This is a genomic window from Parvibaculum sedimenti, assembly GCF_009184905.1.
GTDB lineage: Bacteria > Pseudomonadota > Alphaproteobacteria > Parvibaculales > Parvibaculaceae > Parvibaculum > Parvibaculum sedimenti.
In genome coordinates this window covers 170785-226081 of sequence record NZ_WESC01000001.1, presented here as the reverse complement: position 1 = coordinate 226081, position 55297 = coordinate 170785, and the positions used below count along the sequence as shown (strand labels likewise).

The 55297-nt window shown below is 61.6% G+C and carries 61 protein-coding genes and 2 tRNA genes (2 of these 63 running past the window's edge); 40 read left to right on the top strand and 23 right to left on the bottom strand.

Annotation, left to right across the window (positions count from 1 at the left end; all coding sequences use genetic code 11):
* The 4 genes in view from queG to F2P47_RS01055 are tightly spaced (at most 37 nt apart) and all read right to left on the bottom strand, a layout consistent with a single transcriptional unit that may run on beyond the window.
* Window positions 1-897 carry the 5' portion of a tRNA epoxyqueuosine(34) reductase QueG gene (queG, locus tag F2P47_RS01070; protein ID WP_152214307.1) on the bottom strand. It extends 276 nt beyond the left edge of the window, so 897 of the gene's 1173 nt are visible here — the first part of the coding sequence; it begins with the start codon at window positions 895-897; its stop codon lies off the left edge, out of view.
* Entirely contained in the window at window positions 878-1558 is a 681-nt protein-coding gene (locus F2P47_RS01065; protein ID WP_152214306.1) for a glutathione S-transferase family protein, read from the bottom strand. Before F2P47_RS01065 ends, queG begins: the two co-directional genes overlap by 20 nt.
* 37 nt (window positions 1559-1595) lie before the next feature.
* Window positions 1596-2015 carry a Cu(I)-responsive transcriptional regulator gene (cueR, locus tag F2P47_RS01060; protein WP_152214305.1) on the bottom strand — a complete coding sequence of 140 codons (420 nt, stop codon included), beginning with the start codon at window positions 2013-2015 and terminating at the stop codon, window positions 1596-1598.
* A gap of 25 nt (window positions 2016-2040) precedes the next feature.
* Complete coding sequence (locus tag F2P47_RS01055; protein ID WP_343032298.1) at window positions 2041-2985, bottom strand: complex I NDUFA9 subunit family protein; 945 nt, start codon at window positions 2983-2985, stop codon at window positions 2041-2043.
* Between the two features lie 276 nt (window positions 2986-3261).
* Here F2P47_RS01055 and F2P47_RS01050 point away from each other — a divergent pair.
* From F2P47_RS01050 to ptsN, 8 genes are all read left to right on the top strand, one after another.
* Window positions 3262-3348 (top strand) — tRNA-Leu (locus F2P47_RS01050).
* A gap of 87 nt (window positions 3349-3435) precedes the next feature.
* Window positions 3436-4047, top strand: coding sequence for a ribonuclease D (locus tag F2P47_RS01045; protein WP_152214304.1), 612 nt, complete (start codon window positions 3436-3438; stop codon window positions 4045-4047).
* 192 nt (window positions 4048-4239) lie between these two features.
* Window positions 4240-4914 carry an LPS export ABC transporter periplasmic protein LptC gene (gene lptC / locus F2P47_RS01040; protein ID WP_152214303.1) on the top strand — a complete coding sequence of 225 codons (675 nt, stop codon included), beginning with the start codon at window positions 4240-4242 and terminating at the stop codon, window positions 4912-4914.
* The gene (gene lptA / locus F2P47_RS01035) at window positions 4914-5510 is read left to right on the top strand and encodes a lipopolysaccharide transport periplasmic protein LptA (RefSeq protein ID WP_152214302.1); all 597 of its coding nucleotides are present in this window, start codon (window positions 4914-4916) and stop codon (window positions 5508-5510) included. The genes lptC and lptA overlap by 1 nt, the downstream gene beginning before the upstream one ends.
* An 82-nt stretch (window positions 5511-5592) precedes the next feature.
* The gene (gene lptB, locus F2P47_RS01030; RefSeq protein ID WP_152214301.1) at window positions 5593-6378 is read left to right on the top strand and encodes an LPS export ABC transporter ATP-binding protein; all 786 of its coding nucleotides are present in this window, start codon (window positions 5593-5595) and stop codon (window positions 6376-6378) included.
* A gap of 30 nt (window positions 6379-6408) precedes the next feature.
* Window positions 6409-7947 carry an RNA polymerase factor sigma-54 gene (rpoN, locus tag F2P47_RS01025; RefSeq protein ID WP_152214300.1) on the top strand — a complete coding sequence of 513 codons (1539 nt, stop codon included), beginning with the start codon at window positions 6409-6411 and terminating at the stop codon, window positions 7945-7947.
* Window positions 7948-8259: 312 nt separating this feature from the next.
* A complete protein-coding gene (hpf, locus tag F2P47_RS01020) occupies window positions 8260-8838 on the top strand; it encodes a ribosome hibernation-promoting factor, HPF/YfiA family (protein ID WP_152214299.1) in 579 nt (192 codons plus the stop codon).
* 82 nt (window positions 8839-8920) lie between these two features.
* A complete protein-coding gene (gene ptsN / locus F2P47_RS01015) occupies window positions 8921-9385 on the top strand; it encodes a PTS IIA-like nitrogen regulatory protein PtsN (RefSeq protein ID WP_152214298.1) in 465 nt (154 codons plus the stop codon).
* A gap of 71 nt (window positions 9386-9456) precedes the next feature.
* Here ptsN and F2P47_RS01010 read toward each other — a convergent pair whose 3' ends face one another.
* Together F2P47_RS01010 and F2P47_RS01005 are read right to left on the bottom strand one after the other, a co-directional pair.
* The gene (locus F2P47_RS01010) at window positions 9457-9756 is read right to left on the bottom strand and encodes a DUF1150 family protein (protein WP_152214297.1); all 300 of its coding nucleotides are present in this window, start codon (window positions 9754-9756) and stop codon (window positions 9457-9459) included.
* A gap of 56 nt (window positions 9757-9812) precedes the next feature.
* The gene (locus F2P47_RS01005; RefSeq protein WP_152214296.1) at window positions 9813-10262 is read right to left on the bottom strand and encodes an Hsp20 family protein; all 450 of its coding nucleotides are present in this window, start codon (window positions 10260-10262) and stop codon (window positions 9813-9815) included.
* Window positions 10263-10579: 317 nt separating this feature from the next.
* Between F2P47_RS01005 and F2P47_RS01000 the strand changes: the two genes are divergently transcribed.
* Window positions 10580-11197 (top strand): superoxide dismutase, encoded by a 618-nt coding sequence (locus F2P47_RS01000; RefSeq protein ID WP_152214295.1) that lies wholly within the window; start codon window positions 10580-10582, stop codon window positions 11195-11197.
* A 158-nt stretch (window positions 11198-11355) separates the two neighbouring features.
* Window positions 11356-12519 (top strand): acyl-CoA dehydrogenase family protein, encoded by a 1164-nt coding sequence (locus F2P47_RS00995; RefSeq protein ID WP_152214460.1) that lies wholly within the window; start codon window positions 11356-11358, stop codon window positions 12517-12519.
* A gap of 69 nt (window positions 12520-12588) precedes the next feature.
* On the opposite strand, the gene F2P47_RS17565 is transcribed toward F2P47_RS00995, so the two are convergent.
* Window positions 12589-12726 (bottom strand): hypothetical protein, encoded by a 138-nt coding sequence (locus F2P47_RS17565; RefSeq protein WP_185680880.1) that lies wholly within the window; start codon window positions 12724-12726, stop codon window positions 12589-12591.
* Between the two features lie 248 nt (window positions 12727-12974).
* Between F2P47_RS17565 and F2P47_RS00990 the strand changes: the two genes are divergently transcribed.
* The 3 genes from F2P47_RS00990 to F2P47_RS00980 all read left to right on the top strand — a co-directional run bounded on the left by F2P47_RS00990 (window position 12975) and on the right by F2P47_RS00980 (window position 14646).
* Window positions 12975-13163 carry a hypothetical protein gene (locus F2P47_RS00990; RefSeq protein ID WP_152214294.1) on the top strand — a complete coding sequence of 63 codons (189 nt, stop codon included), beginning with the start codon at window positions 12975-12977 and terminating at the stop codon, window positions 13161-13163.
* A gap of 152 nt (window positions 13164-13315) precedes the next feature.
* The gene (locus tag F2P47_RS00985; RefSeq protein WP_152214293.1) at window positions 13316-13993 is read left to right on the top strand and encodes a 2OG-Fe(II) oxygenase family protein; all 678 of its coding nucleotides are present in this window, start codon (window positions 13316-13318) and stop codon (window positions 13991-13993) included.
* Entirely contained in the window at window positions 13990-14646 is a 657-nt protein-coding gene (locus F2P47_RS00980; RefSeq protein WP_152214292.1) for a 2OG-Fe(II) oxygenase, read from the top strand. Before F2P47_RS00985 ends, F2P47_RS00980 begins: the two co-directional genes overlap by 4 nt.
* Before the next feature lie 3 nt (window positions 14647-14649).
* Here F2P47_RS00980 and nikR read toward each other — a convergent pair whose 3' ends face one another.
* From nikR to F2P47_RS00945, 7 genes are all read right to left on the bottom strand, one after another.
* Window positions 14650-15120, bottom strand: coding sequence for a nickel-responsive transcriptional regulator NikR (gene nikR / locus F2P47_RS00975; protein ID WP_152214291.1), 471 nt, complete (start codon window positions 15118-15120; stop codon window positions 14650-14652).
* Between the two features lie 23 nt (window positions 15121-15143).
* Complete coding sequence (gene glnT / locus F2P47_RS00970) at window positions 15144-16505, bottom strand: type III glutamate--ammonia ligase (protein ID WP_152214290.1); 1362 nt, start codon at window positions 16503-16505, stop codon at window positions 15144-15146.
* Between the two features lie 105 nt (window positions 16506-16610).
* Entirely contained in the window at window positions 16611-17372 is a 762-nt protein-coding gene (locus F2P47_RS00965; protein ID WP_152214289.1) for a creatininase family protein, read from the bottom strand.
* 4 nt (window positions 17373-17376) lie between these two features.
* Window positions 17377-18288: an ABC transporter ATP-binding protein gene (locus F2P47_RS00960; protein WP_152214288.1), complete on the bottom strand. Its 912-nt coding sequence runs from the start codon at window positions 18286-18288 to the stop codon at window positions 17377-17379.
* Window positions 18289-18298: 10 nt separating this feature from the next.
* Window positions 18299-19261 carry an ABC transporter permease gene (locus F2P47_RS00955; protein ID WP_152214287.1) on the bottom strand — a complete coding sequence of 321 codons (963 nt, stop codon included), beginning with the start codon at window positions 19259-19261 and terminating at the stop codon, window positions 18299-18301.
* A gap of 28 nt (window positions 19262-19289) precedes the next feature.
* Entirely contained in the window at window positions 19290-20285 is a 996-nt protein-coding gene (locus F2P47_RS00950) for an ABC transporter substrate-binding protein (RefSeq protein ID WP_152214286.1), read from the bottom strand.
* A gap of 180 nt (window positions 20286-20465) precedes the next feature.
* The gene (locus tag F2P47_RS00945; protein ID WP_152214285.1) at window positions 20466-21488 is read right to left on the bottom strand and encodes an AraC family transcriptional regulator; all 1023 of its coding nucleotides are present in this window, start codon (window positions 21486-21488) and stop codon (window positions 20466-20468) included.
* A gap of 138 nt (window positions 21489-21626) precedes the next feature.
* On the opposite strand from F2P47_RS00945, the gene F2P47_RS00940 reads away from it, so the two are divergent.
* From F2P47_RS00940 to F2P47_RS00915, 6 genes are all read left to right on the top strand, one after another.
* A complete protein-coding gene (locus tag F2P47_RS00940) occupies window positions 21627-22841 on the top strand; it encodes an amine dehydrogenase large subunit (protein WP_152214284.1) in 1215 nt (404 codons plus the stop codon).
* Between the two features lie 10 nt (window positions 22842-22851).
* Window positions 22852-23379 (top strand): MauE/DoxX family redox-associated membrane protein, encoded by a 528-nt coding sequence (locus tag F2P47_RS00935; protein WP_185680879.1) that lies wholly within the window; start codon window positions 22852-22854, stop codon window positions 23377-23379.
* A gap of 12 nt (window positions 23380-23391) precedes the next feature.
* Window positions 23392-23979, top strand: coding sequence for a methylamine dehydrogenase accessory protein MauD (gene mauD / locus F2P47_RS00930; RefSeq protein ID WP_246176674.1), 588 nt, complete (start codon window positions 23392-23394; stop codon window positions 23977-23979).
* The gene (locus F2P47_RS00925) at window positions 23976-24482 is read left to right on the top strand and encodes a methylamine dehydrogenase light chain (protein WP_152214281.1); all 507 of its coding nucleotides are present in this window, start codon (window positions 23976-23978) and stop codon (window positions 24480-24482) included. The genes mauD and F2P47_RS00925 overlap by 4 nt, the downstream gene beginning before the upstream one ends.
* 5 nt (window positions 24483-24487) lie before the next feature.
* A complete protein-coding gene (locus F2P47_RS00920) occupies window positions 24488-24892 on the top strand; it encodes a cytochrome c family protein (protein ID WP_152214280.1) in 405 nt (134 codons plus the stop codon).
* Between the two features lie 128 nt (window positions 24893-25020).
* Complete coding sequence (locus tag F2P47_RS00915; protein WP_152214279.1) at window positions 25021-26535, top strand: glycosyltransferase family 39 protein; 1515 nt, start codon at window positions 25021-25023, stop codon at window positions 26533-26535.
* Window positions 26536-26552: 17 nt separating this feature from the next.
* Here the strand turns inward: F2P47_RS00915 and F2P47_RS00910 are convergent, their stop codons facing one another.
* The gene (locus F2P47_RS00910; RefSeq protein ID WP_152214278.1) at window positions 26553-27314 is read right to left on the bottom strand and encodes a hypothetical protein; all 762 of its coding nucleotides are present in this window, start codon (window positions 27312-27314) and stop codon (window positions 26553-26555) included.
* Window positions 27315-27380: 66 nt separating this feature from the next.
* Between F2P47_RS00910 and F2P47_RS00905 the strand changes: the two genes are divergently transcribed.
* The 4 genes from F2P47_RS00905 to F2P47_RS00890 are packed head-to-tail and all read left to right on the top strand — an operon-like array spanning window position 27381 to window position 31292.
* On the top strand, window positions 27381-28667 hold the full coding sequence (locus tag F2P47_RS00905; RefSeq protein ID WP_152214277.1) for a glycosyltransferase family 4 protein: 1287 nt from the start codon (window positions 27381-27383) through the stop codon (window positions 28665-28667).
* Entirely contained in the window at window positions 28664-30412 is a 1749-nt protein-coding gene (locus tag F2P47_RS00900) for a GGDEF domain-containing protein (protein WP_152214276.1), read from the top strand. Before F2P47_RS00905 ends, F2P47_RS00900 begins: the two co-directional genes overlap by 4 nt.
* 13 nt (window positions 30413-30425) lie before the next feature.
* Window positions 30426-31031 carry a hypothetical protein gene (locus tag F2P47_RS00895; RefSeq protein WP_152214275.1) on the top strand — a complete coding sequence of 202 codons (606 nt, stop codon included), beginning with the start codon at window positions 30426-30428 and terminating at the stop codon, window positions 31029-31031.
* Between the two features lie 21 nt (window positions 31032-31052).
* Window positions 31053-31292: a hypothetical protein gene (locus F2P47_RS00890; protein ID WP_152214274.1), complete on the top strand. Its 240-nt coding sequence runs from the start codon at window positions 31053-31055 to the stop codon at window positions 31290-31292.
* 39 nt (window positions 31293-31331) lie between these two features.
* Here the strand turns inward: F2P47_RS00890 and F2P47_RS00885 are convergent, their stop codons facing one another.
* The 5 genes from F2P47_RS00885 to F2P47_RS00865 all read right to left on the bottom strand — a co-directional run bounded on the left by F2P47_RS00885 (window position 31332) and on the right by F2P47_RS00865 (window position 35202).
* Window positions 31332-32576, bottom strand: a complete 1245-nt coding sequence (locus F2P47_RS00885) for a hypothetical protein (RefSeq protein WP_152214273.1) — start codon at window positions 32574-32576, stop codon at window positions 31332-31334.
* A gap of 30 nt (window positions 32577-32606) precedes the next feature.
* Entirely contained in the window at window positions 32607-33032 is a 426-nt protein-coding gene (locus F2P47_RS00880; protein ID WP_152214272.1) for an ExbD/TolR family protein, read from the bottom strand.
* Between the two features lie 2 nt (window positions 33033-33034).
* Window positions 33035-33472 (bottom strand): ExbD/TolR family protein, encoded by a 438-nt coding sequence (locus F2P47_RS00875; protein ID WP_152214271.1) that lies wholly within the window; start codon window positions 33470-33472, stop codon window positions 33035-33037.
* A 68-nt stretch (window positions 33473-33540) separates the two neighbouring features.
* On the bottom strand, window positions 33541-34422 hold the full coding sequence (locus F2P47_RS18005) for a MotA/TolQ/ExbB proton channel family protein (protein ID WP_152214270.1): 882 nt from the start codon (window positions 34420-34422) through the stop codon (window positions 33541-33543).
* A gap of 159 nt (window positions 34423-34581) precedes the next feature.
* Window positions 34582-35202: an energy transducer TonB gene (locus F2P47_RS00865; RefSeq protein ID WP_152214269.1), complete on the bottom strand. Its 621-nt coding sequence runs from the start codon at window positions 35200-35202 to the stop codon at window positions 34582-34584.
* Window positions 35203-35463: 261 nt separating this feature from the next.
* On the opposite strand from F2P47_RS00865, the gene F2P47_RS00860 reads away from it, so the two are divergent.
* A complete protein-coding gene (locus F2P47_RS00860; RefSeq protein WP_152214268.1) occupies window positions 35464-37257 on the top strand; it encodes an alkaline phosphatase D family protein in 1794 nt (597 codons plus the stop codon).
* Window positions 37258-37356: 99 nt separating this feature from the next.
* Here the strand turns inward: F2P47_RS00860 and F2P47_RS00855 are convergent, their stop codons facing one another.
* Window positions 37357-39681 carry a TonB-dependent receptor gene (locus F2P47_RS00855; RefSeq protein ID WP_152214267.1) on the bottom strand — a complete coding sequence of 775 codons (2325 nt, stop codon included), beginning with the start codon at window positions 39679-39681 and terminating at the stop codon, window positions 37357-37359.
* Window positions 39682-40001: 320 nt separating this feature from the next.
* Between F2P47_RS00855 and F2P47_RS00850 the strand changes: the two genes are divergently transcribed.
* From F2P47_RS00850 to F2P47_RS00835, 4 genes are read left to right on the top strand one after another with little or no spacing between them, the layout of a single operon-like run.
* Complete coding sequence (locus tag F2P47_RS00850) at window positions 40002-41150, top strand: extracellular solute-binding protein (protein WP_152214266.1); 1149 nt, start codon at window positions 40002-40004, stop codon at window positions 41148-41150.
* Window positions 41147-42007, top strand: a complete 861-nt coding sequence (locus F2P47_RS00845; RefSeq protein ID WP_152214265.1) for an ABC transporter permease — start codon at window positions 41147-41149, stop codon at window positions 42005-42007. Before F2P47_RS00850 ends, F2P47_RS00845 begins: the two co-directional genes overlap by 4 nt.
* A complete protein-coding gene (locus F2P47_RS00840; RefSeq protein ID WP_152214264.1) occupies window positions 42004-42765 on the top strand; it encodes an ABC transporter permease in 762 nt (253 codons plus the stop codon). The genes F2P47_RS00845 and F2P47_RS00840 overlap by 4 nt, the downstream gene beginning before the upstream one ends.
* Window positions 42765-43847 carry an ABC transporter ATP-binding protein gene (locus F2P47_RS00835; protein ID WP_152214263.1) on the top strand — a complete coding sequence of 361 codons (1083 nt, stop codon included), beginning with the start codon at window positions 42765-42767 and terminating at the stop codon, window positions 43845-43847. The genes F2P47_RS00840 and F2P47_RS00835 overlap by 1 nt, the downstream gene beginning before the upstream one ends.
* A gap of 158 nt (window positions 43848-44005) precedes the next feature.
* Here F2P47_RS00835 and F2P47_RS00830 read toward each other — a convergent pair.
* Window positions 44006-44081, bottom strand: a tRNA-Ala gene (locus F2P47_RS00830).
* A 120-nt stretch (window positions 44082-44201) separates the two neighbouring features.
* Window positions 44202-44591, bottom strand: coding sequence for a TIGR02300 family protein (locus F2P47_RS00825; protein WP_152214262.1), 390 nt, complete (start codon window positions 44589-44591; stop codon window positions 44202-44204).
* A 202-nt stretch (window positions 44592-44793) separates the two neighbouring features.
* On the opposite strand from F2P47_RS00825, the gene aroA reads away from it, so the two are divergent.
* The 12 genes from aroA to F2P47_RS00765 form a co-directional block, all read left to right on the top strand.
* The gene (gene aroA / locus F2P47_RS00820) at window positions 44794-46155 is read left to right on the top strand and encodes a 3-phosphoshikimate 1-carboxyvinyltransferase (protein WP_152214261.1); all 1362 of its coding nucleotides are present in this window, start codon (window positions 44794-44796) and stop codon (window positions 46153-46155) included.
* A gap of 10 nt (window positions 46156-46165) precedes the next feature.
* A complete protein-coding gene (cmk, locus tag F2P47_RS00815; RefSeq protein WP_152214260.1) occupies window positions 46166-46807 on the top strand; it encodes a (d)CMP kinase in 642 nt (213 codons plus the stop codon).
* 111 nt (window positions 46808-46918) lie between these two features.
* Window positions 46919-48715, top strand: a complete 1797-nt coding sequence (gene rpsA, locus F2P47_RS00810; RefSeq protein WP_152214259.1) for a 30S ribosomal protein S1 — start codon at window positions 46919-46921, stop codon at window positions 48713-48715.
* Window positions 48716-48819: 104 nt separating this feature from the next.
* Window positions 48820-49761: a signal peptide peptidase SppA gene (gene sppA / locus F2P47_RS00805; RefSeq protein ID WP_152214258.1), complete on the top strand. Its 942-nt coding sequence runs from the start codon at window positions 48820-48822 to the stop codon at window positions 49759-49761.
* 110 nt (window positions 49762-49871) lie between these two features.
* Window positions 49872-50210: an integration host factor subunit beta gene (gene ihfB, locus F2P47_RS00800; RefSeq protein WP_152214257.1), complete on the top strand. Its 339-nt coding sequence runs from the start codon at window positions 49872-49874 to the stop codon at window positions 50208-50210.
* Window positions 50211-50262: 52 nt separating this feature from the next.
* On the top strand, window positions 50263-50559 hold the full coding sequence (locus F2P47_RS00795; protein WP_185680878.1) for a LapA family protein: 297 nt from the start codon (window positions 50263-50265) through the stop codon (window positions 50557-50559).
* A gap of 90 nt (window positions 50560-50649) precedes the next feature.
* The gene (pyrF, locus tag F2P47_RS00790) at window positions 50650-51354 is read left to right on the top strand and encodes an orotidine-5'-phosphate decarboxylase (protein WP_152214255.1); all 705 of its coding nucleotides are present in this window, start codon (window positions 50650-50652) and stop codon (window positions 51352-51354) included.
* Between the two features lies 1 nt (window position 51355).
* Window positions 51356-52018: a phosphoribosylanthranilate isomerase gene (locus tag F2P47_RS00785; RefSeq protein WP_152214254.1), complete on the top strand. Its 663-nt coding sequence runs from the start codon at window positions 51356-51358 to the stop codon at window positions 52016-52018.
* A gap of 66 nt (window positions 52019-52084) precedes the next feature.
* Complete coding sequence (gene trpB / locus F2P47_RS00780) at window positions 52085-53305, top strand: tryptophan synthase subunit beta (protein ID WP_246176669.1); 1221 nt, start codon at window positions 52085-52087, stop codon at window positions 53303-53305.
* Window positions 53302-54141, top strand: a complete 840-nt coding sequence (gene trpA, locus F2P47_RS00775) for a tryptophan synthase subunit alpha (RefSeq protein WP_152214253.1) — start codon at window positions 53302-53304, stop codon at window positions 54139-54141. The genes trpB and trpA overlap by 4 nt, the downstream gene beginning before the upstream one ends.
* Before the next feature lie 13 nt (window positions 54142-54154).
* Entirely contained in the window at window positions 54155-55051 is an 897-nt protein-coding gene (gene accD, locus F2P47_RS00770; protein ID WP_152214252.1) for an acetyl-CoA carboxylase, carboxyltransferase subunit beta, read from the top strand.
* An 11-nt stretch (window positions 55052-55062) separates the two neighbouring features.
* Window positions 55063-55297, top strand: the start of a protein-coding gene (locus F2P47_RS00765) for a bifunctional folylpolyglutamate synthase/dihydrofolate synthase (protein WP_152214251.1). It continues 1091 nt past the right edge of the window; 235 of the gene's 1326 nt are visible here — the first part of the coding sequence; its start codon is at window positions 55063-55065; its stop codon lies beyond the right edge, outside the window.

The window sequence follows — 55297 nt, the reverse complement described above, 5'->3', positions numbered from 1 at the left end:
GCCGGAAAAAAGTGCGCGAAACGCCGTGTCGTCGAGCATGACGAGATCGGCAAGATGCGGCGCGCGTAATTCGTCTCGCGCATGGAAGGCGGCTTCGCGCGCCTCCGACGCGAACTTGTTCCAGGGACAAACGGCAAGGCAATCGTCGCAGCCATAAATGCGGTTGCCCATCGCTTCGCGAAACTCGCGCGGGATCGCCCCCTTGTTCTCGATGGTGAGATAGGAGATGCATCGCCGCGCATCGAGTTCGTAAGGCTTGGGAAAAGCTGATGTCGGGCAGATGTCAAGGCAGCGATGGCACTCGCCGCAGCGATCTTCATGCGCTTCGTCGGCTTCGAGTTCCAGCGTCGTAAAGATCGAGCCGAGAAAGAGCCAAGAGCCAAAATCGCGTGAGACGAGATTGGTGTGTTTGCCTTGCCAGCCGATGCCCGCCGCTTCCGCAAGCGGCTTTTCCATGACGGGCGCGGTATCGACAAAGACCTTCACCTCGGTGCCGCTCGTCTCGGCGAGCCAGCGGGCCACCTGCTTCAGCCGAGATTTGACGAGGTCGTGATAGTCGCGGTTCTTCGCATAGACCGAGATCGCGGCACGGTCGTGCTGTTCGAGCAGCTTCAGCGGATTTTCGTCAGGTCCGTAATTCATCGCCAGCATGACGACGCTTTTCACATCTGGCCAGAGAATGCCGGGATGGCCACGGCGTTCCTCCGTGCCCTCCATCCAGCCCATCTCGCCGTGACGCCCGGCAGCGAGCCATTCACGCAGACGCGATGAGGCAAGCGGCGTCGCATCGGGACGCGTGATGCGGACGACGTCGAAGCCTGCCTCCTTCGCACGCGCGACGAGCGCGGGCTTCAAACCCTCCGCTGTCGTGGCGCGATCAGAAGTCGAGATTGGCATAGAGCTTTGTCGGCGGCATGCCCGGCACATGATCGGCGAGGATCTGCCGGAAGGCGGGGCGCGATTTTATGCGGACATACCAGTCCTTCGCGCCGGGGAACTGGGTCCAGGGCACGTCGCCCACATAGTCGAGGCAGGAGAGATGCGCGGCGGCAGTAAGATCGGCCAGCGTCATCTCCTCGCCGGAGAGCCAACGTCGCTCCTCCATGAGGTAGGAGATATAATCAAGGTGATAGCGCAGATTGTGGAGCGCGGCGCGAACCACACCCATGTCGGGGGCGCCACCGCCTTCGGAGGCGCCGAGGAAACGGCGCGTCACCTTTTCGAAAATCAATCCGTCCGAAACTTCGGCGGCGAATTTGCGGTCGAACCAGTCGACAAGGCGGCGCGTCTCGGCGCGATCCATCGCAGTACCGGGAATGAGAGGCATTTCCGTCGCCGTCTCTTCCAGATATTCGCAGATCGGCATGCCGCCCGAGATGACGGAACCGTCTTCCTCGACCAGAACGGGCACTTCGCCCGCGGGGTTAAGCGCCAGGAATTCGTGCCGTCGCTCCCAGTCGCGCTCCTCGACAAGCTCGAAGCCGATGTTCTTTTCCGCCAGCGCAAGGCGCACTTTGCGGCAGGCAGGGGAGATGAGCAGGTGATAAAGCTGACGCATGTTCTCGCAGTCTAAACGTGGGAAAGGGCCCGCGCCCTCACTTGGAAGATGTCCGGCAGTGCGGCCCGTTCATCGAGGCCAGTCCGTCGATGATCGGGCAGTCGGGCCGGTCGTCGCCATGACAGCGGTCTGCGAGGTCCGCGAGCGTCGCGCGCATCGACCTCAATTCCTCGATCTTCTTGTCGATCTCGGCGATGTGGCCTTCGGCAATACGCTTCACATCGGCGCTGGCGCGGGCCTTGTCGCGATAGAGCGCGATAAGATCGCGGCATTCATCGACGGTGAAGCCGAGATTGCGCGCGCGGGCGACGAAACGCAGAGTGTGAACGGCTTCCTCCGTATAGGAACGATAGCCGTTCGCGGCCCGATCCGCGCTTTCGATGAGCTCGATGTCTTCGTAGTAGCGGATCGTCTTTGCCGGAACGCCCGAGCGGGTCGCAACCTCGCCTATGTTCATGATGCCTTCCGCCCTTTGAGCGGCCTCATTCCGTCACATGAAGCTGTTCGAACTGCCCGCGGCGGCGGAAGCGGCCGAGATAGGCCGGCAGGATCGCTTCCATGCCGGTGGGCGCGATGCCAAGGCCGTTGAACGTGCGGCTTTCCTTCTGTGCAGCCTCGCTCACCACATTGTCGAGCGTGACGAGGTGAAGCTGGTCGACCGTGAGCGCTGGATTGGGCAGAAGCTGCAGGATCGCGGCAAGCGGCTTCGCGAGGAAGACCGGCAGCGGCAGCAGAATACGCTTGCGGCCGATCTCGCGCAGCGTGAGCTCCATCAATTCGCGGAAGGTCGCGGTTTCCGGTCCGCCGAGTTCGAAGACCTTGCCGTCGGCCGCGCCCGTTTCGAGCGCACGGACGATCGCCTCGGCCACATCCTTCACATAGACGGGCTGGAACTTCGTCTTGCCGCCGCCGATGAGCGGCAGGAAGGGCGACAGCCGCGCCATGGCGGCGAAGCGGTTGAAGAAGTCGTCTTCAGGCCCGAAGACGACCGAGGGGCGCAGGATCGCGGCATTGGGCATCTGGGCCAGAACGGCCTGCTCGCCCAGCGCCTTGGTCCGCGCATAGACGGACTTGCTCTCGGCGTCGGCGTCGATGGCCGAGACATGGACGAAAATGCCCACGCCTGCCGCCTTGGCTTCACGGGCGACCCTGTCGGCGCCGCCTGCCTGCACGCTTTCAAAACGCTGGGGACCGGCTTCATGGAGAATGCCGACGAGATTCACGACCGCATCCGCGCCTTCGAGGGCGGCGCGGACGGAGCGCGTATCGCGGATATTGGCCTGAACGGGCTCGACCTGGCCCACATCGCCCGTTGTCTTGACGAAAAGCGCCTCATTAGGGCGCCGGACGGCGACGCGGATGCGGTAACCCCGCCGCGCCAGCGCCTGGATGGCGTGGCGGCCAATGAATCCCGACCCGCCAAACACGGTAATCAGGCTTCCCGGCCGCAGAGCAGCCCGCTTATGTTCAGTTCCAGTCCCGGCCACGCTCTTCTCGCCTCCAACTGCCTCAAATCCGCCTTGGCCCCGGTTTGAGCCGGCGCCGTCACATATGTCCTTGATAGCCCAACGGCCTGCCCGCGGCAAAGGCTTCGGAATGCCGCAATTGCGAGTTGCCGGGGTGTCGGAGACACGGAAATCCGTTCCAGGCCTCCAGGGTCCATTGACAAGCCTTCGCGCGCTATTTAAGTCTCCCCCCGGTTAGCCCAGGTGGCGGAATTGGTAGACGCACTAGCTTCAGGTGCTAGCGCTCGCAAGGGCGTGGAAGTTCGAGTCTTCTCCTGGGCACCATCTTTCTCTCGCTCCTCGGCGACCTGAACGCCGGGGCTGCTTTCAAGGCCTGAACCTTGAAGGCACCAACGGAGCAAACGAGGCGTTATGGCGATCACGCTGCACAAGGGCGACCTGCCTGCCGGCTTGAGCTTCGGTTCGAGTGTGGCGGTCGACAGCGAAACCCTCGGGCTCAACCCTCATCGCGATCCGCTCTGCCTGGTCCAGCTTTCAGCTGGTGACGGCAACGCCCATCTCGTACAGCTCGACCGTTCGACCTATGACGCGCCCAACCTGCGCGCGCTCATGGCCGATCCTTCCGTGCTCAAGATTTTTCATTATGCGCGCTTCGATGTGGCGGTGATGCAGAAATATCTCGGCGTCGTCACGACGCCGATCTACTGCACCAAGATCGCCTCGAAGCTGGTGCGCACCTATACCGATCGTCACGGGCTGAAGGATCTCTGCAAGGAGCTCCTCAACATCGATCTGTCGAAGCAGCAACAAAGCTCGGACTGGGGCGCGGAAAAGATTTCCGAAGCCCAGCTAGCCTATGCGGCCTCCGACGTGACGCATCTGCATGAGCTCAAGGCGATCCTCGACCGAATGCTCGCCCGCGAGGGCCGCATCGAGCTTGCCAAGGCCTGCTTCGCCTTCCTGCCCGTGCGCGCCTCGCTCGATCTCGCCGGCTGGCCCGAGGAAGATATTTTCGCGCATTGAGGCCGGTGCCGCGACCAGCGGGCGGCCGGCGCGTAAAGCCGCGCTTTCGTTGACGCTTGAAGCCCCTTACGCGCATAATCGCCAACGTGAACATGCCATCGTCCAAACGATGTCCAAAGCGTCCGGACGGACCGGGGCTGAAGCAAGGCCTCTCGAAAGAGCCGGATTCCTCTGTATGCGGAACGAAACGGAATGAGCGAGTCGCTCGGCGAGAGCGAGGCCAACGCCGGGAAACGGCGCGGGGCCCCATTGCAGGCGCGCCCTCCGGCTTCGCGCCATAGCCGCTTTGTCTCGGCGATGAAGGTCGCGCTGCCGCTCGGCGCCATAGCGCTCTTCGCGACAGTGCTCATCTATTCCGGCGCCTTCGACACCCATGACAAGCTCGATATCAGCTTCCGCGAGATTTCGACGCCGAACAACGACCTGCGCATGGTGAGCCCGCGCGTGACCGGCCTCGACGGGTCGGGGCGGCCCTATGTACTCACCGCCGACACGGCGACGCAGGCGCCGGGCAAGCCGAACCATGTCACGCTCGACAATGTGCAGGCGGACCTGAAGCTCGAAAACAACACGGACTGGGTTTCGCTCTCCTCGACGACCGGCCTTCTCGACACGGAAACGCAGACGCTCGACCTCACCCAGAAGATCGACATCTACGCCTCCACGGGCTACGAGTTTCACGGCACTTCGGTCATGGTCGACTTCCGCAAGGGCACCGTCTCCAGCAGCACGCCCGTCGAGGGGCACGGGCCGCTCGGCACGTTGCGCGCGGACAGCATGACGGCCAACAATGCCAATCGGACGCTCCATTTCCAGGGCCGCGTCAAAGTGCGAATCTACGGGCAAGAGGGTAAGGGGAAGCAGTGATGACTGGAGCACCGAGGCAGGCCGCCAAGCGCCGAAATCAGGCTATCGCCTGCGCCGTCCTTCTCATCGGCGCAAGCCTTGCCTTCGGCGCCCCGGCCCGCGCCGCGGAAGCCGCCCCCCGGGACCCGCTGAGCGGTTTTGCCACCAATCCCGACGCGCCCATCGAGATCGAGTCCGATTCGCTGGAGGTTCAGGACCAGCAGCATCAGGCGACCTTCATCGGCAATGTGGTCGCGACGCAGGGCGGCATGAAGCTCCGCTCCGACCGCCTCAAGGCGAGCTACGCGCAAGGCACCGGCGGCAAGACCCAGATCCAGGAAATCGTCGCCACCGGCAATGTCCATGTCATGTCGAAGGACGACCAGTCCGCGGATGGCGACTGGGCCCGTTATGTCGTCGCCAAGCGCAACATCCTGATGGGCGACAAGGTGGTGCTGCGCCAGGGCAAGAACATCATCCGGGGCACCAAACTGACCATCGATCTCGCGACCGGCAGGAGCAAGATCATCGGCGGCGCCGAGGCCGGAGCCGCGAAAACCGGCTCGACCGGGCGGGTTAAAGCCCTCTTCCAGCCCCCTCCGAAAGAGAAAAAATAAAAGAAGTCTGGTAAAAGACCTCATTTCATACAAATTTAATGCCAACTGCTATCAGATGATGGCGAATGAGTGAGGACGTCCCATGCAAAGCCGCGCCGCAACAGAAGAGACCAGGTCCCATGAGGGGCCGCGCCTCGTTGCGAGCAATCCCGGCCTCTCGGTCGAGAAGATCGGCAAGAGCTTCCGACGCCGTCCGGTCGTGCGCGGGGTAAGCTTCGATGTGCACCGGGGCGAGGCCGTCGGCCTGCTCGGCCCCAATGGCGCGGGCAAAACAACCGTTTTCTACATGATCACCGGGCTCATCGCGCCGGATTACGGCACGATCTCGCTCGATGGCAGCGACATCACCAGCCTGCCCATGTATCGCCGGGCGCGGCTCGGCATCGGCTATCTGCCGCAGGAAGCCTCGATCTTTCGCGGTCTGACCGTCGAACAGAATATCCGCGCCGTGCTCGAAGTGATCGAAAACGACCGCGACCGCCGCGAGGCGACGCTGGACGATCTGCTGGCCGAATTCTCGATCACCCATCTTCGGCGCACGCCTTCGGTGGCGCTGTCGGGCGGCGAAAGGCGGCGCGTGGAAATCGCGCGCGCGCTCGCGACACAGCCCTCCTTCATGCTGCTCGACGAGCCTTTCGCTGGCATCGACCCGATCGCCATCGGCGACATTCGCGATCTCGTCGCGCATTTGAAGGATCGTGGCATCGGCGTTCTCATCACCGATCACAATGTGCGCGAGACGCTGGAACTGATCGACCGCGCCGTCATCATCCATGACGGCCATGTGCTGATGGAGGGCGAGCCCTCCGAGATCGTTGGTAACGAGGATGTCCGCCGCCTTTATCTCGGCGAACGTTTCTCTCTTTAGTGGCGTAACGGGCATGGGGCCGCATCACAAATGGCACTAGGACCGCGGCTAGAACTCCGCCAGGGCCAGGCTCTGGTGATGACCCCGCAGTTGCAGCAGGCGATCAAGCTGCTGCAGCTCTCCAATCTCGAACTCGCCAACTATGTCGAGCAGGAACTCGAGCGCAATCCGCTGCTCGAGGCCAATGTCGCCGAGCCCGAGATTGCCGAGCGCTCGGTCGACACGCGCGAAGCCGAGAGTGATTTCGAGGCGGCGCCCACGACTGAAACGGCGCTGACGCTGAGCGAGGACGGGCCCCTGCCTTCCCGCGACGGCGACCTCGATACCGATTACGACAATGTTTATGCCGATGAGAGCCGCAGCGACGCCGCGAATGATGTTGCAGCGGAGACGCCGGGCATGCAGGGCTCGGACTGGCAGAACCTCCGCAATGGAGGCGGCGGTGGCGACGGGGAGTTCGGCTTCGAATCGACGCTGACGCGCGAGACGACGCTTTCCGAGCATCTGACCGAACAGCTCAACATGGCGATCAAGGACGAGCGCCAGCGCATGATCGGCGCCTATCTGATCGATCAGGTCAATGAGGCCGGCTATATCACAACCGACCTGTCGGAGATCGCAGACCGGCTCGGCGCGTCGCTCGCGGATGTCGAACCGGTGCTCGCTACCCTCCAGACCTTCGACCCAGCCGGCATCTGCGCGCGCAGCCTCAAGGAATGCCTCGCGATCCAGCTCAGGGAGCGCGACCGCCTCGATCCGACGATGCAGATATTCCTCGACCATCTCGAGCTTTTCGCGCGACGCGACTTCGAGTTGCTGATGAAGCTCTGCAATGCCGATCGCGAGGACATCGCAGGCATGGTGGAGGACATACGCGGCTGCAATCCAAAGCCCGGCCTCGCATTCGGCAACGAACCGGTGGTGCCGGTCATTCCCGATGTCTTCGTGCGCCAGCGCGCCGACGGAAGCTGGGCCATCGAGCTCAATTCAGAGACGCTGCCCCGCGTGCTGGTGAACCAGCAATATTACGCCGAGGTGAGCAAGTTCTCCGCCGACCCCAAGGCGAAGTCCTACCTGTCGGAATGCCTCAACAACGCCAACTGGCTCGTCAAGAGCCTCGACCAGCGCGCCCGCACCATCCTCAAGGTCGCGTCCGAAATCGTGCGCCAGCAGGACGCCTTCCTGATGTATGGCATTCAGCATCTCAGGCCCCTCAATCTGAAGACGGTGGCCGACGCGATTTCCATGCATGAGTCGACGGTCTCGCGCGTCACCGCGAACAAATACGTCGCGACGCCGCGCGGCATATTCGAGATGAAATATTTCTTCACCTCCTCGATCGCGTCGAGCGAGGGCGGCGAGGCGCATTCCGCAGAAGCGGTGCGTCACCGCATCAAGGAACTGATCGAGGCGGAGCTGCCCAACGCGGTTCTCTCGGACGACAATATCGTCGATATCCTGAAAAAGTCTGGTATCGACATCGCTCGCCGCACGGTTGCAAAGTATCGGGAAGCCATGAACATCCCGTCCTCGGTCCAGCGCCGGAGGGACAAGAAGGTCTATGCCTGAGCCCGGCGCGAGGGCCTTCAACCCCGCACCGGATTAAACTATGATTATGAAATTAAACGTGTTTTTTACCTCGGAAGGAGCTGGTTGACACCCCCCGACCGTGCAATTAGGTTGCCACGCGCTCAACGTCCCCCTGGGTCAAGCGAGGGTAGGCGCACAGGGGATGACAGCACGTTGAGCCGCCGATGCAATGATGACACGGCGCCCGGAGATGACGCGGCAGCCGGACCGAGGTACAGAGGTTGGTACGCCAAGGCTCAACTCAATAAGAGCCGTCCATAGTCAGCGCGACGTGACCCGGAAAGGTCTCCTATGCAAGTTCAGGTCAGCGGTCATCATCTCGACGTCGGAGATGCGCTCCGCACCCATGTCACGGAACGTCTCGAGCAGAGCGTCGGGAAATATTTCGACAAACCCATAAACGGGCATGTGATCTTCACCAAGGAAGGCTCCGAGTATCGGGCCGATTGCTCGGTACATCTGAACTCGGGCATGCACATCAACACGCAGGGCCGGTCGCACGACCCCTATGCGTCTTTCGACGGCGCGGTCGACAAGCTCGACAAGCGCCTGCGCCGCTACAAGAGCAGGCTCAAGAGCCATGCCAAGGACAAGCAGGCGTTGCCGGTCGAATCCGCCCGCTCCTTCATCATCGAGGCGAGCGACGAGCACGAAGAAGTGTCGGTCGACGCCCCGCCCGTGATCATCGCCGAAGGCACCACCTCGATCCCGCGCCTGAGCGTGGGCGACGCCGTGATGCAGATGGATCTCATCGATGCGAAGTTCGTCGTCTTCCGCAATGGAGCGACGGGCGGACTGAACGTCGTCTATCGCCGTGAGGACGGAAATATCGGTTGGATCGACGCTGGCATCGATTCTGCAAAGCCTTGATCTACACATCGGCAAAGCCCGACCCGGACGCCGCCTTCGCGGCGCACCGGGGTTGAGTAAAACCGCAAGACAGGACCGGACCATGGAGCTTGAAGATCTGGTGTCGCCCGAGGGGGTGATCGCCCACCTCAAGGTCACCAGCAAAAAGCAAGCCTTGCAGGAACTATCCGCGCGCGCCGCTGCGCTGACAGGCCTGTCGGAGCGCACGGTATTCGAGACGCTGCTCGAGCGCGAGCGCCTCGGTTCGACTGGCGTTGGCCAGGGCATCGCCATTCCGCATGGCAAACTCACGGAGCTGACACGGCTTTACGGGCTTTTCGCGCGACTGGAGACGCCGATCGGCTTCGAATCGGTTGATGATCAACCCGTCGATCTCGTCTTCCTGCTGCTCGCGCCGGAAACCGCGGGCGCCGACCACCTGAAAGCGCTGGCGCGCATCTCGCGTCTGCTGCGCAATCCGGCAGTCGTCGAAAAACTTCGCGCAAGCGACGATCCGGCGGCCCTGTTCGCGATCCTCACGGAACCCGTGGCGACCCACGCGGCCTGAGGCGTCGGCACCAAACAAAAAGCCCCGGTGGAACCACCGGGGCTTTTGCTTTGACCTGACGGTCGGCGCCATTAATGGACGCTGAGCGGTTCCAGATCGTACTGACGCGCGCCTGCAAAAGCGGCATCGCGGTTATCAAGGACTGCCATGCGATCGCCATTCGCGGCATGAACGGCGTAGAGCTTCGTATCGGCGGGAACGTCAATCTCCGAGCCGAGATCGCTTGCAAGCTCACCCGCGAGCACTTCACGCACATAGACGATGTTCGGCATGCCGACATTGGCGAAGAGCTCCGGCGTCAGATGGCGCAGATCCTGCGTACCCCATCCGCTCTGGCCTTCCAGTTCGAATTCTTCCTTGTCGTTACGCATTTTACGCTCCTTTCGCGCCGTCCCTCTTCTGAGGCAACGGACGTCACTGGTCGTCTTTACGTAGCCGGGGCGGACGATACGCCCCCTCCAATTTCAATCTGGCGCACCAGCTTCGACGGTTCCGGCCTGATGAGGTCGATCGCGAGGAGGCCATTGTCGAGCCTCGCTGCTCCGACATCGATTCCCTCAGCCAGAACGAAAGCACGCTGGAACTGCCGTGCGGCAATGCCGCGATAGAGATAGACGCGGCCTTCTTCCTCGCGTTTGCGTCCGCGAATGACGAGCTGATTGTCCTCGACGGTGACTGAAAGCTCGTCGCGGGCAAAGCCGGCGACGGCCAGCGTGATGCGCAGCACCCGTTTCGGCGTCTCGCCTTCGAGCCGCGTCACCTCCTCCACATTGTAGGGAGGATAGCCGTCGGACCCCTTGGCGACCTGTTCGAGCAGTCGTTCCATCTCGTCGAAGCCGAGCAGGAACGGGCTGTTGAACTGCACCATGCGCGTCATTACCAAACCCCTTCGCCAAAGCCCTTTCAAAAGCGACCCGGTTACATCCGGCCCGGCAGCCTCGCCGCCAAGCCGTGCGGCCCTTTACGGCACCGCTTGTGCTCAATGTGGGGATTAGCATGCGCTCTTGCAAGCGGCGCACGCGGAGCCTCTGCCCGAACGGCCGAGGCGAAATTAAATGCCTGTATCCGCTGGGAAATTTTGCCCCCGGGGTTGAATTCGAGACTGCAATACCGATTAAGAAGAGGAGGGAGGAACCCAATCATCCGGCATCCGTTTCAAAAGACGGACTGCCCTCTAACCAAAGAGGTCACGCAATGATCGAACTGCCTCCCCTTCCCTATGCCCAGGACGCGCTTGCGCCGTATATCTCCGCCGAGACGCTTGGCTTCCATCACGGCAAGCATCACAAGACCTATGTCGACACGGCGAACCGGCTGATCCAGGGCACCGCATACGAAAAGCTCCCGCTCGAAGAGATCATCAGGAAGTCGGCCGGAAAGCCCGACGACAAGAAGATATTCAACAACGCCGCCCAGATCTGGAACCACACCTTCTACTGGCACTCCATGGCGCCACAGGGCGGGGGAAAGCCGACCGGCAAGCTCGCAGACAAGATCGAGCAGGATTTTGGCAGCTTCGAAAAATTCAGCGAGGCCTTCAACGCGGCGGGCACCGGCCAGTTCGGTTCCGGCTGGGTCTGGCTCACGCTCGCGGAAGGCGAGCTCAAGATTCTTGCGACGGCGAATGCCGACAATCCGCTGACGCATGGCGAAGTGGCGCTGCTCGTCTCCGACGTCTGGGAACACGCCTATTATCTCGACTACCAGAACCGCCGCGCGGATTACCTCGTGACTTTCCTCGGAAAGCTCGCGAACTGGAAATTTGCCGAGCAGAATTTCGCCCACGCAAGCGAGGCGACCAAAGCCGCCTGATTTCTGCCGCTGAAATGAACAAGGCCGGCTCAGCGAGCCGGCCTTTTTGCGTCATCATGCCTCAGCCAGGACGAACACCGGCGACCACTTGTCGCGTTCCGGCGAGGACGAACCGGGCGCAGCCTTGCGGCAACAAGAAATTCAAGAAAGTGGCCGCAATGGAGGAGGACGAGAGGTTTCTCGGAGAGGTCCGCGCTTTCCTCGATGAAAAGCTGACACCGGAACTCCGTACCGCAGGGCGCCGGACGGTCGGCACACATTCGCAGATCGAGGCCTGCCGCGTCTGGCACCGTCGTCTGTATGAACGCGGCTGGATCGCGCCTGCTTGGCCGCGCGCCCATGGCGGCACGGGTTGGACGGCGCGGCATCGTTTCCTCTTCGAGCAGGAATGCGCCGCCAACGATGCGCCCCTCCTTTTTGCCGGGGGATTGCGCAGTCTGGGGCCGCTGCTGATCGCGGAGGGAACGCCGGAGCAACGCGAACGCTATCTCAAGCCCATCCTCACCGGCGACGATCTCTGGTGTCAGGGATTCTCGGAACCGGGCGCCGGCTCCGATCTCGCCGCGGTCAAGTCTCGCGCCATCGCTGACGGCGATCACTATGTCCTCAACGGCTCGAAGATCTGGACGACAGGCGCGCATCACTCGAACCGCATGTTCGCGCTGATGCGCACGTCGCAGGGTACACGGCCGCAGGAAGGCATCACCTTTCTTCTCATCGACATGGACATGCCAGAAATAAAGGTCGAACCGATCATCAGCTTTGACGGCGAACATGAATTCAACCAGGTCTTTTTCGACGACGTTCGTGTACCCATGGCGAACCGCGTCGGAGCGGAAGGCGATGGCTGGTCCGTCGCCAAGCAGCTCATGCGTTTCGCGCGCTCGAACAACACGACGAGCGGCTTGCTGCGCCGCGCGTATCGTGGCGTGGAACGCCTGCTTGCGCTCGGTGGCGGTGCAACTGACGAAATACGCCTCCGCCGCGCCGCAGTCGAAATCGACATACGCAGTTTCGAGAGCTTCGAATTGCGGCTGCTGACCGGGGGGCGGTTGTCCGGCGACGATGAGATCGCGTCGTCGCTGATGAAATCCATGGCGAGCGAACTTCACCAGCGCATCACCGAACTCGGGGTCGAAGCCGCTGGCCCCTACGGCGCAGTGGCCGAACATCTCAATGGAAATGCGTCGCCGCTTGCCGAGGAAGCGGCCCATGCGAGCTGCAAGTATTTCAGCACCCGCGCGGCAAGCATCTATTCCGGCACCAACGAAACGCACCGGAACATCATCGCGCGTTCGCTCATCGACCTGCGCTCTGCCTGAAGCGGAGCGGCGGAAAGCAAAAGGGCCGGTGCTCACCGCGACCGGCCCTCTTTTCATAATTTGCGGAAATTACTTGCGGCCCTTCGGCGCGCCGGCCGTCTTGCTGCCGGCCGCGTTCGCGAAGGGGGAAACGGTCACTTCGACCTTCTTCTTGTCCTGCTTCGGCTTCTTCGCTTCTCTGCTGCTCTTCTTCTGACCTTTGGCCAATTTGATCTCCTGTCGGGCGGCGCGGAAGCACCAGCCTCTAAGATTTAACCTTATCGCGGTTCACGACGCGAAGCTCCGATAATCAGCGGCCTGCCGCCGCCGGGCCCTGCGCGGAAAGATAAATCTTGCGCTTTTGCCCCCTGAGGCCCATTCATAGCCGCAAAGCGGGCTCGCGAACGCCGCCCGCGCCATTTCCATGATCGCCCCCAGATGATGCCCATCGGAGCGAAAAGCCTCGGTGAGAGCCCATGCAGAACCACAAGTTCAAGGTCGGCGAGACGGTCGAATTCCATCCCGGCGCGTCCTATCTGGCCAAGACGCGCGGCCATTATGTCGTCATGCGTCTCCTGCCCTCGGAGGGCAATGGCTTCCAGTACCGCGTGAAGAATGTTGCCGACGGGCATGAGCGCATCGTGCGCGAAGGCCAGATCGAGTAAGCGCGGCGGTTTGTCTCAGACACCGCGAAGCCTGCGACGGATTGGCACCGTTCACTGACAATGTGACACATAGCCCGTGGCAAATCCGAGACTTAGCATCCGCCTCAAATGGGGGAGAAACCCGACGCGCGAGTCGGGAGAGGATGCGAGCCATGATCCAGTACGCGGCCGTCGAAACGGCAAAAGTCGAACGAGAACCCTATCCGCATTTCGTCGTGCCGAATTTTCTCGGGCCCGACAATCTGAAAAAAGTCATTCGCGATTTTCCCGATCTCGACATGGCGGGCCTCTTTCTGCCGGAAGCGACGCATTCCGGCCCCGTCTTCGAGAAGCTTCTTGCGGAACTGGCCGGACCAAAGCTCCGCGCCATGGTTTCCGAAAAGCTCGATGTCGATCTGGCAGGGCGGCCCGCGCTCATCACGCTGAGAAGCTGCTGTCAGGCGGGCGATGGACAGATCCACGCGGATTCAAAATTCAAGCTCGCGACGCTTCTCCTCTATCTCAACGAGCCTTGGGCGCCGAAGGGCGGACGCTTGCGCGTGCTGCGCTCGCCGACGGACATGGATGATTACGCCGCCGAGGTTCCGCCCGAGGGCGGCACGCTCTTCGCCTTCAAGGTGCAGCCCAATTCGTGGCACGGGCATGAGCCCTTTGTCGGCCCCCGGCGTTACGTGATGCTCAATTACTGCCGCGACGAAGACGTGATGATGCGCGAAGCGGCGCGGCACCGCCTCTCGGGCCGTGTGAAAAAGTTCAAGCGTCTCTTCGGCGTAGGCAAGGTACCGGCGGCGCTTGTACCGATGCCGCAAGAGAGAACGGGACTGAGATGAGTGACAGCGTAACCGTCGCCCGCGCGTTTTCCGATTGCCTCGATCGCGCAAAGCTCGACACGCATCCCTATCGTCACTGGCTTTTGGCACAGGCGCTGCCGGACGACGTTGCCCATGCGATCCCGGCGCTCCCGGTCGAGGCGCCGGAAATCGGCGACACGCTCGGCAAGCGCGAGACACATAACTCGACGCGCAATTTCTTCTCGGTCGAGAACCGCAAACGCTTCCCCGTCTGCGAGGCCGTGGCGAGCGCCTTCCAGTCGCCCGAAACCGTGCGCCACCTCGAAAAAGTGACCGGCATATCGCTCAAGGGAACCTCGCTCCGCATCGAATATTGCCAGGACCGCGACGGATTCTGGCTGGAGCCGCACACCGATATCGGCGCAAAGCTCTTCACCATGCTGATCTACCTGTCCGACAGGCCGGATGCTGAAGGCTGGGGCACCGATATTTACGATGCCAGCAAGCGGCATCTGGGCTCCGCACCGGGCGGCTTCAACAAGGGTCTGATCTTCATTCCCGGCGAGGACACATGGCACGGCGTCGCCAAGCGCGAATATGCAGGCATCCGCAAATCGATCATCATCAACTATGTCGTACCCGAATGGCGGGCGCGGCATGAGCTCGCCTTTCCCGACGAACCCATTGCCTGACCGTCACTCACCCGGCGTGGAGGGGTGAAGCGGCGGGATCACCGCCGTGACGAGTTGCATCTTCCCGGAAATGACACCGCGCGTGGTTATCATCTCGTCGGCAATCGCCTGAAGCGTTCTTGCCGGCCCCTGCACGAGGATCACCTCCATCGTCTGGTTATGGACGAGATGGACGTGCAGCGAGGAAATCACTTCCGCGACATGGCGATATTGAAGATCGGCGAGATGCTTCTGCAAGCCGCTCACCGAATTGTCGTAGAAAAGCGTGATCGTGCCCGCCATGACGTCGTCGCCGCGCTCGCGCTTATGCTCCACCAGAAACTGGTGGAGCATGTCGTTGATCGCCTGCGAGCGGCTGGCGAAGCCGCGCGCCTCCACCATCTCGTCAAGCTCGGTCAGCAGCTCCTCGGGGAGCGAGATGCTGATCCGGCTGACGGGACGGTTCTCGGAGCGGCCATTTTCGATCTCGGCCATCGTCAATCCCCAATAATCACAACTCAGAACATGTGGCTATAGCGCTCGATTTCCCACTGGCTGACCGAGAGGTGATAGGCGTTCCACTCTTCGGTCTTGTACTTGACGAATTCATCGCGCAGTTCCTTGCCGAGCGCACGCTCCGCTAGTGGATCGGCGGCAAAAGCGGCGACCGCTTCCTGCAGCGTCTGCGGCAGGAAATGGATGCCGCGAGCCTGCCGCGCCTCCTCCGAAATCGTATAGAGATTATCCTCATTCGGCTCGCCCGGGTCGATCCCTTCGCGAATGCCCTCGAGACCGGCGGCGAGAGCGAGTGTTGCCGCCAGATAGGGGTTCACCGCGCCGTCGGCATTGCGCGATTCGCAGCGTCCGCCGCCCGCAGGCACACGGACAGAATTGGTGCGGTTGTTCGAGCCGTAGGAGTTGAACACCGGCGCCCAGGTGAAGTAGCTCATCGCACCCTGACGCACGAGCCGCTTGTAGCTGTTCACCGTCGGTGCGAAAGCGGCGCAAAGCGCAGGGCCGTGCTTCAGGATGCCACCGATGAATTGATAGCCGATCTTCGTGAGGCCGAGCCCACGCGGGTCGTCCTTCGGATCGCAGGCAAAAGCGTTCTTGCCAGTCGCGAGATCCGACAGCGACATGTTGAAGTGAGCCCCATTGCCCGTCTTGTTGGCGAAGGGCTTCGGCATCATGGTCGCGAGGAGACCTTCTTCCTTCGCATAGTGCTTGGCCATGTCGCGAAAAAAGATCAGCCGGTCGCACATGGTGAGCGCATCGGCATACTGGAAGTCGAACTCGTACTGGCCGTTCGCGTCTTCATGGTCGAAGGAATAGAGATCCCAGCCGAGATCGTTGATGCAGGTCGCAACCTTGTCGAGCCAGGTGAACTGGTCCATGAAGCCGCGCACGTCGTAGCAGGGCTTCACCAGCTTGTCGTCGGGATTGGGCACGGAAAGTGTGCCGTCCTCATTCTGCTTCAGAACGTAAATCTCGCATTCGATACCGAGATTGAAGCCGAAGCCCATGCTCGCCGCATCGGCAAGGGCGTTCTTCAGCGCAACGCGTGTGTTGAGCGGATAAGGCTTACCCTGAAAGCCATTGTCGGCGGGCATCCAGGCAACCTTGGGTTCCCAGGGAAGCTGGATGATGTGGTTGAGATCGGGGATGGATGTGATCTCGTCATCATTCGGCGCCTGCCCGAGGCCATCCAGCGCATAGCCGGTGTAGCGCTCGGAACCGTGGGCCATGTGTTCCAGATGATCGATCGGCACGACCTTTCCCTTGGGCACGCCGTGGATGTCCACATAGGCGCCGATACAATACTTCACGCCCTTCTGCTTCAGCTCCTGCATCAGCTTCTTGATGTCGGGGGTCGCGGTCATTTTTCTCTCCGTCTCGCAGTTAAAGCTCCGCCGCTTGCGGAAACGCGCTTCTTCCGCATGGCATAAGTTCAAGGTGTCGAAGGCTCTTTCGGGGTGGGCCGAGCCTCAGCCGCTGCTTTCGAAATAGGAGTGCTCGAGCGGGGGATTTTCCTTGAGCCCTTTCAGGATCAACTCGCTCAGATCCTCGACCATCCAGTCGAACCAGATATTGCCGTTCTCCGCCGTTCCGTGGCTCGGCGTACCTGTCACGCCATTGAGGCTGGTGCGATTGACGGGATGGGCGAAAACGAGACCATCGGTGCGGTCGGGATCGTCGGCTTCCTTCTGCACATCGGGGCGCACCATCTCCGGTGCGCGGGCAAGCATCAGCGCCGTCTCGGCATCATTCGCATGCCAGTCGTCTCCATCGGCGAAATGGAACTCGCGGACGCGCTTGCTGACTGTCGCCGAATTGACGAGCGCCACCATCATGTCGTCATGCTCGGCCCGGAGCATTTCGAGCGCGCAGCGCAATGGCGCGGCATTGGTCACATGGGTGTTGACCATGAAGAGCCGGCGCACGCCGGAGTGATAGGCCCAGTCGCCAATATCCTTGACGAGATTGATGAGCGTGATGGGTTGCAGCGCGATGGTGCCCGGCCAGCGGCGGCTATGGCCGATAGAGCAACCATAGAACATGGTCGGCAGCATCGGCACCTTCGTGCGCTCGGAAACCGCCTTGCAGAGAAGATCCGCGAGCACAGCATCCATGCCGGTGCCCATATGCGGCCCGTGCTGCTCCGTCGCGCCGACGGGCAGGATCGCGGCATGGCCCGCCGCGTCGAGATCGGCGGGGATTTCAGCCCATGTACGTTCCGACCAGAGCATGGGCTTACTCCACATTGTCGCCGACTTCGGCGAGCCGCATCATCATCGGATAGGGCTCTTCGCCCTCTTCCCCATGTGCCTCGCTCGAATAGATCAGCTCTTCGAGCCGCGCCTTGGTGGTGAGGAATTCTTCCGAGATGAACTGATCCATCTGGCGCGGGCGCGGCACCGGCACCTCAATCAATTCCTGCACTTCACCGGGATGAGGCTTGAGCACCAGAATGCGGTCGGCAAGATAGATCGCCTCGTCAAGGTCGTGCGTGATGAAGACGATGGTGATGTCGATCTTGCGCCAGATCTCGAGGAGATGCGCCTGCATGCGTGTGCGCGTCTGCGCGTCGAGCGCGCCGAAGGGCTCGTCCATCAGCAGGATGCGCGGCTGGTTTGCCAGCGCGCGGGCGATGGCGACGCGCTGCTTCATGCCGCCCGAAAGCTGATGCGGATAGGCGTCGGCGAATTTCTCCAGGCCGATCAGTTGCAGCCACTGCAACGCCTGCGTCTCCGCTTCGAGGCGGCCTGCATTGTTGACCTCAAGGCCGAACATGACGTTGCGCTTCACGGTGAGCCAGGGAAAGAGCGTATAGCCCTGAAACACCATACCCCTGTCGCGGCCCGGCCCGCGCACGGGCTTGCCCTGCAGAAGCACCTCGCCCGATGTCTGTGTTTCGAGACCGGCAAGAATTCGGATCAGGGTCGACTTGCCGCAGCCTGAAGGGCCGACGATGCAGAGGAATTCACGGCGATACGTCTCGAAGTTGATGTCCTTCAGCGCCACGGTCTCCCGCTTCTGCGTTTCGAAGGTCTTGCCGAGCGACTTCACCTTGAGGATGACCTCACGCGACTTCATCCGGTCGAAGCGCTCGCGAACCTGCTGCGACTGTTCGAGATAGGAGGGAAGCGTCTTTTGCGCGTTCATGTTCGCTCCCTCACGCCTTGACCGTGCGGTCCCACGGGAAGAGACGCTTGCCGAGAAGGCCAAGCAGGATGTCCGTTCCAAGACCGATGATGCCGATGATGAAAATCGCCGCATAAACATTGGCGAAATGCTGATAACGCGCCTGCTGCGTGATGAACCAGGTGATACCGGTGGTCGTGCCGATGAGTTCGGCGACGATGAGGTAGGTCCATGCCCAACCGAGCAGAATGCGCTGGTCGCGATAAAGGTCCGGCAGGATGCCCGGAATGACGACGCGCGACAGAAGCTGCAGATTCTTCGTGCCGAGTGTCAAAGCCGCTTCGACGAGCGCACCATCGAGCTTGCGCGTCGTATTGGCGATGATGAGCACCTGCTGGAAAAAGGTGCCGATGACGATGACGGCGATCTTGGGGCCATCATAGATGCCGAGAATGGCGACCGCGAGCGCGCCGAAGGCGGGCGCAGGCAGGTAGCGGAAGAACTCGACGAAAGGCTCCGTCAGCCGCGAGATCGGCGAGTAGGTGCCGCAGAGAATGCCCAGCGGCACACCGAAGATCGACGAGATAACGAAGCCCCAGAAGATAACCTGGATCGAATGCCAGAGGCTCTGATGGAGCCACGGGCTGTCGCGTGCCTCGGGCGGCATCGTGAAGGACGTATAGAAAGCCTTCAGCACTTCGTGGGGCGCAGGAAGATAGATCGGATTGGCAGGAACGCCTTGCGGCAGAGCGCGATTCTGCGCGGTCGCGTCGGCGGTTTCCTGATCGAATGTCGCGCGATCGACGCGCATGTCGGGCTGGAAATAATCCACGCTGCCCGGATCGGTAATAAGAACCAGAGGGTGCCAGACGGCGGGCACATAGCTCACGATGCACCAGAGAAGGATCGGCAGTACGAAGGAGAAGAAGCCGAGCAGAGATCTCGCGCGGGGCGAAAGCTCGGCATGCACCGCAAACCATCTTGTCCGTGTCATGACACCCTCGGGTTACGCTACAGGCTACTTACTTCAACGCTTCGTCGGTGAGGGAGGGATCGATGTAGCTGTCCACTGGCTGCTTCACCTTGTAGACCGCGTTCTTAACGTTGAAGTCGTCGGCGATGTAGGAAGAACCATAGAGAGAGCTGAAGCCGTCAGCTTTCACAAAGGTCTTTTTGCCGTCTTCGAGGCTGAGCAGCTTGGTGCCCTTGAGGAGCGGCTTGTACTGCGCAGCCGTGAGGCCGACGCGAGCCGACATGATCTTCAGCGCATCGGGCTGCGTCTTCGGATCATTGATATAGGCGACGACCTTGTTCCAGACCTTCATGAGCTTCACCCACTCGGCGCGATGCGCGGCGAGGCTCGTCGGATTGACGACCAGAACGTCATAGATGAGGCCCGGCTCCTGCGCCGAGGTGTAGATCGGCTTCGCGCCCGGTACGAGCTTCATGGCCATGCCGGAATTGGGCTGCCATGCACCAATCGCCGAGACGTCGCCCGAGGCGAGCACCTGCGGCGTCGAATTGGTCGTGGTGTTGACCAAGGTGACGTCGGATTCCGACATGCCTTCCTTCTTGAGGCCATCGAGAAGCAGGAGGTGCTCGACAAGACCAATCTCGATGCCGACCTTCTTGCCCTTCAGATCCTTGAGGCTCTTGATGCCCGGCTTGCCGACGATCATGTCGTTGCCGTTCGAATAGTCGGTGAGCATGATCATCACGCTCTTGGTGCCGCCGCCGCCCATCACGAGGGCGTCGCCATTCGTCACCAGATCGGCATCGATCTTGCCGGCGGAGAAGGCATCCATCGATGCGGAATAGTCGAACCACTGGAATTCGGCGTCGACGCCTGCTTCCTTCAGCCAGCCCTTGTCGATCGCCACCTGCCAGGCAACCCAGCCCGGCCAGTCGCTATAGCCAATCTTGAGCGGCGCCGCTTCGGCGCGACCTGCATGGCCTGTGATCGTGAAGACCGACAGCACCAGCCCGAAAACCCAACCAAACCTTGCATTGCGGCTCATCACATTCTCCCGGGATTGAGCAGTATTACGAAAGGCCGAAATCGTAATACCAATTAGCAAGGCACATGCCAGCTCCGCGGGAGGGCCGGAAAGCAGTCGGTTTCGGAGATGTTGGCGCAGACGCGGACAGGACAAGCGCGGTGCCGTGCGCAGAAATCAGGCGACGCGGTGGAGTTGCGCCTAATTCGTAGCCAATCGTGCGCGCCGGTAGGCCGCCGGTGTCTCCCCGGCCCAGCGAAGGAAGGCGCGATGGAAATTCGCCGGATCACCATAGCCGCAGTGATAAGCGATTTCGGCAATGGAGAGCGGCGAGGTCGCGAGAAGGCGTTCGGCGATATCACGGCGCGTTTCATCGACGAGGCGCTCATAGGTGAGCCTGCGCGAACCGAGCCGGCGCTGCATGCTGCGCAATGACATGCCGCAGTCGGCGGCAGCGGCCGCGGCGGAAACATTTGCGATGGCAAGGTTCGAGACGATGAAGATGCGAAGGCTGCTCACGAAATCGGCTTCGAGGGCCGACGCCGCATGGATCTGGCGCAGATATGCCTCAAGCGCCGTCGCACGCTGCGGCTCTGCACCGGGCTGGCTTTCATCGAGAAGCCGCTCCTCGAAGGTGAATCCATTTGCGTCCTGCAGGAACCAGACGGGAGCATCCAACACCCGCTCGAGAGATTTTCGGTGCGCGACCGGACCGTAGACGACATGCACCTCACGCGGGCGCCAGCGGGCTCCAAAAAAGCGGCGAAAGAAGGCAAGCGCGGCACCGAGGGTGAGATCAATGTCCGCCTCGAGGCCGCCGGTCAGCCGCTCGCCGACGCGGTATGTCAGCCGTACCAGACCGTCGCCGACGGGTTCGACCGCAATATCGGCCCCCTGCTGATAGCTGCGAAAATGCTCGTTGAGGCTCTCAATCGCCGTTCGCAGGGTGGGCTTGTTGGCCGCGAGCAGCCCCAGCACGCCGAGGTCACCGGCTACCATTCTGAGGCCAAGTTTCAATGCGAAGAGCGGATCGCCCGTCTCCAGAGCGCATAGATGGAGCAGATCCATATAACTCCGCTGGCTGATAAGGGCGGTCTCGTCACCCGGATCGGCGGGCGTCATGCCGGAGAGCAAGGCGACCTTTTCCGGCGCAAGGCCATAGCTAGCCAAAAGGCTGTGCAGATTACCAAGCACACTCGCCCGAATGAGCGTCTCGGAAGTCACGTCTCGCCTCCGCTTGCGGTTTTCACTCTCTTCATTTCGATTTTGGCACCAAATGACAAGAGGCTACAATCTGCCGGGGATAACTTCTGATGGCATGGCCATGATCGATGGCTCTGCAGACCTATTGGGGGAGGGGAAATGCGCGTCTGGAGTTCGATCGCAATCGCCGCGTTGATGCTCGTCATGGCGCCTGCCACGGCAGATGAGCTCCAGCCGGAGACGTTGCATGTCGAGAAGGTGCCCGACGGTCCCCGCGATCACTGGATCTGGATCGGCGACCTCGGTGCACAGCACAACGTCGATACGCGGGCAATGCTGTTCGACGCCGACAAGGGCAAGATGCTCGGCATGCTCAGCACGGGCTTCTGGAGCGCGGGCGTGCTGCTGCCGAAATCGACCGGTAATGTGGTCGCGCTCGAAACCTTTTTCGAGAAGGGCACACGCGGCCCCCGGCACGACTATGTGACGGTCTACGATCCGCGCACGCTTCTGCCGCTCCATGAAATCGAAGTGCCGCCACGTCGTATGACGGCCCTCGTCCAGACGCGCATGGCGGGGCTCACGGATGACGACCGCTTCGTCGCCATTACGAATTTCACGCCCAGGCAGACGATGACCATCGTCGATCTTCAGAAGAACCGCTTCGTGGCGGAAACGGACACGCCGGGCTGCGGGCAGATCTATCCCGCTGGGCCGCGCCGCATATTGCTTCTCTGCGGAGATGCGAGCCTCAAATCCATGGTGCTGGACGATAACGGCAAGGTGGTGAAGCAGACGGACGGCAAGCCCTTCTTCGATCCCTTCGCCGATCCCGTCATCGTGCATGCGGTACGCGCGGGCGACGACTGGCTCTTCGTTTCGCTCGCCGGATACATCTATCAGGTCGATGCATCGGGCGACGAAGTGAAGCTGCGCGAGAAATGGTCGCTGCTCACCGACGGCGAACGCGCCGATGGCTGGCGCACCGGCGGCTATCAACCGCTCGCCGTTCAGAAGAAAGACGGGCTTCTTTATGCGCTGATGCGAAAGGGCCCGGAAAGCACCTATGAAGAGCCAGGCGACGCCGTCTGGGTCTTCGACATTGCGACCCACAAACGCGTGGCGGAATTCGACCTCGCCAATGCGACGCTCGCTATCGAAGTCAGCCAGGATGCGAATCCCATCGTCTATGGCGCGTCGATGAAGACGGTCGTGCCCTATTGGTCGCTGGTCGCGCTGACGCTTCTCGGCCAGAAGTTCGAACAGCTCGATGTGGTGAAACCCGCGCTCGACGTTTATGACGCGAAGAGCGGCAAGCTTCTCCGCACCGTCGATCACGTCGCCTCCTTCGCGACCTCCCTGAAGCAGCCCTGAGGTCATGCCGATGATCGACCCCGTTATCGATCTGGCGCTGCGCGGTAGCCTTGCCGCAATTCTCGGCTATGCCGCTTTTCACAAACTGAGGGACCGAGCGACCTTCGAGGGACAGCTCGCCGCCTATGCGCTTTTGCCGGAGGGGCTTGTCCATCCGACGTCGCGGGCGCTGCCGCTCATCGAAGGCGCGGCGGCGCTGTTTCTCCTCGCGCGCTCCGAGCATGCGAGCCTATTGAGCGCTGCGCTCTTTCTGCTCTATGCCGGTGCCATGGGCATCAACCTCGCCCGCGGGCGGAACGACATAGATTGTGGCTGCGGCGGGCCGGAGGGGCGGCAGACGCTCCACTGGGCGCTCGTTTTCCGCAATCTTCTGCTTGCGCTCGGCGCCTTCGCGACTGGACTTCCGCTCGCTGAACGGCCGCTCTTCTGGCCGGATGGCGCTATTGCAGGACTGAGCGCTGTCGCCCTCATCGCGCTCTACGCGGCGCTCAATGCCCTTATCGCGAATATGCCCGCGACCAAACACCTGAAAGCCTGAGCGATGGAACAGATGCTTCTCATTTCAAACATTCTCCTCTGGCTCCTGGTCATCGGCCTCTCGGTCGCCGTGCTGCTACTCGCGCGACAGGTCGGTGTGCTCCATGAACGCATCACGCCGGTCGGCGCGCTGATGATCGGCAAGGGTCTTCGCGTTGGGGAGACGTCGCCGAACTTCCGCCTTGCCAATCTGAACGGACCCGAAGTCACGATCGGCGGCGCGCGAGCGGACGGGCGCGGCACGCTTCTCTTCTTCCTCTCGCCGACCTGCCCCGTCTGCGCCTCGCTGCTGCCGACACTCCTGACGCTGGTCAAACAGGAGGACCTTGCACTGGTGCTGGCAAGCGACGGCACGGTGGAAGAACACACAAGCTTCATCGCCCGCAAGGGACTCGCCGATCTGCCCTACGTGCTATCGACGGAGCTCGGCGTCCGTTTCGGCGTTTCGAAACTTCCCTATGCAGCGCTGATCGACAGCGACGGCGTTCTCCGCGCGCATGGGCTCGTCAACAATCGCGAACATCTCGAAAGCCTGATCGAGGCGGAGCAGGAAGGCGTCGCCTCGATTCAGGACTTCGTGAAGCGGGAGAGCGCGAAATGAGTGCTATCGATAAATGGATGGAAACATTCTCGCGGCTGCTTGCGCGGCAGAGTTCGCGCCGGAGCTTCCTTGCGACGGCCGGGGCCTTCATCATCGGCGTGGGCGCGGCACCCCTCCTGCCCGTGGCGCGCGCCCATGCGGGCACTGGCGAGGAAGGCGATCCGACACGCTGCGATTATTGGCGCTACTGCGCCATCGACGGCTTTCTCTGCACCTGCTGCGGCGGCACGACGAGTTCCTGCCCGCCCGGCACCGTCGCCTCCTCCGTCACATGGGTCGGCACCTGCCGCAACCCGACCGACGGCAAGGACTACATCATTTCCTACAATGACTGCTGCGGACGCAGCGGATGTGGGCGCTGCACATGTCAGCGCGACGAGGGCGACCGCCCGCTCTACCGCACAGACTCGGCCAACGACATCAACTGGTGCGCGGGAAGCAGCGCCGACATCGTCTATAACTGCTCGACGGCGGTGCTGATGGGCGTGAGCACGGGAGATTGACGGCTTTGCGTTTCCCTGGCGTCCTGTTCCTCGCCCTTGTCCTCTGCGGTCACGCTGCGGCATCGCCCCATACCGACTACATGCTCCGCTGCATGGGCTGCCACCTGCCGGACGGCGCTGAAACGCCGGGCAAGGTGCCACCGCTCAAGGACCATGTCGCAAAGTTCCTCGCGGCAGAAGGCGGCCGCGCCTACCTCGTTCAGGTGCCGGGCACGCGGCAATCCGCCCTGTCCAACGCCGCCGTCGCCGATCTTCTCAACTGGCTCGTACGGAACTTCGACGCGGTGGACGTGCCCGCCAACTTCACGCCCTATACGGAAGGCGAGGTGGCGGCGCTCAGGTCTCACCGCCTGCACGATGTCGCCGCCGAACGCGCGAGGCTCATCAAAAGCCTGCCGAAAGGAAACTAGCAGGACAGGTTTTCATCACACCCTTCCTTCGGCGCCGTTTCGCTGACTTAATGCCGGTCTTGGAATTTCGTCCACGAATAGCCGGTTAGACCTCTCAAATGCCGCAGCGAACCTCTTTTGGCCGGCCCGTGTTCACAGGCAGCAACACGGCCTTCGTCTTTGCGCTCGTCGTCATCGTCCATGTGGCCAATGCGGCGATCTCGTCCTGGTTCGGCTATTTGTCGCCAGACTCCTGGGCCTATCTGCGGCTCGCCAAGGGGTTTCAGGCGCATCTCTATCCGACGCTCGACCACGGATATTTCGCCGTCTTTCCGTTTGGATATCCGTTCCTGCTCGCACTGACGAGCCCCGGCCTCGATCTCGTTCATACCGCGATCGCCTCGAAATTCGTGAATGCACTTCTCTGGATATCGACCTACCTCTTTCTGAGACGACTGCGCATTCCGGCGCTTCTGGCGGCCGCGCTGGTCATTACCCCCTTCTCATTCACCATTTCGGCAATGACATGGTCCGAGAACCTGATGATCTTCGCATTGGTTCTCACCCTTGCCGGCATCGACGCCATGCACCGCGCCGAAGAACATCCCACCCGCGCATGGTTGCTGCTCGCCACCGCGCTCGTGATTGGCATATCGAGCCGCTATGTCTTTGGCTTCGTCGCCGCGAGTTTCCTCGTCGCCTATCTGATCGCCTTCAGAGCGCGGGCACGGCGGGATGTCGTTCTGATCCTCTTGCTTTCAGGTGTGCTTTTCGCGCTCTATCTCGGCGTCAACACCTGGCTCACGGGGCACTCAACCGGCATGGATCGCGGACCGTCGACCGATCCGTTGGGCTATCAGGCCTTCACCTTCGCCTCCGCCAATATGCAGCTCGTATTCTGGGCAATGTTGCCCTTTGCCTTCGTCGCCCTCATTGCGTCTCGCGACTGGCAACCGCGACCGCTCGCACTGACGACCGGCCTTGTCGGCATGGCCTATATCGCGATCATCGCCATATTGCGCCTGCGCAATCACTTCGATCCCTTCGACCAGCGACTCCTCGGCCCCGGCTGGCTGATGCTCGCCATCGCTATCGCGCTCACGGCGCGGGAAAATACCGGGGTCACGCGGCAGCGGATCGCGGCGGCGGCACTCCTCCTGATGGGGCTCTGGGCGACATATTCCGCCCATGGGGAGGATGCGATCGATCTCGCCAACAGGGGCCAATTGCGGACGAGCCTCGTCGCAACGATGAAGAACTATGCGCAGGCCTTCACGCCGGGCGATGATGACGCCGAGGCGGTGATTACTGTCGAGACCCCATGGCCGCGGCCAACCGTGCATGGCGACAACCGCCTCTATTACGGCGATCTCGACGTGTTTGAACCTCTGAGCGCGCCCCTCTCCCCACGCGAGACGTTCGGCGCTTTCTCGACCAGGGTGCGTTCTTCGAAAATCGATCTGACCCATTGCGTCGTCGACTTCTCTCACTTCGCATCGGACGACGAACTTTCGGACGTGCTGGATGACGTCTATCCCACAAGCCTCACGACAGAGCAGGCGAGCTTCGATCGGATCTTGGCGGAGCGCTTCCACAGAATATTTCGGGCACGGTCCGTTGTGCCCTGCGCTTCTTTTCTGGACGGAACCCCGCCTTCAAGATGAGGGGATCACGGATCAGGCTACCACGAGTTCAGGGGCGATGGCCTTGACGAGCGGAACATAGTGGTCGTCATAGGTGATCGTTTCCTTGACGAGCCCCATGTCCTGAAGCTTCTTGCCGCGCCATTCGTAACGCAGCACCTGATCGATGGCGGGCTCGGGAGCTTCCCGCGCGCCTTCAGGAACTGCTCCTCGCTCGCCCGCGAAACCGCCAGATCGACATTATCTTTGCCGAGTTGAGCGGCAAGAGAAGTGTAAATGTTGAAGGCAGCGCGCTTCACGTCGTGCTCCTCGTTCGTAAGTTTCGTATTTATGCAATCGCCCCAGAGCGATTGCGGACTGCGCAAAACCTCATAGACTTCGGCATCCGCCTTGCGCTGATGGATGAGCGGCACCTCGAAAACAGGCGCCGCGCTTCTGCCAAGCGCGGCAAGCGTGATCGGGAGAGCGACGTCATGCAGCGGATTGTAGAACTCGATGGAGTCGCAAAAGACGCGGTCGATGTCGAGGCCGCTCAGGATCGACGCAACCTCGCCGGAAAGCGCGCGAAAGCTGGCGACATCGCTCTTGAGCAATGCTTCATAGAGCGAGGCCTCCTCAACGCCGAGCCAGGCAACATCCGCCATGCTCACCACTGACTTGAGGCTTTCCTTACTCTGCTCGACGCGCTCCTGCGCGCCGCCATCGGTGAGAAAGATGAGATAGGGCTGGAGACGCCGCACCGAACCAAGTATCGCTACTTCATGATTGGGATGACTGAAAATCATCACACTACGCGGCATTGACGCCCCCTCTTATCAGCCGTGAAAAATTACATTAGGCATTTTTAATAAGGTGGACAATCGCAGATGCCAATTGAATCTGGCACGGACAAGGCGAAGCCCTTCAAGATTGCGCTGTACACAACCTATTTCGCTGCAGGCGACGGGATGGGGCGTGTTCTGACACGTAAAATTGCCGCTTTAGACAAACTTGCTCGCACCAGACCGGTTGAACTCAGGATCTATTGCGGCGGCAGCGACTTCGACGACCCGCGCATATGCCGCGTCAACAAAATTCCCGAACTGATTGCCGACCCATTCTTCAGGACGGCGGATATCCATCATTACGAATTCGGCTGGTATTTCCGCTCCTTCGAATCGATCCGATATCTCCCTGCAAAAGCCCGCGCATCGGTCTTTTTTCATGGCATCACCCCTCCGCAATGGGCGTCCGATCACAAAGGTGCCCTGCAGTCGCTGAAGCAGAAGCGGCTGCTTTTCCATGCCGATGCCGTCTGCGCTGCGAGCCACTTTGCCCGTAACGATCTGGTTTCGTTCGGCATTCCGGCGGAACGAATCCAGATACAGCCGCTTCCGCTTTCCGTTAACCCCACCCATATCCGCGCGGAGCCCGGCGACGGACCGATCGAGCTCATCCATGTCGCGAGACTTACCCCCAACAAGGGACTTATCGACCTTCTGAAGGCGCTGGAAATCGCCAGCAATCGCGGACTTTCCTTTCGCCTCAGGGTGGCGGCGCATCCGGCCAGCGCGTCCGAAGGCCTGCTAAACGAAGCGCAACGGCGCATCGAGAGCCCCGCGCTCAAAAACCGCGTCGAATTTCTCGGCCATATCGGCGACGACGACAAACTCTCATCGCTCTATGCGCAGGCGGATGCGCTCATATTGCCTTCCTACCACGACGCCTACTGCCTGCCGGTGCTCGAAGCCTTCGCGCATGGTTGCCATGTCATCGCCTATGATTCCACCAATCTGCCATACATCACCAATGGACTCGCCACACTGGTCCCCACAGGCAACATCGCCGCGCTGGCTGAGGCTATCGAGACTTTCACGACAGAGGCCATGCAAGCCCGTATTGACAATGGAAATGCCTTCATCACGACGAGCAGCGGCCCCCTGCCCGTCAACAATCATCGTCAGTGTACGGAGACATATGCGCGGAGTTTCAGCGCGGATCGTTTTGAAAGTACCTTTCTGGCGCATATAGATGCGCTTCTCGCCACGCCACACCGGCGGCGCAGTTTCCTTGAACACCTGCGAATGGCGGGCTTCCGGGTACGACACAGCGCGCTCCGGAATGAACTTTCCCGCTTGGCAAAAGAGCGATTGCACCCTTCGAACTTGGAATGACCGTGACGAGTGGTCGCGCTTTACGCCACGCATTTTCTCGTTCAGCCTCGGTATGCGGGAGAAAGTCCAGACGAATACAAGCAAACTCAAATCCCGGTCAGGACCGCTATGTGAAAGGCGACAGATCGACAGATCGTAGCGCTCTCTACCGGCGGCTCTTGCTCGTGCCGATCCTGCTTGTCATCTGCGCTTCCGCATTTCTGACCTACAAGACCATTGTCGACTACCGCCATTCGAGGGTGATCTCCGAGCGCCTGATCCGCGCGGAAGGCAACATCCGCTATTATGATGAAGCGCTGACCATGTCAGCCCGCGCCGTCGTATACTCCGGCGATCCTCTATGGAGGACACGTTACGATATCTTTCGAGAAAAATTGGCAGGCGAGCTGAATACGATCGCGACGCTGCTGCCGGGACTAAAGGAACCGCTTGAGGACATCTCGAAAGCCAATGCGCGGCGAACTGAGCTGGACCTTCAATCCTTCGCCCTTGCCGAAAAGGGCGACGCCGCTCAGGCCCAACGCATCATGCTCGGTGTGGAGCACGAAGACGAAAGCCGCAAATATGCGCATGGCGCCTCAATCCTGAAGCAGACGATCGACACCTTTATCTCGACTTCAGAGACAACGCTCAAACAAAGCACCCTTCTCTCCGTCTGCGTCGTGTCCGGACTGACGATCGTCTTCCTTCTGGCTTTCCTGCGCACATTCCGTGCGCTGGGCTCTCTGCTCCTGATGGAGAGAATTCGCAGCGACGTCGCCAGGCGGATGCTTTCCGTTTCCGCGTCAGAGACGGAGGTGGACATCGGTTGGGCGCTGCAGCTCATCGTCCACGAAACCCGCGGTGACCGCGCCTTTCTCATGCGGCAATCGCAGAGGGAAGACGTCGTCCATCGACAACAATGGTGGAATGAGGGCGCCGGCCTGCCGGACGGACAGGCCGATGCCCTCTGGACGTGCCTGGCGCAATTGTGCGAGGACGCCTCCATGTTACGCCGGGGTCTCTCCCGGCTTCCCGCCGACCAACGTCAAGGGGTCGATGCCGTTCTTAAACTGGGGCTGCGCCGGGCTTCCTGCGCGCATGTGAAGACCGCTCACGGCGATGAATATTACATCTCCTGGGGCAGCAAGAAGCGGGTGCCTACATGGCTCCGGCCCAGCAGTTCATTTCTTCAGTCCATTGCCGAAATCATGATCGGTGCCGTAAAAAATCAGGAATACGAGGCGGCGCTGACCCGACTTGCAACGACGGACAGCCTGACGCACCTCAACAATCGCCATCACTTCACAGAATGCCTGGCGCGAGAGTTGAAATTTTTTCATCGCACGAAAAGGCCATGCGCCTTGCTGATGCTCGACCTCGATCACTTCAAGAATATCAACGATACCTTTGGCCATGCGGCCGGCGACGCGGTCCTCATACATTTTGCAGACAGGTTGCGGAGCGAGCTGCGCGATATCGATACGATCGGCAGGCTCGGCGGCGAAGAGTTCGGCATCATCCTGCCGGACACGAATTTCGATGCCGCGCTCGCCGTCGCCGAACGCCTGCGCGAGGATATGCAAATGGCGGAAATTGAGGCTGACGGCGAAAGGATCAAGATCACTGTCTGTATTGGCGTGACCATTCTCGACGCCAGTGACGCCGATACGACGCAGCCATTAAGCCGCGCCGATGACGCGCTTTACTGTGCAAAGGAGGAGGGAAGGAACCGGGTAAGGCACAGAATACCGGCAAGCGTATAGCTTCTCTTACAGCATGTACGAATACCGGCTCGCCGTCATTCCCAATCTGGCGATCGACCTCATCAACCTGCCACTCTGCGGACTGGTAACGCCCGAACAGGTCGTGCTCCGGACCATCGCGCTCGCGCAGCTTTCGATTTGTGCCTCGATCTGGTTCATCCGCCAACGACTTTTCGGCGAGAACGACGTGCTTGTGCTGGTGGCACCTGCATTGTTCCTCAATCTCCTCACCACCATGGGCTACGTCAACTCTCTGGTCGGAATCGCAATCCTGTTCTGGATGTTGCTCTTCCTGGTGTCGCGACCACGGGCAGGCTGGCTGACCTGTCTCGCGATCGGCACGCTCGTTGGCACGGCGCTCTTCTTCGCATACCTCTTCGCGCTGATGTTTGCGATGATAGCCATGTTCGGCTGGTTCTGGCGCAACTGGTTCGCGGGCATGGGGCTGAAAGGTGGTGCGCGGGCAGGGCTGAACACCATCGGTATGTTCATGGTGCCGCTGATCCTTGTGCTGATTGCGGACACTCACCGTCGCACCATTGATGCGCGGCCCGCCTCTCGCCTTGCTCGCTGCCAGCATATTGCTGCCCGGCAGGCTGCTCGACGCCACCGACATTGACGCGCGCGTGTTGGCGTCCCGATGAGTCCCGACATTGCCCGCCGGACCTTCGATGCGCCCGCACCGGAGCGGCTGGCGCTGATGGGACTGCGCCACATTGAATACACGAGCGCATGGGGCAGTCACTTCCCTTACGTCGTATATTTCCATTTCGGCACGGCACCGAATTTCGATCCCGCGCGGCTGCGCGTGCTGACGCAAGGGAGCTTCTTCTCGGTTCTGGCGCCGAAAGATGACGCGGCCATGCATTCAGGCCATTAATTCGTATACGGCTTTTACGCGATGCACGAGAGACATCCATCATCCCTTCGCGACAAGGGCCCAGATGCTAGCAAGTGGAGCAATTTTCGCGTCCGTTATGCCATCAAAAATCTTTCGAGCGGACGCATGATCGCCCTCGGCGAGGATTGCCTGACCGAGATGGAGGCGCGCGAGGGCTCCTCCCGCAAAGTTCGAAGCGAGCGCATCCTTGTATAGCGCGATGGCCTTGTCGGTCTTGCCATAGGACGCATAGGCTTCGCCAAGCGCCGCCTTGGCGTCGGGCGTTCCAGCATTTGCGCCGAGCGTCGGCTCGTCCTGCGCCGCCTGGCTTTTCGCCATTGCCAGAAGCCGTTGCTCGCGGCCCTTGTTCTGGCCGCCGAACACGCCACCGGCGAATCCCTTGTTCATGATGCTTTCGGCTTCGCCGGGTAGGCCAAGCTGAATCGCGAGCTGCGCCATCTCCATATAGTCGTCGGCGCTCTTCAACATTCCCGCAGCAAGCTTCAGTCGGAAAATTTCCAGGCTCATACGGTTGGAGCGACCAAGGTCGGCAGCGACGAGATTGAGGAGATCGCCGAAATAGGCGGGCTTGGGATAGAAGGCCAGCAGTTCCGTCAACGCCTCACGCTGCCCGCTCTTGTCGCTCTTCTTGAATGCTGAAGAAAGCCAGAGCTGCAGGACCGTTTCGTCAGGCTTCCCGCCTGCGGCCTTCGCCGTCGCAACGAGCGACTTCGCTTCGGCCTGAGCTTTTACATAATCGCCCTGCAGATAGAGTGACTGAACGACGAGCTTGCGGAGTTCGGGATCAGTACCCGCTTCCTTCTGAAAGGCCTGCGCGAAGGCGACAGCCTTTCCGTAATTCTTCACCGAATAGTTGAGCTGCGCCAGCGTCTTCAGCCGCTGCGGACGATCATTCGCAGGCACCTCTCCGGTTGCAAGCGCAGCCTCGCCGGCTGCCGCGGCGGCGGCATAATCCTTGAGGTTCACATTGAGGAAGAGCAGGAAATCGTCAACGACAAAGCTCTCATAGGCGGTCTTGCCGGAAATGCCGCCCGCCTCCTGCACCTTCTTCAAGGCTGCCTGATACTTGCCCGCGCCTGCAAGATCCTGAGCCTCTTTCAGGGGCTTGCCCACAGCGGCGCCAATGGCCTGCTCGGCAGCCAGCGCGGTGGTCGCGCCGAAAATACCCATCGACGACGAGAGAGGCGACAGCGCCGTGGCGGCTACCAACGTGTACACAAACAGTGCGGTACCAAGCTGGTTCTTCATCCTGAACTCCCGCATCAGATTCTCTCCTGTCTCACACGCGCCGTCTCAATCCATATACTGTTCGTTGCCGACAAAGCCGATGTGGTCGACGCCGAGCCGCTGCGCGGCAGCAAGCACCTTTGCCACATAGTCGTATTTGACCAACCGGTTGGGCTTCAGATGGATTTCCGGCTGGGGATCCTGAGCGGCGGCGGCCTTGAGATACTCGTCGAGCTGCCCCGTATTCGGGACCGCGATCCCGTTCCAGAACACTGTGCCGTCGAAGTCGACCTCAAGATCGACGACCTGCGGCTCCACCACGGGCGGCGGCGCATTCAGGTTTTGTGGCATGTCGAGCTTCACGGCCTGCGTTTGAAGCGGAATCGTGATGATGAGCATCACGAGCAGAACGAGCATCACGTCGATCAACGGTGTCGTGTTGATCTCCATCATCACGTCGTCGTCGCTGCCACCGCCAATGTTCATCGCCATGATTACATCGTCCCCTGCTGGCCGCGATCCGGCTCGGTGATAAAGCCCACTTTCAGGATGCCCGCGCGCTGACAGTCGACGATCAATGTACCAAGGAATTCAAAGCGCGCTTCCTTGTCGCCACGCACCTGAATCTCGGGCTGCGGCTCTTTCACGGCCACGGCCTTGAGCTTCTCCAGAAGGACCGCCTTGTCCGGCAGACGGCTCGCATTCCAGTAATAGTTGCCGTCCGCATCGACCGCGATCGTGATATTTTCCGGCTTGGTCACATTGGCCTGGCTATTCGCCTTGGGCAGCGAAACCGGCGCCGTCTGGATTGCGACGGGAATGGTGATCAGGAAGATGATCAGCAGGACCAGCATCACGTCGACAAGCGGCGTCGTGTTGATCGCCGACATCACCTCATCCTCGGCGTCGGACGAGCCTATATTCATCGCCATCTGGACAACTCCTCACTCGACATCCGCAACGCAAAAGGCGCGGGATGGGCTCCCGCGCCTCGTCGCCCTCAGGCCCTCGTCAGAATGCGCGCCTCGACCTCGATCGCGAAACGCCGCGCCTGCTCCAGCGCCGCCTTGTTACGGCGGATGAGGATGTTGTAACCAAGCACAGCCGGAACGGCGACGGCGAGACCGATTGCCGTCATGATGAGCGCTTCACCCACGGGACCTGCGACCTTGTCGATCGAGGCCTGACCAGCCACACCGATCGCGATCAGCGCGTGATAGATGCCCCAGACGGTTCCGAAGAGGCCGATGAAAGGGGCCGTCGAGCCGACAGTTGCGAGGAAGGCAAGCCCGCCCTGGAGCTTCGAAGCGATGCTGTCGATCGCGCGGTTGAGGGCCTGTCCCGTCCAATCGACGAGACTCACCTCGCTGGCCAACCCGCGGGAATGCCGCTCGACAGCGGCGATGCCTTCTTCCGCGACAGCGCGGAAGGCCGACGACTTTGCCAGACCCTCCGTTCCTTCCTTGAGACCGGCGACCTGCGCGAACCGCTTGCGCGCCGCATTGCCGGAGGAGAAGAAGGCGCGCTGTTCGAAGAGTTTGGTGATGAGGATGTACCAGCTTCCGAACGACATCAGAGCGAGGATAGCCAGGGTCGTTCTCGCCACGAGATCACCCTGCCCCCACAGCGCCGAAAGACCGTAAGGGTTCGCCTCGGGCGCCGTTGCGCTCTGCGTCAACGGACCTTCGGCTGCCGGCGCCGACGCACCGCCTTCCGCGGCGGGCGCTGTATCGGGCGCGGCCACGGATGCAGATGTCGCCGCATCGGCAGCAGGCGCCGAGAGCGCGGCCGGAGCCGCATCTTCGGCTGCGCGTGCCGGCGCCGGAGCGAAGGAGCCCGACATCGCGAGGACGCAAGCGGAGGCAAGTACGAAAGCCTTCATTCCGATTTTCCTCGACGACAAGACAGGATGCGCGTCGATCGGGCGCGAAAGAACTCGGATATTCATGGGTCGTTCCCCAAATTGGATGCTCAGCACATGCGGCGCGTTGCCCGCCGCAACTACAGACGGCCGAGGGAACGCCCCTCGGAAAAAATCGGATCAGGTCGTCAGGCGGAAAGCCACTGCGACGCGATGCCAGCTCGGAACGGCAACGCCACCATGCATTGCCGGCAGGAAACGCCATGACTTGAGCGCCTCGTCGACAGCTGCCTTGTCGAGCTTCGCAAAGCCGCTCGACTGGTCGACTCTGGCTTCCTGCACACTGCCATCCGCTTTCACATAGAGAAGAAGAACCACTCTTCCCTGCTCTCCCATGCGCCGCGACGAAGCTGGATAGGGCGGCTGGCGATTGGGATGCTGCGGATCGCTGCGCGGAGCTGTATCCGGCATGGCAGGTTGCGTCGGCGCGGCCACTTTCGACTGCACCGCCGTGATCGCCTTGGATGGCGTCGCAGGCGGCGGCAAGTTGATATGGATTTCAGGCGCCGGCACGAAGGGCGGCGGCGGCTTGTCCAGCGCCGGAGGCGGGGGCGGCGGCGGCTCGTCCTGCTTCGCAGGCGGCGTGTCGATGATCTTGGCCATAATCGGGCCCTGCACCGCTTCGACGACCTTCGCGCCCAATCCGTTCGCCAGCGCCCAGATCAACGCGACATGTAGCAATGCGACGGCGGAGAAACCGACAAGACGCCCGGACCCTTTCCGCTCTTCGAAATACGACATTCCACCAATACTGTTTCTTGGTCATTTCCAGCGCGGTCGTCTTTCACAGCCGCGCGCCTTCCCTATCCGAACCATGCGTCGCTTGCGTGACAACGAATGCGGCTGTGCAGAAATATTTTTCATTGGTTTGAATCTCTTGCTCGCGTGATGCTCGCACGGTCGATGTCACGCGAACTTCATCGCAGAGGACTATTCGAAGCGGAACCGGCGCCTGATGCGCCTGTCTCGTCTTTAAAGATGTTTTCTCACCGGAGTTCATTCATGCAGATCGATCGTCGTCGCGCGCTGGCGCTATTGGCATTGGGAACCACCGCGCCTTCCGTCGCCTTCGCCAAGGAAGCTGTCTTTCACGGACAGGCGAGTTTCGATCACGGCGTGGCCAGCGGCGATCCATTGCAGGACCGCGTCATACTCTGGACCCGCATTACGCCTGCGTCACAAGCCGACGGCATTCCGGTGAAATGGGTCGTCGCCAAGGACGCTCATTTCAAGGAACTCGTAACGCAAGGCGTCTTTCACACGAATGCCGGACGTGACTTTACGGTGAAGGTCGATGTCGCCGGCCTCGCACCGGGCCATGACTATTATTATCGCTTTCAGTGCGGAAAGACCGTCTCGCCGGCCGGACGAGCGCGGACCCTGCCGCAGGGCAGCGTGAAGGATGTCGTCCTGGCCTTCGTCACCTGCTCGCTCTATCCCAATGGCTATTTCAACGCCTATGACCATATCGCTCAACGCGACCGCGTTGATGCGGTGGTCGCGCTCGGCGACTACATTTACGAATATGGCGCGGGCGAGGATGACTACGGCATGCAGAACGGGCGCAAGCTGGGGCGCATTCCCGAGCCGCCGCATGAAATGGTGACGCTCGCCGATTACCGGATGCGCCATGCGCTCTACAAGCGCGACAAGGACCTCCAGGCTGCCCATGCACGGTGCCCATGGATCTGCGTCTGGGACGATCATGAGATCGCGAATGACAGCTGGGTCGGCGGCGCGCAGAACCACCAGCCGAAGGCGGAAGGCCCGTGGCTGGCCCGTGAGGGCGCGGCGCTGAAGGCTTACTATGAATGGATGCCGATCCGTGAACCGGAACCCGGCCACGCCTTCGAAGCGATCAATCGCTCTTTCCGCTTCGGCGATCTTGCCGATCTCATCATGGTCGAGACCCGGCTCGTCGCCCGCTCCTATCAGCTCGAATATGGCCGCGCCGGCGACATTCCTCTCGCCGTCTATGAAGGCGATACACCCTCGACACGCAAACGCGTCACCGAAAAAGATATCATCGCCAAGGTGCTGAAGGCCGTCGGTGGCGGCGGCAAGGCGCCCGCGCCCTATGTCGTCGGTCCCGATCCCGAGGCACTCCAGACCGTCCTCGCCAATCCGGAGCGGCAAATGATGGGCGTACGCCAGGAACAATGGCTCGCCCAGACGCTTGCGGCTTCCACCGCCGCTGGACGGACATGGCAGGTCCTCGGCAATCAGGTGGTGATGGCGCGCACCGTTGCGCCCAATCTGGTCAAGACCATGGGCGCCGAGGCAGTCGCCAAGGTTCTCGACGCGCTGCCCGCGGCCTTCCGTCCCAAGGCGCAGGAATATGTCGATCTCTACACCTATGACGTGCCCTATGACCTTGATGGTTGGGACGGCTATCCGGCGGCACGCGAACGCGTCTACGACGCGATCAAGGCCGCCGGCGGAAACGCCATCGTCCTTTCCGGCGACAGTCATGCCTTCTGGACGAACGAACTTCACGATGCGAGCGGCACATATGTCGCCGCCGAGTTCGGCACCAGCTCGATCACGAGCCCGGCGGAAGAAGACTATCTCCCCGGACTCGAATTCGGACGAGCCTTCATGGAGCAGAACAAGGAAGTGCTGTTCTGCAGCCAGCGCGACAAGGGCTACATCCTGCTGACGCTGACGCGCGAGGAAGCGAAAGCGGAATATGTCTCCGTCGAAATCATGACGAAGCCTTACAAGGCCACGCCGCTCGCCAATTTCCGCGTGACCCCGGTCGCCGGTTTCGCGCCGAGCAAGATCGAGAAGATCTAAGTCTCCCGCGGCAGAAAAAGAAAAGGCGTCGCCGTTGGCGACGCCTTTTTTGTTGGCGGGCGAATGCCGCGGCGCGTTGAACGCCGCGGCATGGCCGGATCAGAACTGCTTCGTCAGCGTGACGAAGACCTGACGCGGCGCGCCCGGCAGAAGCGTCTGCATCGTGCCGCTCGGATCCGAGTTGGCAAAGCCGCCCGAACCGATCGTCGAGATATACTTCTTGTCGAAGATATTGGTCGCATTGAGCTGGATCGAAGCGCCTTCGGCGAGATCGCTACCGTGGAAGCGGTAACCGAGCGTCGCGTCGAACACCGTCTGGCTCGGAACGGTGATGTCGTTCGTGTAGGTGTAGTAGCGCTCGCTCATGTAGGACATGCCGAGGCTGCCGAAGACGGTATCGTCGTCATAGCCCAGCTGAGCCTTGAGGAGGTGCTTCGGCGTGTCGACCGTGGTCTTGCCCGCCGTGTGGGTAATGTTGTTGAGCGCGTCGACGACATCGCCATCATAGGTCGAGTCGTTATAGGCATAAGAACCGAACAGCGACCAGTTCTCGATGAAGTGCCAGGTACCGGCAGCTTCAAAGCCGTTCGACGTTACGCCGCCGACATTCTGGATACCAGAGGCATATCCGAGGATCGGGCTTCCGACCTGAACGGACAGAAGGCGATTCTTGAACTTCACATGATAGAGCGCGAGCACGCCTTCGAACTTGGGTACGTGGAAGCGATAGCCAAGCTCATAGGTATCTGAAGTTTCCGGCTGCAGCGTGTCCTTGGTCGCGTCGAACGCCGTCTGGCTTACGCCGAAATTGCCGGAGTTAAAGGCGCGCGCATTCTTCGTGTAGTCCGCGAACACTTCACTCCAGTCGTTCAAGGTATAGTTCACACCGGCCTGCGGCAGGAACTTCTTGTCGGTGGTGAGTTCGCCTCTGGAAACGCTGGCCGGATAGTAGACGACCGGCTTGCCTGCAATATCGACCTTCATCGACTTGAAGCCGAAATTGACCTTCAACGGGTCGATGATCTGCCACGTGTCCTGCAGGTGGAAGACGCGGGTCTTCGTCGTATAGTCCGATTCCCACTGCGTATAGAACGGGTCGGACTGGAAGCTCAGGCTGTCGCGGTTCGTACCATCGACATTCAGGCCATAGAACCGGCGCGCGTTGTTGAAGTCGTTGTGCTCGTACCAGAGGCCGCCCTCGATCTCATGCGTGTCGAGCTTCCAGCTCAGCGAAGAAACAACTCCGCCGCGGTTGATGTTGTATTCGGTCGTGCGGACCGAGATCGGCGCGCCGCCCGGCGTCGGAACGGCGGGCGTCCACCAGAGGCCCTGCCCCTCGTTGTGATGTCCGTAACCGGTGACCTTGAGATGCACGTTGCTGGTGATGTCCCAATCGGCCGTCAGACCGCCAAGCGTATCCTTACGAAGGCCGGACGCATTGTAGTATGCGTCCCACGGGCTCGTGTAGGGCGCAGGAAAGCTGGTCCCCGCACTCGGCCAGGGAAGCGGATCGCTGTTGGAAAGGGCGACGAGGTTCTGGTAGACCTCCGCGAGCTGGACCGCAGTGCCCCAATTGTCGCTGATATTGTCGTTATTCCACCCGAGACGGCCAAGCGCTTCGAAAGACTGGTCCTGGTAGTCATTTTCGCGGCGGTTGGAATAATTCAGGAAGCCGGTCAGCTTGAAATCCTCGCCGAAGGGCTGGATGAATTTCGAGTTGACCTGGTCCTGACGCTGGACGCCGTCGCCCTTCCACTTGTCGGCATATTGACGACCGTAGCTGATAAAGGCCTTGCCGCCACCGGGCAGCAGACCGGTATCGACGCGCATGAATTCGTGGTTCGTGTTGTTGCTGCCATAGGTGCCCGAAACGAGAACACCCAATTCGTCTTTCGGGTCGCTCGATTTGAACTGCAGCGTACCGCCAAGGTTGGACGTCGACGCGGTGCCGAGCGCGCCGGCGCCCTGCGCGAGTTCGATCGAACCGATATTCTCCGACGAAATGGCGCGGCTGATGTGAAGGCCGTTGTTGTTCGCATAGGACATGTCGCCGAGCGGCACGTCGTCGAGAGTGAAGCCGAGCTGGTTCTGGTTGAAGCCACGAACCGTGATTCGCGTCGACCACTCGTACGAACCGAACGGATCGGCGGACTGGAAGTTGACGCTCGGAAGCTTCGCGACGACCTTAAGCGGGCTGGTGCCCGGCGCCGCAAGCGCGATGTCGTCCTGACTGACAGTCTGGACCTGACGCGCTTCGCCCTTGCCGTAGACGACGATTTCTTCGGGCTGCGCCACCGCGGCCTCAGCGGCCAGCTCTTTCTCGCTCTTTTTCTTCGTCACCTCAGTCGTGTCCTGCGCGAAGGCAAACGAGGTGGTGCAGAGCGCGGCGAACGCCACGCCCAGCAATAGACGGTTTCTCAACATGGAACCCCCAATGTTACTCGCGCCAACTTACTCAGCGCATCAATGGGGAGTTTGGTTACCAATGCTCAATGACAAATCTGCTTCTCGGGCGTGACTGATCCGTGACTGCAAACGATTTTTGATCAACCAAACAGAAAAGGCACAACCTCAAACTACTTTCCATCCCGCCTATGCGCCGGGGTTAGCGGTCATCTCTCATCGCAAGAAATCCAGATGCATGGGAATTTCGTTTGCGCGCGAATCAGACTGCAACCGTCACGGATTTGTCGTCACGCGGGTGTTATCAGGTGCTCGCAATTTCATTTCCTGCGAGACCGACCATGCGCGATCGTGCAATCCGCCAACGTCCCGACCTTCATCGGAGAGATTTTTTGCGTCTTGGCGCTGGCGCAGCGAGCGCGGCTCTTGGGTCGGCGGCGCTTCCCATCTTTGCCGGACACGCCTTCGCCGCAGAACCCGCTTCCGCAGAAGCGCTCGTCGAAGCTGCGCGCAAAGAGAAGTTTCTCAACACGATTGCCCTGGCGCCCGATTGGGCCAACTACGCCAACATTATCCAACGCTTCGAAAAGAAATACGGACTCGACGTCAGGAGCGCGTCGCCGGAGGCAACGTCGGCGCAAGAACTTCAGGCTGTCCGTTCTCTGAAGCGCCAGGAGCGCGCACCGGACGTTCTCGACCTCGGCCAGCCCTTCGCTCTTGCCGGCGCCCGTGACGGCCTTCTCGCGCCATATAAAGTCGCAACATGGGAAACCATCCCCTCCGACATGAAGGACGCGACAGGTCTCTGGTACGCCGACTATTTCGGCATCGTTTCCTTCGGCGTGAACCTCTCGGCTGTGAAGGTCGCGCCGAAAAGCTGGTCGGATCTCAAGAAGCCGGAATTCAGGGGCATGATCGCGCTCAACGGCAGTCCGCTGGGCGCGGGCGCGGCCTTTGCGGGTGTTTTTGCCGCGGCGCTGGCCAATGGCGGTTCACTGGACGACATCGCGCCCGGCGTCTCCTTTTTTGCGGAGCTTGCGGCGAGCGGAAATTTCACACCGGTGGCGGCGACCCCGGCAAGCCTCACCTCCGGGCAAACGCCGATCGTCATCAACTGGGACTACCTCAACCTCGCCCAGACGAAGAAGTCGAGCGGCCTCACCGATGTGACGACGATCATCCCCAACGATGCGGCCCCCTTCGGCAACTACTATTGCCAGGCGCTCAGCGCATTTGCACCGCATCCCTCGGCGGCGCGTCTATGGATGGAGTTTATCTATTCGGATGAAGGCCAGCTTCTCTTCCTCGAAGGCTTCGCACATCCCGTGCGCTTTGCCGACCTGATGAGCCGCAGCGTGATCCCCGAAGCGCTCCTCGCCCAGATGCCTTCCGCCGAAGCCTACAAATCGGTGCGCTTTCCGACCATCAAGCAGACGACGGGGGCGCAGAAGATTCTCGCTGCGGAATGGGCCCGGCAGGTTCGGACATGAGGAGATCGTCCGGGCAAGGTTGGCGGAGCCTCGTCCTGCCCGCCATTTTCATCGGGCCGCTGATCCTTTTCGTCCTGTCTTTCCTCATCTTGCCGGCGTTGCAACTTCTTCTCTCCGCCTTCAGCGACGAGACTGGCCACTTCACACTCAGCTATCTGGAAGGACTGGCCGATAGCGGCGCGGCTTTTGAAAATTCCATCCTGCTTTCCGGCGCGTCGGCGCTGCTCGGTACGATTGTGGGCGGCATTACCGCCTATCTCGTCTGCAGCGGAGAGAACTCGGCGCGCTCCTTCGTCAGAGCGTTCAGCGCTGTCGCGGCCAACTTTGCCGGTGTGCCGCTCGCCTTCGCTTTCGTCGCTACACTCGGAAGTCTCGGCATGATCACGCTGTGGTTCAAGCAGGCCGGGCTCGACATCTATCGTCTCGGCTTCAGTCTCTACGGACTGCCCGGCCTCATACTGGTCTATGCCTATTTCCAGATTCCGCTGATGCTCATCGTCATCACGCCCGCCATCGAAGGTTTGCGCAAGGAGTGGCGCGAGGCGGCGGAGGGGCTCGGCGCAACGCCGCTCCAATATTGGCGCATGGTCGGCCTGCCGATTCTGATGCCGTCACTCGCGTCTGCCTTCGTTCTTCTTTTCGGCAATGCATTTTCGGCCTATGCGACACCCTATGCGCTCACATCAGGCGCGCTGTCGCTTGTTCCCATCGAGATCAGCAACGTCCTTTCCGGCAATGTGATGCTCGCGCCACAGACCGGCGCCGCGCTGGCCATCGGCATGATCGTCGTCATGGGCCTCGTCATGCTTTTCCACCTGCTCGCATCGCGGCGGCTCAAGCGGTGGACAGGCCGATGAGGGTCGGACGTAAAATCTTTCTTGGGCTGGTAGGCCTCTATTTCGCCATTCCGCTTGTCGCGACGGGCGTCTTCAGCCTGTGGCAGGGGGGCAATCGCTACGGCTTCGATGGCTATGCTGCGCTTCTCCACCAGGATGAACTCTGGTCGAGCCTTCTTCTCTCATTCGAGCTGGCCGTCGAGACCGTACTTCTGAGCCTGGCCATTCTCGTGCCCGCCATCTTCTGGATGCACCTGAAGCTACCGCGCCTGAAAGCCTTCTTCGACGTTATCTCCGCGCTGCCCTTTGTCATTCCGCCTATCGTTCTGGTGGCGGGCATGTCGGCGTTCTACAAGGGGCCGGAATGGCTCGTGTCGACACCACACTACCTGGTCATTCCCTATGTGGTCATGGCGTTGCCCTATACCTACCGTACGCTCGATGTCGGCCTGGGCGCGCTGGATATCAAGACATTGAGCGAGGCCGCGCAAAGCCTCGGTGCGGGTTGGGGCACACTGATCTTCCGGGTCATCCTTCCCAATCTCACAACCGCGCTCGTCGGCGCCGCGCTTCTTACCATCGCCATCGCGATGGGCGAATTCACATTCGCCAACATTCTTCTCTTCAAAACTTTTGCCGTCTTCATCGCCTTCATTGGCCAGAGCTACCCGACGGAAGCGGCGGCGCTGACATTGTTGAGCTTCCTCATCACATGGGCGGCCATGATGGGAGTGCTGCTCAGCGGGCGGGAACGCGCAGAAATTGGCGGAACACGTTGATGAGCTATCTCGAGATCGAAGACCTCTCCAAGCGCTATGGCAACCGCAACATTCTGAATAATGTTTCCCTGTCCATCGGACGCGGTGAATTTCTGTCGCTGCTCGGGCCGTCGGGCTGCGGAAAGACAACGCTGCTCAGAATCATCGCCGGCTTCGAAACCGCAGACGCGGGCCGCCTGTCACTGGAATCACGGGAGATCACGCCGGTTGCCGCCGCCCAGCGCGGCATGGGCATGGTGTTTCAGGCCTACAGCCTCTTTCCGAACATGACCGCGCTCGACAATGTGCGGTTCGGCCTGCGCATTCGCAAACTCGCCGCGAAGGAACAGCTTTCCCGCGCAAAGGACATGCTTGCGCTGGTCGGCCTTGCCGATCACATGCAGAAATTTCCGGCCCAAATGTCCGGCGGGCAACAGCAACGCGTGGCACTGGCGCGCGCGCTCGCCATCCGGCCCGCGCTACTGCTGCTCGACGAACCTCTCTCGGCACTCGACGCCCAGGTTCGCGTGCAGCTTCGCGACGAGATCAGGAACATTCAGCGCGAGGCCGGCGTCGCGACAATATTCGTAACCCACGATCAGGAAGAGGCGCTTTCCATCTCCGATCGCGTCGCCGTAATGCATGACGGATCTGTGGTCCAGATCGGAAGCCCTGCGGAGATTTATGGAGCACCGGCAGATATCTTCGTTGCCCGCTTCATCGGCAGCTCTACCGAATTTGACGGAGTGGTCGTTGGAAACAACGCTGTGAAGATCGGTGGCACCGTTGTCCCCGCCCGTCAGGCGGAAGGTTTGTCAGAGGGTGCTGCTGTGCGCGTTCTGGTTCGCCCGGAAAGCGTGCAACTCAACGCCGCCGATTCCAATTCAGGCTCCGCTCTCGCCGGTCATGTCATCTCAGAAACTTTCTTCGGCGCGACGACCCAGATCAGAATCGGACTCGCGGAGGGCGGCAGCCTCATCGCCACCCTGCCGACGATCGAGGCTACAAAATTTCCGTCTATGACCCCCGTCAGCGCCTCCTGGACGCCCGATGCACCACACCTCTTCATCAAGGATGGCCGTAAGGTCACCAGCGCTTCATGAGTGACCTGCCGCGCTGACAAATCCGCCGTACAGATGCACTCATGCACAAGAGGCCGTGGGCGGCCCCTCGTTGCGTGGCGTCATCATGCATTGAAAGCACGAGAATGACGCTCATTTCCGGAGCCGGCCTGCAGGACTCAAATTAGCTGGGAAAGATTTGGTGGAGCCAGGCGGAATCGAACCGCCGACCTCTTGCATGCCATGCAAGCGCTCTCCCAACTGAGCTATGGCCCCGCCGATTTCATGCAGGAGATTGGGCTCCCCCGCAGCGGTGGCGGAACTTAGGGCGCGTTTTCGTCAGGATCAAGCACAAAGATTGATCAAAACGATCGCGCCCCTCGCGCCGCGTGATTTTTATTCGTCGTCCTCGCCGACGCCACGGATGATGCCCGAAACGTCGTCTTCCTCGTCCTCATCGTCAGGCAGGAAGGCATCGTCTTCGGCGTCGTCCTCGATCTCTTCGCCGATATCCTCAAGGATATCGTCGCCCAGATCCTCGGCGGCCAGCTCCTCGTCGCGCATCGCGTCGAGCGAGACATTATCCTCGTCATCGGCGACCACGACAGGGCGGGGCGCCTTTTCCTTCGGCTTTTCGACGGGCTTTACGCGCTTCGCCTTCGCACCTGAATCCGGCACGAATTCATGTTTGCACTTGGGGCAAACGGCGGGGCTCTTGTTCAGATCGTAAAACTTCGCGCCGCAGCTCGGGCAATCGCGCTTCGTTCCCAACTCCGGTTTCGACAAGTTTTAATCTCCTCGAGGCATCGGCGCCTTGCGGCCCACTTCGCCAAGTCCTCCCCCACCCTTGTCGGTGGAGGTCTGCCCAACGGATTTTCCCATTGCCACGTTAAGTTGCTCCTGTCAAAACCTATTCGCGTACGCCACGCAGCGTTCGCCTGGTTCCCGCGTCGCGCCGGAACACCCTTTCCGGAAGACCCTAAGGGATATGACCGTGGCCCACCCGTCCCAAAACTCCACATCGAGCCTTTCCGCAGAGCCCTCCCACGCGCTGACGGGCCATTTGCGCGTGCCCGGAGACAAGTCGATTTCCCACCGTGCGCTCATTTTCGGCGCCCTGACGGTTGGTGAAACCAAGATCACCGGCCTTCTGGAAGGCGAGGACGTGCTCGCGACCGCCGAAATCATGCGCCGCCTCGGTGCGGAAGTGACGCGGACCGGCGAGGGCGCATGGAGCGTCCGGGGCGTCGGCGTGGGCGCCCTGCGCGAACCGTCGCAGCCGCTCGATTTCGGCAATTCGGGCACCGGCGCACGACTCATCATGGGGCTCGTGGCGGGCCATCCGATCACGGCGACCTTCATCGGCGACGCCTCGCTTTCGCGCCGCCCCATGGGCCGCGTCATCACGCCGCTGAGCCAGATGGGCGCTGTCTTCCATGCCCCGGAGGGCGGGAAGCTACCGCTGACGCTCACAGGTGCGCGCGAAGCCCTTCCCATCACCTATCGCTCGCCCGTCGCCTCCGCGCAGGTCAAGTCGGCGGTGCTGCTGGCGGGCCTCAACGCGCGGGGCGTCACCACGGTGATCGAGCCCGTGCCGACCCGCGACCATACGGAGCGGATGCTTCGGGCCTTCGGCGCCCATGTCGAAACCGAGACGCTGCCCGACGGCGCGCTCGCCATCCACCTGACGGGGCAGCCTGAACTGCACCCCTGCCCCATCGTCGTGCCCGGCGATCCGTCATCCGCTGCCTTTCCGGTCGTCGCGGCGCTCATCGTGCCGGGCTCCGAAATCGTGGTCGAAGGCATTACGCTCAATCCGCACCGCGCGGGCCTCTACACGACGCTCATCGAAATGGGCGGCGACATTGAGGTCATGAATCAGCGCGAGGAAGGCGGCGAGCCCGTCGCCGATCTGCGCGTCCGCGCGAGCCAGCTCCACGGCATTGAAGTGCCGCCGGAACGCGCCGCCTCCATGATCGATGAATATCCGGTGCTTGCCATTGCGGCATCTTTCGCATCCGGCCAGACAATCATGCGCGGCATTCACGAGTTGCGCGTCAAGGAAAGCGACCGCATCGCCGCGACGGCGGCGGGCTTGCGGCTCAACGGCATCAAGGTTCACGAGACCGAGGATTCGATGACGGTCGACGGGCGCGAGGGCCATGTCGATGGCGGCGGCCACGTCGTCACCCATATGGACCACCGAATCGCCATGTCCTTCCTCGTCATGGGGCTGGCGGCGCACAAGCCCGTGACCGTCGACGACGCATCAATGATTGCAACGAGCTTCCCGAACTTCATCCCGCTGATGCGCGAACTCGGCGCGATCTTCGTGGGTCACAGCCAATGAGCAGGGCCCAGTGAGCTTCGTCGTCGCGATCGACGGTCCCGCCGCCTCCGGCAAGGGAACGCTGGCGCGCAGGCTCGCCAGACATTATGGCTTTGCCTATCTGGACACGGGCTCCCTCTACCGGGCCGTAGGGCAGGCGGTGCGGGATGCGGGCAGCGACCCGGCCGACGAGACGGCGGCGCTCGCCGCCGCCCGAGCGCTCGACATCAACCGGATCAACGAAAAGGCCATCCGGACACGAGAAGCGGGTGAAGCCGCTTCGCTTGTCGCGGTCATGGCCCCTGTCCGGGCGGCCATCCTCGACTTCCAGCGCGATTTCGCAGCAAACCCGCCAGGTGGCCAGAAGGGCGCCGTCCTGGACGGCCGGGACATCGGCACGGTCGTGTGTCCCGACGCCAACGTAAAACTCTTTGTGACGGCAAGCCCCGAGGTCCGGGCCCATAGGCGCTGGCTTGAGCTCAAGGGCTCGGGGTCCGCCGTCTCCGAGGCACAAGTCCTTGAAGATACGAGGGAAAGAGACGCGCGGGACGCCGGCCGGGCAGCCAGCCCCATGAAGCAGGCCGCCGACGCGCACTTGCTCGACACCACCAATTTGAGTATAGAAGCGGCGTTCGGCGAAGCCGTCCGGATCATCGACAAGTCAATGAGTTAAGCGCGCTATCCGCTTTTTGCGGGGCGGGTTTGCACATTGGCTATTCGGCGTTTCTGCGGTCGCTGCCGGCGAAACTATTTTTGCAACCTCTAACCGCCTGCCTACATCCACATGCTCCCGGGCGCTCACGACCCAGGGGGAAGACCGCCGGACACAACCGTCGGCCGGATAAAAGCATCGATCAGGAGACTGAACACATTGACTAACACCTCAGCGCTCAATCCGACGCGCGACGATTTTGCCGCCCTCCTCGAAGAGTCTTACAGCTTCAACGACATGCAGGAAGGCGCGGTCATCAAGGGCCGCATCGTTGGCATCGAAAACGATCTCGCCATCATCGACGTGGGCCTCAAGACCGAAGGCCGCGTCGCTCTCAAGGAATTCGCGACTCCCGGCCGCGCCGCCAACGTTCAGGTCGGCGACACCGTGGAAGTCTATCTCGAGCGTATCGAGAACTCCGCCGGCGAAGCCGTGCTCAGCCGTGAAAAGGCGAAGCGCGAAGAGAGCTGGATCCGCCTCGAAGTCGCCTTCGAGAAGCAGGAACGCGTCGAAGGCCAGATCTTCGGCCGCGTGAAGGGCGGCTTCACCGTCGATCTCGACGGCGCCGTTGCCTTCCTCCCCGGCAGCCAGGTCGATATCCGCCCCGTGCGCGACGTCACCCCGCTGATGAACATTCCGCAGCCCTTCCAGATCCTCAAGATGGACAAGCGCCGCGGCAACATCGTCGTCTCGCGCCGCGCCGTCCTCGAAGAGACCCGCGCCGAGCAGCGTCAGGAACTCGTCGAGAACCTCAAGGAAGGCCAGGTGCTGGAAGGCGTCGTCAAGAACATCACCGATTACGGTGCGTTCGTTGACCTCGGCGGCGTCGACGGCCTGCTCCATGTGACCGATATCGCATGGCGCCGCGTCAACCACCCGACGGAAGTTCTCTCGATCGGCCAGACCGTGAAGGTCCAGGTGATCAAGGTGAACCAGGAAACCCAGCGTATCTCGCTCGGCATGAAGCAGCTCGAGGCCGATCCGTGGGAAGGCGTTTCCGCGAAGTATCCGATCGGTGCGAAGCTCAAGGGCCGTGTTACGAACATCACCGATTACGGCGCGTTCGTTGAGCTCGAGCCGGGCGTCGAAGGCCTCGTCCACGTCTCCGAGATGAGCTGGACGAAGAAGAACGTGCACCCCGGCAAGATCGTTTCGACCTCGCAGGAAGTCGAAGTGATGGTGCTGGAAGTCGATCCGGTGAAGCGTCGCATCTCGCTTGGTCTCAAGCAGTGCCTCGACAATCCGTGGATGAGCTTCGCTGAGAAGTTCCCGGTCGGCACGATCGTCGAAGGCGAGATCAAGAACATCACCGAGTTCGGTCTGTTCATCGGTCTCGACACGGATGTCGACGGCATGGTCCACATGTCCGACCTCGACTGGAACAAGTCGGGCGAGGAAGCCATGCAGGCCTATCAGAAGGGCCAGATCGTCAAGGCCGTCGTTCTCGACGTCGACACCGAGAAAGAGCGTATCTCGCTCGGCATCAAGCAGCTCAGCGGCGATCCGATGGAAAGCCTCGGCGATGCGATCCGCAAGGGCGCGGTCGTCACCTGCACGGTGACGGGCGTGACCGAGAACGGTCTCGAAGTCACGGTCGGCGCGGAGGCGATGCCCGCCTTCATCCGTCGCGCCGAACTCTCGCGCGATCGTTCGGAACAGCGCCCTGAGCGTTTCGCCGTCGGCGACAAGATCGACGCCCGCGTGACGCAGTTCGACCGCGCCGCGCGCAAGATGACCCTCTCGGTCAAAGCGCTCGAAATCGCGGAAGAGAAGGAAGCCGTCGCTCAGTACGGCTCGTCCGACTCGGGCGCGTCGCTCGGCGACATTCTTGGTGCCGCCCTCCGTGGCGCCCAGGACGACAAGAAGTAAGCGTACCGTCCGGGCCGGCTCCGGCCGGCCCCGTTCGGCTCGCTCATGACGCGGAAGTGCATTTGGTCTAGGCTCAGACAAATAGCTTGTCCGGAGAAAGCCCAGTGTCCTTCGACGCAGATGCAATCACGGACAGGCGGCGCCTCAAGCGCCGCCTGTTTTTTTGGCGCTTCGCCGCCGTCGTCGCCGTGGCCGTCGCGATCCTCGCTGCCATAGGCACGACGCGCTTTCATCACACGCAGATCGCGCGGGTGGAAATCACCGGCATCATCACCGACGACCGCGACATGCAGAAGCTCCTGAAGGAGCTTGGCGACGATCGCGCTGTGAAGGCGGTCATCCTCTCCATCGACAGCCCCGGTGGCACGACCACGGGCGCGGAAGCGCTCTATATCGGGGTCCGCCAGCTCGCCGCAAAAAAACCTGTCGTCGCGACGCTCGGCACCGTCGCGGCATCGGGCGGCTATATCGCCGCGCTCTCCGCCGACCACATCGTCGCCCGCGGCAATACGCTGACTGGCTCGATCGGTGTCCTCTTCGAGTGGCCCCAATTCGCAGGCCTCATGGAGAAGCTCGGCATCGAGGTGCAGTCGGTGAAATCGGCGCCACTCAAGGCAGAACCCGCGCCCTATCACAAGCCCAGCCCGGAAGCGCTGGCCGCGACACGCGACCTCGTCGTCTCCTCCTATGACTGGTTTCTCGGCCTCGTGCAGGAACGCCGCAAGCTCGACGCAGCGACGGCGAAGAAACTCGGCGACGGCCGCGTCTATACGGGCTGGCAAGCCGTCCAGAACAAGCTGGTCGACGAAATCGGTGGCGAGGACGAAGCGGTCAAGTGGCTGACCACCATGCGCAAGGTTCCGACGGGCCTTCCGGTCGAAGATTGGGCGCCGGAGCGCGAGGATGAGGGTTATGGCTCCTTCGCGGGTCAGGCCGCAGGCACGGCGCTTGCGGCGGGAATCGAAGCGCTGGCCGGAAAAACGCTGCAAACAAAAAGACTTACCCTTGACGGGCTGACCAGCGTTTGGCACCCTGACGCCCGTTGAACGATGAGTTTCATGCTGCCTGGGGGGCAGGCGAGGGCGCAGAGACATGACGCTCCGGCCATTCCCTCAAAAAAGGCCAGAGGCGGCACCCAGCCCGGACGCGCAGAGACATGATCAAATCCGAACTCGTCGCCCGCCTCGCTCAGGCGAATCCTCATCTCTACCAGCGAGATGTGGAGCGGATCGTTTCCACGATTTTCGACGAGATCAGCGCTGCGCTGGCGCGTGGAGATCGGGTGGAGCTTCGCGGCTTCGGCGCCTTTTCGGTGAAAAGCCGTCCGGCCCGCACGGGACGGAACCCGCGCACAGGCGCACCCGTTCATGTCGATGAGAAATTCGTGCCCTTCTTCAAGACGGGCAAGGAACTGCGCGAACGCCTCAACAACGCCGACATCCCGGAAGGCAAGCTGCTCGCCGCCGAGGAAGGCGATGAGGACGACGAGGATTGATATCCTCGCCTCTCTCCCTTTGTGGGAGAGGCCTTTTTAAAGGATAGAGCCATTGAGCCTGCTCCGCTGGATCGTCCTGCCGCCAGTCGCGCTGATCGTGATCGCGCTCGCCGTCGCCAACCGGCACGTCGTGAGCTTCAGCCTCGACCCTTTCAACGCGCAGGCCCCCGCCCTCAGCCTCGAAATACCGCTGGCAGCCATCGTGCTGATCTCGCTCTTCATCGGCATCCTGATTGGCGGCTTTGCGGCCTGGAGCCAGGCGAAAATCAAGATCGCCCGCCGCAAGGCGCCGCCGCCTATGGGACGGGCCAAAAGCACCCCGACCAACCTCCCCGCTGCGACGCTCTGAGCGCTTTGCGGCGGCGTTTCGCCACGGGTCCGGCGGTGCTATAAACCGCGCGAACCTGGCCAAAGCCCGACTCCGGCCAAAGGAGCCCCGATGAGCGTGATCCCGAACCCCATTTTCTGCGCCCTCGACACGGTGGACGAGGCCCATGCCGCCTCGCTCGCGCGCGGGCTCAAGGGCACGGTCGGCGGGGTGAAGCTTGGCATGGAGTTCTTCAATGCGCAGGGCCCGCAGGGATATCGTGCCGTCGCGGAAGCGGGCGTGCCGATCTTTCTCGACCTCAAGCTCCACGACATCCCGAACACCGTCGCAGGCGGCATTCGCGCGACGCTGCCGCTGAAGCCCGCCATCGTGAATGTCCATGCGGCGGGCGGGCTCGCCATGATGCGGGCTGCCGCCGACGCTGCAAAGGAAGCAGGCGATGCGCGTCCGCTCGTCATCGCAGTCACGGTGCTGACGAGCCTCGATCAATCGGATCTCGCCGCCACAGGCGTTGCCGGCACCCCCGCCGATCATGTACTGCGCCTCGCCCATCTTGCGGCGAAAGCGGGCCTCGACGGCGTCGTTTGCTCCGCGCATGAGATCGAGCGGCTGCGTGCCGAACTTGGCCGTGACTTCAAGCTCATCGTACCGGGCATCCGGCCCACGGGCAGCGATATCGGCGACCAGAAGCGCATCATGACGCCGCCGGAGGCGCTGGCGCTCGGCGCCGACATTCTCGTCATCGGACGCCCCATCACGGGCGCAACCAATCCGCGTGAGGCGGCCGAGGCGATCAGCGCCTCGCTCGCGGCCTGATATGACCGACGCCCTCGCACAGGTCAGGGTCAAGATCTGCGGCCTGTCCACGCCGGAGACGGTGAAGGCCGCCGTGGAGGCCGGGGCCGATTATCTTGGCTTCGTCTTCTTCGCCAAAAGTCCGCGCAACATTCCAACGCTTTACGCTGCGGAACTCGCCGAGCTTGTGCCGCCCCATGTACTGAAAGTAGCACTCACGGTGGATGCCGACGACGCAACGCTCGACCGCATCGTCGCGGCGTTGAAGCCGGACATGCTGCAACTCCACGGGAGCGAAAGCCCCGAACGGCTCGTCGAACTGAAATCCCGTTTCGGCCTGACGCTGATGAAGGCAATCGCCGTTTCCGAGCCGGAAGACCTAACGGGATCAGACATTTACCGTGATACAGCCGATTTGTTGCTGTTCGATGCCAAACCGCCTAAATCTATGCAGAGTGCGCTGCCCGGCGGGAACGGCCTTGTCTTCGACTGGTCGCTGATCGCCGGACACAGGCCCGAAATGCCCTGGATGCTCTCAGGTGGATTAACGGCGGAAAATGTCGGCGAAGCGATCCGTATCAGCGGCGCGGAAGCAGTCGATGTCTCTTCCGGCGTTGAGGACGCGCCGGGCCAGAAGAGTCCGAAGCTGATCGCGGAATTCATTCGCGCCGCCAAGTCCGTTTGACCTCCGGCGTCGTATCGACGCGGTGATGCTAGAAGTCGTTTCTACGTGTTGATGAAAGAAAAAAACGTGAGCGCGAGTTCGAAAGTCAATTCCTACAGAGCTGGTCCCGATGAGCGCGGACGCTTCGGCATTTTCGGCGGACGTTTCGTCGCCGAGACGCTGATGCCGCTGATCCTCGACCTCGAAAAAGCCTATGACGAGGCGAAGAACGATCCGGAGTTCCACGCGGAGCTCACGCATCTCAATACGCATTATGCCGGCCGCCCGAGCCCGCTCTATTTTGCGGAACGCCTGACCGAGCATCTCGGCGGCGCGAAGATCTATTTCAAGCGCGAAGAGCTCAACCATACCGGCTCGCACAAGATCAACAACTGCCTTGGGCAGATCCAGCTCGCGCGCCGCATGGGCAAGACTCGCATCATCGCGGAGACGGGCGCGGGCCAGCATGGCGTGGCGACGGCAACCGTCTGCGCGCGCTTCGGCCTCCCTTGCGTGGTCTACATGGGCGCGACCGACGTCGAGCGTCAGAAACCCAACGTCTTTCGCATGAAGCTTCTCGGCGCCGAAGTCGTACCGGTGACCTCCGGCTCGGGCACGCTCAAGGACGCGATGAACGAAGCGCTGCGCGACTGGGTGACGAATGTCGAGGATACCTATTACCTGATCGGCACCGTCGCAGGCCCGCATCCCTATCCCGCCATGGTGCGCGATTTCCAGTCAGTGATCGGCACGGAGACGAAGAAGCAGATTCTCGAGATGGAAGGCCGCCTGCCCGACACGCTCGTCGCCTGCGTCGGCGGCGGCTCCAACGCCATGGGCCTCTTCCATCCCTTCCTCGACGACAGCGGCGTCGAGATCGTCGGCGTCGAAGCGGGCGGTCACGGCATCGAGACGGGCGAGCATTCCGCCTCGATCCTCGGCGGTAGCCCCGGTGTGCTGCACGGCAACCGCACCTATCTCCTGCAAAACGATGACGGCCAGATCCTCGAAGGCCATTCGATTTCGGCGGGCCTCGACTATCCGGGCATCGGGCCGGAACATTCCTGGCTCAGCGATATCGGCCGCGTGAAGTATGTCGCCGCGACGGACAAGGAGGCGCTCACCGCCTTCCAGCTCTGCTCCAAGGTCGAAGGCATCATTCCGGCGCTCGAACCCGCGCATGCGCTGGCGCATGTGACGAAGCTCGCGCCGACCCTGCCCAAGGATCACATCATCGTCGTCTGCCTTTCGGGCCGCGGCGACAAGGACGTGTTCTCTGTGGCCGAATATCTGGGGGTGAAGCTGTGAGCACACGTCTCGACAAGCGTTTCGCGACGCTCAAATCCGAAGGCCGTCCCGCCTTCGTCACTTTCATCACGGCGAACGATCCCGATTTCGATTTCTCGCTCGAACTGCTGAAAGGCCTGCCGGGCGCGGGCTCCGACGTGATCGAACTCGGCATGCCCTTCACCGATCCGATGGCCGACGGCCCGGCGATCCAGGCTTCTTCGCAGCGCGCGCTCAAAGGCGGCGCGACGATGAAGAGGACGCTCGAACTCGTGCGCGCCTTCCGGGACGCCGACAACGCCACGCCGATCGTGCTGATGGGTTACTACAACCCGATCTATCACATGGGCGTAACGAAATTCCTCGAAGCGGCAACCGCTGCCGGGGTCGACGGGCTGATCGTGGTCGATCTACCACCGGAAGAAGACGACGAGCTGTGCGTACCTGCGCTTGAAGCGGGCCTCAATTTCATTCGCCTTGCAACGCCAACGACCGACGACAAGCGGCTTCCCGCCGTTCTCGCGAACACTTCGGGCTTTGTCTATTACGTCTCGATCACCGGCATTACGGGTTCGGCCACCCCGGACACGGGCAAGGTTGCCTCCGCCGTCGAGCGCATCAAACGGCACACCTCGCTACCCGTCGCGGTTGGCTTCGGCATCAAGACACCGGAACAGGCCCACGCCATTGCGGGCGCCGCGGACGGCGCCGTCATCGGGTCCGCCATCGTCAGCGCGATTGCCGACGAACTCAACGCAAACGGAAAACCAAAGGTGGGCGCCGCGGCGCGCGTGCTGACGCAGGTTCGCGCATTGGCCGACGGCGTTCACAGCGCCCGCGCCAAAGCAGCGGAATGAACGGAGAGACCCCATGAACTGGATCACGAACGTCGTCCGCCCGCGCATCCAGCGCGTCTTCAAGAAGAAGGACACGCCGGATAATCTCTGGCGCAAGTGCCCCGCCTGCAACGAGATGATCTTCCATCGCGATCTGGAAGCGGCGCTGAATGTCTGCCCGCATTGCGACCATCACATGCGTCTCGGCACGGCGGCGCGGCTTGCCTCGCTTTTCGACGATGGCCAGTACCAGACGGTGACCGTCGCTGGCGTACCGCTCGATCCGCTGAAGTTCCGCGACCAGAAGAAATATCCCGACCGCCTCAAGGAAGCCCGCTCCAAGACCGGACGCGACGAAGCGATCACCGTCGCTCACGGCCCGCTCGACGGCGTCGAGACAATAATCTCCATTCAGGATTTCGCCTTCATGGGCGGCTCGCTCGGCATGGCCGCTGGCGAAGCGATCATCAAGAGCGCGGAAATCGCGATCGAGAAGAAGGCGCCCTTCATCCTTTTCACTGCCGCCGGCGGCGCCCGCATGCAGGAAGGCATTCTCTCCCTCATGCAGATGCCGCGTACTACGGTCGCCGTCGAAATGCTGCGCGAGGCAGGCATTCCCTACATCGTCGTCCTCACCGATCCGACGACGGGTGGCGTACTCGCCTCCTACGCGATGCTCGGCGACATCCAGATCTCCGAGCCTGGCGCACTGATCGGTTTCTCCGGCCGCCGCGTCATCGAACAGACGATCCGCGAAAAATTGCCGGACGATTTCCAGAAGGCCGAGTTCCAGCTCGACCATGGCATGATCGACATGATCGTGCATCGTCACAAGCTCAAGGACACGCTGGCGCGCACGATCCGCATCCTCATGCACAAGCCGAAGCTCGGCACGCCGTCGACGCTGCCCGCGCGGACGGCCTCGCGCTGACGAGCGAACCCTTGAGTTCCGAGCCCACAGCAGAGGCGAGCGACATCATTCTCGAACGGGTGACGAAGCTTCATTCGAAGCTCATCGACCTGTCGCTCGACCGCACTTTTCGGTTGCTCGCCGCGCTCGGCCATCCCGAGCGAGCGCTGCCACCGACCTTCCATATCGCTGGCACCAACGGCAAGGGCTCGACCTCGGCCTATCTGCGCGCCTGTCTCGAAGCAGGCGGCTATGGCGTCCACTCCT

Coding starts and splice junctions, on each gene's coding strand:
- F2P47_RS01065 (WP_152214306.1), bottom strand. CDS start 1,558: ATGCGTCAGCTTTATCACCTGCTCATCTCCCCTGCCTGCCGCAAAGTG.
- cueR (WP_152214305.1), bottom strand. CDS start 2,015: ATGAACATAGGCGAGGTTGCGACCCGCTCGGGCGTTCCGGCAAAGACG.
- F2P47_RS01045 (WP_152214304.1), top strand. CDS start 3,436: ATGGCGATCACGCTGCACAAGGGCGACCTGCCTGCCGGCTTGAGCTTC.
- lptC (WP_152214303.1), top strand. CDS start 4,240: ATGAGCGAGTCGCTCGGCGAGAGCGAGGCCAACGCCGGGAAACGGCGC.
- lptA (WP_152214302.1), top strand. CDS start 4,914: ATGACTGGAGCACCGAGGCAGGCCGCCAAGCGCCGAAATCAGGCTATC.
- lptB (WP_152214301.1), top strand. CDS start 5,593: ATGCAAAGCCGCGCCGCAACAGAAGAGACCAGGTCCCATGAGGGGCCG.
- rpoN (WP_152214300.1), top strand. CDS start 6,409: ATGGCACTAGGACCGCGGCTAGAACTCCGCCAGGGCCAGGCTCTGGTG.
- hpf (WP_152214299.1), top strand. CDS start 8,260: ATGCAAGTTCAGGTCAGCGGTCATCATCTCGACGTCGGAGATGCGCTC.
- ptsN (WP_152214298.1), top strand. CDS start 8,921: ATGGAGCTTGAAGATCTGGTGTCGCCCGAGGGGGTGATCGCCCACCTC.
- F2P47_RS01010 (WP_152214297.1), bottom strand. CDS start 9,756: ATGCGTAACGACAAGGAAGAATTCGAACTGGAAGGCCAGAGCGGATGG.
- F2P47_RS01005 (WP_152214296.1), bottom strand. CDS start 10,262: ATGACGCGCATGGTGCAGTTCAACAGCCCGTTCCTGCTCGGCTTCGAC.
- F2P47_RS01000 (WP_152214295.1), top strand. CDS start 10,580: ATGATCGAACTGCCTCCCCTTCCCTATGCCCAGGACGCGCTTGCGCCG.
- F2P47_RS00995 (WP_152214460.1), top strand. CDS start 11,356: ATGGAGGAGGACGAGAGGTTTCTCGGAGAGGTCCGCGCTTTCCTCGAT.
- F2P47_RS00990 (WP_152214294.1), top strand. CDS start 12,975: ATGCAGAACCACAAGTTCAAGGTCGGCGAGACGGTCGAATTCCATCCC.
- F2P47_RS00985 (WP_152214293.1), top strand. CDS start 13,316: ATGATCCAGTACGCGGCCGTCGAAACGGCAAAAGTCGAACGAGAACCC.
- F2P47_RS00980 (WP_152214292.1), top strand. CDS start 13,990: ATGAGTGACAGCGTAACCGTCGCCCGCGCGTTTTCCGATTGCCTCGAT.
- nikR (WP_152214291.1), bottom strand. CDS start 15,120: ATGGCCGAGATCGAAAATGGCCGCTCCGAGAACCGTCCCGTCAGCCGG.
- glnT (WP_152214290.1), bottom strand. CDS start 16,505: ATGACCGCGACCCCCGACATCAAGAAGCTGATGCAGGAGCTGAAGCAG.
- F2P47_RS00965 (WP_152214289.1), bottom strand. CDS start 17,372: ATGCTCTGGTCGGAACGTACATGGGCTGAAATCCCCGCCGATCTCGAC.
- F2P47_RS00960 (WP_152214288.1), bottom strand. CDS start 18,288: ATGAACGCGCAAAAGACGCTTCCCTCCTATCTCGAACAGTCGCAGCAG.
- F2P47_RS00955 (WP_152214287.1), bottom strand. CDS start 19,261: ATGACACGGACAAGATGGTTTGCGGTGCATGCCGAGCTTTCGCCCCGC.
- F2P47_RS00950 (WP_152214286.1), bottom strand. CDS start 20,285: ATGAGCCGCAATGCAAGGTTTGGTTGGGTTTTCGGGCTGGTGCTGTCG.
- F2P47_RS00940 (WP_152214284.1), top strand. CDS start 21,627: ATGCGCGTCTGGAGTTCGATCGCAATCGCCGCGTTGATGCTCGTCATG.
- F2P47_RS00935 (WP_185680879.1), top strand. CDS start 22,852: ATGATCGACCCCGTTATCGATCTGGCGCTGCGCGGTAGCCTTGCCGCA.
- mauD (WP_246176674.1), top strand. CDS start 23,392: ATGCTTCTCATTTCAAACATTCTCCTCTGGCTCCTGGTCATCGGCCTC.
- F2P47_RS00925 (WP_152214281.1), top strand. CDS start 23,976: ATGAGTGCTATCGATAAATGGATGGAAACATTCTCGCGGCTGCTTGCG.
- F2P47_RS00910 (WP_152214278.1), bottom strand. CDS start 27,314: ATGCCGCGTAGTGTGATGATTTTCAGTCATCCCAATCATGAAGTAGCG.
- F2P47_RS00905 (WP_152214277.1), top strand. CDS start 27,381: ATGCCAATTGAATCTGGCACGGACAAGGCGAAGCCCTTCAAGATTGCG.
- F2P47_RS00900 (WP_152214276.1), top strand. CDS start 28,664: ATGACCGTGACGAGTGGTCGCGCTTTACGCCACGCATTTTCTCGTTCA.
- F2P47_RS00895 (WP_152214275.1), top strand. CDS start 30,426: ATGTACGAATACCGGCTCGCCGTCATTCCCAATCTGGCGATCGACCTC.
- F2P47_RS00890 (WP_152214274.1), top strand. CDS start 31,053: ATGAGTCCCGACATTGCCCGCCGGACCTTCGATGCGCCCGCACCGGAG.
- F2P47_RS00885 (WP_152214273.1), bottom strand. CDS start 32,576: ATGCGGGAGTTCAGGATGAAGAACCAGCTTGGTACCGCACTGTTTGTG.
- F2P47_RS00880 (WP_152214272.1), bottom strand. CDS start 33,032: ATGGCGATGAACATTGGCGGTGGCAGCGACGACGACGTGATGATGGAG.
- F2P47_RS00875 (WP_152214271.1), bottom strand. CDS start 33,472: ATGGCGATGAATATAGGCTCGTCCGACGCCGAGGATGAGGTGATGTCG.
- F2P47_RS18005 (WP_152214270.1), bottom strand. CDS start 34,422: ATGAAGGCTTTCGTACTTGCCTCCGCTTGCGTCCTCGCGATGTCGGGC.
- F2P47_RS00865 (WP_152214269.1), bottom strand. CDS start 35,202: ATGTCGTATTTCGAAGAGCGGAAAGGGTCCGGGCGTCTTGTCGGTTTC.
- F2P47_RS00860 (WP_152214268.1), top strand. CDS start 35,464: ATGCAGATCGATCGTCGTCGCGCGCTGGCGCTATTGGCATTGGGAACC.
- F2P47_RS00855 (WP_152214267.1), bottom strand. CDS start 39,681: ATGTTGAGAAACCGTCTATTGCTGGGCGTGGCGTTCGCCGCGCTCTGC.
- F2P47_RS00850 (WP_152214266.1), top strand. CDS start 40,002: ATGCGCGATCGTGCAATCCGCCAACGTCCCGACCTTCATCGGAGAGAT.
- F2P47_RS00845 (WP_152214265.1), top strand. CDS start 41,147: ATGAGGAGATCGTCCGGGCAAGGTTGGCGGAGCCTCGTCCTGCCCGCC.
- F2P47_RS00840 (WP_152214264.1), top strand. CDS start 42,004: ATGAGGGTCGGACGTAAAATCTTTCTTGGGCTGGTAGGCCTCTATTTC.
- F2P47_RS00835 (WP_152214263.1), top strand. CDS start 42,765: ATGAGCTATCTCGAGATCGAAGACCTCTCCAAGCGCTATGGCAACCGC.
- aroA (WP_152214261.1), top strand. CDS start 44,794: ATGACCGTGGCCCACCCGTCCCAAAACTCCACATCGAGCCTTTCCGCA.
- rpsA (WP_152214259.1), top strand. CDS start 46,919: ATGCTCCCGGGCGCTCACGACCCAGGGGGAAGACCGCCGGACACAACC.
- ihfB (WP_152214257.1), top strand. CDS start 49,872: ATGATCAAATCCGAACTCGTCGCCCGCCTCGCTCAGGCGAATCCTCAT.
- pyrF (WP_152214255.1), top strand. CDS start 50,650: ATGAGCGTGATCCCGAACCCCATTTTCTGCGCCCTCGACACGGTGGAC.
- F2P47_RS00785 (WP_152214254.1), top strand. CDS start 51,356: ATGACCGACGCCCTCGCACAGGTCAGGGTCAAGATCTGCGGCCTGTCC.
- accD (WP_152214252.1), top strand. CDS start 54,155: ATGAACTGGATCACGAACGTCGTCCGCCCGCGCATCCAGCGCGTCTTC.